Raw genomic sequence first — 57,671 nt, forward strand, 5'->3', positions numbered from 1 at the left:
ATGAACAAGCGGTAGAACTGCAATCCGCCATGAAGAACTTCAAAATAAACTAATCGGAATACCTTTAACCCATTGTTTCCATTTTCGAATCAAACTTAACATTAGATACTCAAATACCCCCATGCTCAGCATCGTTCCAGATTTTCAGGGAACGTTGCCACGCATGGGGGTATTCTTTTGGACTGCATATTATATAAATTGAATTCATGAATATTTACACGCTTCACGCCGATGACAGAACAACCTTCCTATCGTTGTTACCCCAAGCTTCCTTTTATTCAGGTGGCTGAACGCCCATAATCTCATATACACGCTGCATATCCAAAGAAGAACGTAATGATTCAGCTACACGGTCAAACTCTATTTCCTTACGTTCACGTGCGCTGTACGTCTCCCGTAGCGGAGCAAGTCCTTTTCCTTCACGTAGACCATTGAGCCATGAACGTCGGAACTGATCACTTTCAAACAAACCATGCAGGTACGTTCCCCACACTTTGCCGTCAGTCGTTCCCCACCCTTCATTAAAGGATTGCCCTCCCGGATGGGCGATCTCGAACAAGGCCGTTACACGTCCAGGCTCAAGACACTCGGTAACACCCATATGAATCTCGTATCCATTAATCTTCAACGAGTTTGCTGCATCACTTTCCTTGGGCAAACGAATTGGATGATGACTGTGAACATGCCCGGAGGCTCTTACCGTTTGTTTGTTCTGCAGAAATGTTGTCGATAAGGGCAGCCATCCCAACCCATGGGCTTCCTGAATCTGATTCGCTTCTACCGCAAATGGATCTTTGAGATGCTGACCGAGCATCTGATATCCACCACATATCCCAACAAGCTGAACATGTTCACGCTCCGTCTGGCTGGCAATCGCTTGCTCCAGTCCCGACGCACGCAGAAATGCCAGATCACCGATCGTATCCTTCGTACCTGGAAGCAGAATGGCGTCGGGATGCCCCAATTCATCGGGAGAAGTCACGTACCGCACATTCACATCCGGCTCCCTAGAAAGGGCATCAAAGTCTGTAAAGTTTGAAATACGCGGATAACGAATTACTGCCAGGTCCAGCTCCTGCTGACCGGATTTGCCGTGTCGCATCGAGTCCAGCACCACGGAGTCTTCCGCTTCAATCTGAATATCACTTATGTAAGGCAATACGCCCAATACAGGAATGCCTGTCCGTTCTTCAAGCCAGTCCAACCCAGGCTGCAGCAAGGACAGATCTCCACGAAACTTGTTGATGATGAATCCTTTTACACGCTGAACCTCATGCGGCTCAAGCAGCTCCAGAGTACCTACAATGGAGGCAAAGACACCGCCACGATCAATATCCGATATCAGAATAACCGGAGCATCCGCCCAGCCCGCCAGATTCATATTAACGATATCCCGATCCTTCAGATTGATCTCCGCAGGACTGCCTGCACCTTCCATCAGCACAATATCATATGTCGCGCGCAACCGATTCAGTGCATCCATGACCGTTTGTTTGGCTTCGGGTAGAAAATGCTGCCTGTAATCCCACGCACTCATCTGTGTAAGAGGCACACCGTGCACGACAATCTGAGAATGCATATCCCGAACCGGCTTGATCAGGATTGGATTCATATCCGTTGTCGCTTCAATGCCGCATGCCTCGGCTTGTGCTCCCTGGGCTCTTCCGATTTCCTTGCCGTCTTCCGTGACGTAAGAATTCAGTGCCATGTTCTGTGATTTGAACGGAGCCGGCCTGAAGCCATCCTGCTTGAATATTCGGCATAAGGCCGTCGTAATTACACTTTTCCCCACATCCGATGCCGTCCCTTGCAGCATTAATACTGCTGCCTTTTGTTCGGACGTTTGTGCAGAAGTATCTTCCACGTTCCCTCACCACCACTCTCAGCGTTATATCAAAAAGAATCCCTGTAACAGACTAAGTACCGTTAGCAGTGCGGCCTCAAGCAGCTCATTCATGGCTCCATATGTGTCCCCTGTAAGTCCACCCAGCCTTTCGCTGATACGCCCGGCAACGAATTTGCCAATCACATAACCAGCCAGTGGCACCACAATGATGGCTGCAACGGGATATAGCCACCATGGTAACGTCACCAATCCATTCTCCGTCGCCAGCACCTGGAACATGGCTGTATCCGGCTGGAAGATCCATACCGCAGCCCATGTGATCACACCTGCCAGAATGGTTAGCCCAACCGCGGAGCTGCGTGCACGCTGGACTTCCCTCCGTTCCCCCAATCCCTTGAACAGGACAGCGAGTCCATCGTCCTTGCGGGCATTCGGCCAGGCCGCCATGGCATATACCATGAACCAACGGCTCCAGATCATCGGCAGGATAAGCAAAGCTCCATAAGCCCAGTTGCCACGTGCGATAAAGTCAGCAATCAATGACGCTTTCATCATCAACAGTAGGACACAAGCGATTACACCCATGGCCCCGACGCGGCTGTCTTTCATAATCTCCAGCATTCGCTCACGGGTTCGATAACTAAGCAGCCCATCTGCCGTATCCATCCAACCATCCAGATGAAGGCCTCCGGTTAGCCATACCCATAACGTCAAGGTTAACACCGCTGCCGGAAACGATGGAAGCAGTGCACCCATCAGGGCTCCGCCCAGCCAGACGCATAATCCGATGATCGCACCAACCAGCGGGTAATATACTACACTCTCCCGCAATAATGGCGGGGCGAAATCAAGCTGCATTTTTACCGGGAAACGGGACAGAAATTGAAAAGCGGCCGCAGCCGCATGTTTTTGTTCAAGATTGCCTTTACTCATAAACGATACTCCCTGCTTTTCAGCTCAATCGCAATGCCCACTGTCACCAGAAACACTTCGCGGCAAATCGCTGCAATCCGCTGATTGAGAATGCCCGCCAGATCCCGATATCTTCTGCCCAGCGCATACTCCGGCACAATACCGTCCCCTACTTCATTGGTGACAAGCACGAGCAGACCCGGGTACGACTGGATGGCCGCGACCAGCGCGTCCATATGATCGTACAGCACCTGCACCGGTTCATGTTCATGCGCTAACAGCACATTGCTGAGCCACAGTGTGAGACAATCTACCAGAACGGTCGGTGCAGACGTACCTGTATGGGACTCTCCCATGCGTGTAATTAACTCAGGCAATGCCAGCGGTTCCTCCACCGTATGCCATAGATATCCTGCTTCATCCCGCTGGCTCTGATGCAGGCGTATACGCTCGCGCATCTCGTCATCATAAGCTTGAGCCGTAGCGACATACCAAGCCTCAGAGGATCGCTGCATACAGAGACGCTCGGCAAACGAACTTTTGCCACTTCGCGCCCCGCCTGTCACGAGTACACTCATGAGGATACCTCTCCTTGTACAGATGAATCAGCAGAAGCTGATGAAGACTCCGTAGGTTGAGTCTCGTTCGTGCCACCAGATACACCCGCACTTGCAAATGTCGCCATCTCGTTCAAAATGCGGCATGACGCATCAATCAGATGAAGACTAAGCACGCCTCCGGTACCTTCACCCAGTCGCATGTCCAGATCCAGCATGGGCTTCAGGCCCAGTTCACGCAGCAACGCTGCATGTCCACTTTCATGCGATGTGTGGGAAGCAATCATGTATTCTGCGCTGAGCTGAGCAAGATGACTCGCAATCAACGCGGCAGCGGTGGAGATAAATCCATCCACGACAACCGGGCATCCGTTTGCAGCAGCAGCGAGAATCACGCCTGTCAGTCCGGCAATCTCCAGTCCGCCCACTTTGCACAGTACATCGAGTGCATCGTCTGCATTCGGAGCATTCACGCTGAGGGCCTGGCTGACTACTGCGGCTTTGCGCTGCAAACCGACATCATCTACGCCTGTTCCCCGGCCAACCGCTGAAGCAGGTGCTGTTCCGGTTAATGCACACATCACCGCAGCGCTAGCAGTTGTATTCCCGATCCCCATCTCTCCGGTCACAAACAACTGCGTTCCCTTCGCAACCTCGGTGGAGACCACTTCAGCTCCTGCAAGAATGGCCTCAATCGCTTCGCCCCGGGTCATTGCAGCACCCTTCGCCATGTTGGCTGTTCCTTTGCGGACTTTGCGGGAGACCAGTTCTGGATGATCCAGATCCGCATTCACGCCGATATCCACACAGATCACATGAGCTCCAGCGTGGCGCGCAAGCACATTGACAGCCGCTCCCCCTGCTAGGAAATTCAGGACCATCTGCGGCGTTACCTCAGCAGGAAAAGCGCTAATCCCTTCTTCAACCACCCCATGATCCGCAGCCATAACGATGACAGCTCTTCGATCAAAGCAAGGCCGAGCCTCACCGGTGATTCCCGCCAGACGAATAACTAGCTGTTCAAGCTTGCCCAGACTGCCGGGAGGCTTCGTCAATGCATCCACATGCGCGGAAGCTTCAGCCGCAACTGCCTCATGTGGACCCACGATCCGACCCATTAACTGTTCCAACACCTGTTCATTATTCATACAGCCAGCACTTCCTTTATCAAAATATGGGGTCTCCCCCGCCTCATTCATTTCTTCTCTCGTCTTAGCAAAAGCTGTGGCAATCCATTGTCGGGATGATTCACCATGGCCGGGCTCACCCGGAAGATCTCCCGAATGTTCTCTTCCGTCATCAACGAATGGGGTGTGCCACTGCCTACACAAGTCCCGTCACGCAGCGCCAGAATATGATCGCAAAATTGCGCGGCCAGATTCAGATCATGCAGCACCGCCACAATCGTAATATGATTTTTTTGACGCCACGCTGATAACAACTCCATGAATTGCAATTGATATTTGATATCGAGAAAGGTGGTTGGCTCGTCCAGCAATAATAGCCTGGGTTCCTGAGCCATGACTTTGGCAAGCGCAACCCGCTGCCGTTGTCCGCCACTCAGTGCATCCAAAGGTCGTTCGGCCATGTCACTCAGACCCAACTCCTCTAACACCTTATCAACTACTGCTGCTCCATCCGACGTTTCTTTGCCAAGCCAGTTCTGATAAGGGTAACGTCCCATCTCGACAACATCTCTTACAGGATAAGAGATGGCCGGCAGACCATCCTGCTGCAAGACCGCAATCATACGTGACAAATCTTTACGGGTGTATGAGGAAATGTCGCGTCCATCAATCTGTATGCTGCCTACGTTCGGCAGTTCGGTTCCGGCAAGTAGCTGAAGTAGGGTCGATTTTCCACTGCCGTTTGGACCAACAACGCCCCACCATTCACCCTCTGTGACTTGCCAGTCCACCGCATGCAGAGCCCGATGGTTACCATACATTTTACCAGCTTCTTTGATTTCTATCATCGGCCGGCTCTCGGTAAGGTCTGTTTTCATGAATGTGCTCATGGCATCATCCCCTTCCGCAGCTTTTTGTTCCGGTGTAGCAGATACGCGAAGAATGGCGCTCCAACGAAAGCCGTAACCACACCCAGCGGAATTTCGGTTGGAGCCAGCAATGAGCGTGCAATCGTATCTGCCCAGACCATGAAGATGGCTCCCCCAATCGCTGACAAAGGCACCAGCAAGCGATAATCAGGTCCGACGATGAGCCGAAGAATATGCGGAATGACCAAGCCGACGAAGCCAATCACGCCGGATACGGAGACAGCGCCTGCGGTAAGCAGCGTACCCACAGCTAACACCGACAGTTTCAATCCATCCACCTTAACCCCGATATGAGCAGCCTGTCGTTCCCCCAAGGCAAGCACATTCAACGAACGTGCACGGCTCCAGAGGAAAATTAGCCCCAGTACAAAATACGGGAAAAGGATGGCCGTATACGACCACCCACGCAGTGCCAGACTTCCCATCGTCCAGTATATAATTTCATTAATTGTCTGCTTCGACATGGTCGACAGGAAGGAGACTACGGCTCCCAGGAAACTTTGCATGACCACGCCAGCCAGAATCAGGCTGTGTGTCGGTATTTTGCGTCCCTCACGAGCGAGGGCCAGTACAAACCACAATGTGATTACTCCCGTCAGAAACGCGACCAGTGGCAGAGTCCAGATCCCAATCAGTGCATACTGCAATCCGAAAAAAATCAGAAAAGCCGCACCTACCGATGCACCGGACGATACGCCCAGGGTAAACGGATCAGCCAGAGGGTTACGAAGAACCCCCTGGAATCCAGTTCCGGCAATCGCCAGCGATGCACCTACAAGCACGGCAAGCAGTACACGTGGGAATCTGACCTTCCATATAATCTGTTCTGCTGCTGTATTCCAGTCAGGAACAATCCAGTCGCCCAGCCAGGGAATGCGATGAAGCAAGATACCCGCAATGTCCCGGACAGGCAGGGCAACCGAACCGATGCCCGTGCAGATGAGCACGGTTAACACAAGCAGCACAATTCCGGCCGTTCCGTACACTGCCAGCTTTTTACTCATTTGAACAGATCAGGGTAGATCGCTTTGGCTACTTCTTTCAGACCTTGGGTTACCCGTGGTCCCGGACGGCTCAACAGGTTGGCATCCAGACCGATGACTGCATCGTTCTTCACAGCCGTGATTTGATCCCATCCGCTGCGTGCTTTGATGATTTGATCCAATGTTTTGGAATTTTCATCAATAACATCGTTCGCATACAGAATGACGTCCGGATTGGAAGCAATAATGTTCTCTTCATTAATCTGGTTCCAGCCAGTCAAGTCGGAAGCTACGTTGTTTCCTCCGGCCAGTGTGATCAATTCATCCATGAATTCGCCTTTACCCACAGTCCAGCCTGGGGAGAACTCAACATATACTTTTTTCTTTTCTTCTGGTTTAACTGCCTTCACAGCTTCAGTTACATCAGCCACATCTTGTTTCATCTGAGTGGTGATCTCCTGTGCTTTTTCCTGATGATCCGTGATTTTACCAAATGTTTCAATGTTATTCATCACATCATCCACTGATTTAGGATCTGTTTTGAAAATGGTAATGCCCAGATCGCGCAGTTTCTTAACAGACTCTTCGCTCATCGAGATACCTGTAAATACGATATCTGCTTCAGCCGCAATGATAGACTCTTCATTAGGCTTTGTTATGCCGCCCATTTTTGGTTTCTTCGTTGCTGCTTCCGGATAATCGTCATAGTCGGATACCCCTACGATCTGCTCGTCCAATCCGAGTGCGAACAGGGATTCCGTTTCAGCTGGAGATACAGATACGATTTTGGCTGGTGCTTTGTCAAAGGTAAATGATTCACCCGTAGCATCTGTAACCGTGAGTGGATATTGTGTTTTGAGATCTGTCTGCGCCTGTTCCTGGGATTGCTCCTGTGCAGGTTGCGAGGTTCCTGTGCCCTCGTTCGTTGTTGTTGTACCACATCCGGCCAACGTCAGTGCCAGCATCGCTGCGCTCAGCAGTGACGCTACGCCTTTCCATGTCTTGAAATTCATTGTGTTCATTCTCCCCTTCTCTATCCATTCTAGTGAGTAGTGCTCCTGTCCCAATTCCGCTTGAATTTGTGTTCCGAAAAAATAAAATCCCCAATCCTTGGGTCAGGATCAGGGATGACGTCTCGCATGTGGCGATCTATGCATGGTCAGCTTGGCGCTGTATATGCACAGAGAACTGCCCGAAACGCTGTCCTTTCCTCGAAGGAACACCGGTTTGTACGTCCAGGGCAGGTAACCTGACTTACAGGAATTCATCCTGATTTACAGTGGCGGGACCGTGCCGGATTTACACCGGCTTCCCTATTTCACCCGTTTGCCGTTCATGGCCTCATATGAACCCATGAAACATTGCTGCATGCACGCGGGACCCTTGGTCGCTAATATTGTTCAACCATTCAAGTGAGCATCTTGCATCCTTGCTAGAGCTTGTTGAGCTTCCATCAATGACGCACTTGCTAAGTCACACTTCTGTTGTGATTATAGGTTATATTGTACATCCTTACAACCCGATTTACGGAAAAGTCAATCTGGTTCCAACCCAGTTGCCCCCATCACCATCCAGCCGGATCTTGATCGCTTGTCCTGGTATCACCTGCGTATCCCAAAATCCTTGATCTGGAATGAGACGTGATACCATATAACGAATAACACCGCCATGTGTAATTACGGCTATCTTTGGCACGTTTAAGCTGCGAGAGTGCAGTATTGGTGAAAAGGACATCAGACTCTCTTTCAGAAATGAATCAATTCGCGCAGTAAATGCTGTCCAAGGCTCGCCACTCGGTGGCGTTACCTCCTGGGGCGCATCGATCCAGTCTCGGTACTGCGGATTGTCCTTGAGCTGATCGTAGGTCAACCCCTCCCACTGACCAAAGTCAATCTCCCTTAGTCGGGGATCAAGCTTGGCCTGTCCCGCTTGGGACGGCGCAATGTGTGTAAGTGTCTGCTGACAACGCAGCAGATCACTGCAATACAGGGCTTCGCATGTGATATTGCTGAATTGCTCACGCAGCGAAGATAGCTCCTGCTCTGCTCCGGGCAACAGTCCGATGTCGGAATGCCCTAGATATCTTTTTTCCAAATTCCACGCCGTTGTCCCGTGACGTATCAAAATAAGCTCACGACTTTGCATGCCACTAGGTCCAGCTTCTATCTCCATAACAGTGCACCTCCAGCAGACCATATCCCTAAGGTGACCAACCAACATACTAAAACAAAAGAACCTGCCGACCAGAACATAAGCCGTGTTGTTCGTACAATATCTTCTGCTTCCATCCGCCTTGTAGGCTCGCCCATATATGCGCGAAATGAAGCCTCGCCGTGATATACGTTATGCCCGCCAAGTCTTATGCCCAGCGCTCCAGCCACCGCCGACTCGGGGAAACCGCTATTTGGGCTTGGGTGCAGTCGTGCATCCCGGGACACCATACGTGCAGCCCCTCTGGCATCCATCTTCATGAACCAGGCTCCTATAATCAACAGCAAGGCGGTAAGCCGCGCGGGAATCCAATTGGCCCAATCATCCAGACGGGCAGACGCCCAGCCGAGATGCAGATATTTTTTATTTTTATAACCTACCATGGAATCCAGTGTATTCACCGCCCGATAGGCCATGGCAAGGGGTGCACCACCAATCAGGGCATAGAACAGTGGAGAGACGATAGCATCCACGATATTCTCCGCCACAGTCTCCACCGTTCCCCGTACAATCTCCGGTTCATCCAGATGAGCCGTATCACGTCCTACAATCATACCCAGTGAACGTCTCGCCGCAGGCCAGTCCTGTTGACTCAGATGGCGGTAAACTTCCATGCCTGCATCCTTCAAACCTTTCGAGGCAATGGTGGTTGCTATTAGCGCCACTTCTGCCACAACCGAAACAGCGGGATGAATAAGACCCAGCACATAGATTAATCCCCAAGTCAGTGCAAAAGAACCGCCCGCAATCAAAAGGGGAAATAAAACGCCAGCTCTTTTGAGAGCCTGGTTCGAATCCACCCGCGACCTTATCGCCCGCTCCAGTGCAGAGATGGCCTTTCCCATTCCAATCACCGGGTGGGGAATCCAGCGTGGATCACCGATGCAGCGATCCAATATGTATGCTCCTATAATAATCCAGGCTCCAGCCATTCCCGTCCAGATCGGCCAGGAAGCCCATTGATGCAGCAGAGATGTCATTGCTTGTTATTCCTCTCTTTCCACTCCTGCGCGGCTTGCAGGCTTTCCGTTATTGTGTCATACACCAGCCTGCCAATCGCTGCACCCATGACTGTAGCCGTCCCGGCGTAACTGATGAGCGGTTTATTTACATCAGCCTGACTTACCGCGAGTACGATGGCATCCGTTGTTGTTCCGGTTGCAGTCAGACCATTCTCTGAATCCGCCACACCGAAATCAGCTAACGCAGCGACCTTCGCCTCCACCGCAGTCTGAATGGCATTCACCATCGCTCCAGCAGTCATACGCCCATTCATCCACAACATGATATTGATCGTACCGGGAGTATAGGTTGAAGCCGAAACCTTCCCAATTTTCTGGGACACCGTCCCATTGCTCATCTTATTCCCCGCAGCATCAAATACGGTTCTTGCAGAACCTGCCCGTGCAGCATTGGATACCCCTGCTGTAGTGCAGCAAAGTAATCCGAACTCATCACTTGCGTATTCCTGGATCGCTGTGTGCTCCAATCGAACCGCAGTCAGAAGACCGGCACATTGATCCTGCTGCTCCTGCCATTCACTCAACAGATCAGCAATATCACGAGGTGGATCATCACAGCGATAATGTCTGTCGACATAGATGTTGAATATACGATTCAGTTCAATCATGCCGCCTCCATACACAGCACTGGAAAGGGCTGTTACAGCAGAAGGACTGGACGCTTTAATATGCCGCTCATGTGCGGAGACGTGTAATCCAGGCCACACAGAAGATCTGTATTCGTTCTGGTCCTTTATTACATGGGAGTAATAATTATAGAATGGCAGTGCCATCGCTTTGTCCCCCTGCCTCTAACCCGGTTGTCGGATTAGGCGTAATTACGCTTCCCATGGTTTCCAGCATACGTCCGTTAGCCTCCGCGTCCTTGACCGCAAAACGTACATGTCGTTCCCCAAGTCCGGGATACATCGCGCAGCTTCGGATCAGTATTCCCCGTTCACCGAGAGCAGCCTGCATGGATGTCGCTGTCCATGGTTCTGGAAGAGCTGCCAATATAAAGTTCGCTTCCCCTCGCGTTACCTTACATCCCAAAGCTTCCAGACCTTCCGTTAATCTCTTTCGCTCGTGTGACACCAGTGCCAATGTCTCCTGTTCAAAATTTTCCCCACTGCGCAGACAGGCTTCTCCTGCGATCAGTGCAAGCCCATTCACACTCCAGGTGACCTGTTTCTCTGTCATGGCACGAATCAGTTCGGGACGCCCCATCGCATAACCCAGACGCAGGCCTGGAATCGCATAAAACTTGGTCATGGAACGAATGATGATCACTTGCGGATACTCTTTCAAGCTGGATGCAAGCGATTGCCGTTGTGATCCAGGAATAAAGTCGATAAATGCCTCATCTACAACCAATATCGTGCCTGTTGTCTCTGCATTACGAGCAAGCCGTTGTAGAACGTCCACCGGATACTGAACCCCATTGGGGTTGTTGGGCTGTCCAAGGAAAAGCAGGTCCACCCGCTCCATCAGCTTCTCAATATCTTCCGGTTCTGCTCGCCAGTCCAGCTCTTCCCGTCCTTGAACACGGTGGACTTCTGCTCTAAATTGTCTGGATAATGTGCTGTACTCCGAAAAACCGGGCTCTACCGTACCTACTCTACGCGGCGCGAGTCCCAGTAAGATTAGAGCCATGCTTTCCGCCGCCCCGTTACCCACAGATATGTGATCCGGGGTTAAACCCAGTCGGTCACTAAGCAACATTTTGAACGCCCGATGACCCGGATCGGGGTAACGAAGTACCGTATGCATTCCTTGCTCCAGAGCCTTTAGCACTTCCCGTGGTGGACCCAGAGGATTAATGTTTGCGCTAAAATCGAGGAAATCCACAGGATTCCCTCCAAAACGTGCCGCGGCCGTCTCCACATCACCGCCATGTCCGAAAACTTCAATTAAACCGGTCATCCTGTCCGTCATCCTTTCTGCATGTCCTTTTTATTATGGATGTCGTGGCAGCCAGGGGTCAATCCTGATTTGACTATTCAAGCCCTTTGCGGCTTCAATTTCTTTGTGTCCTTTCGACAATTCGTTTACAATAGAGAAGGAATTTCGATTCCGTAAAGCATCACTACATAAGGGATATACATCCCTCACATACATTAATGGAGGAATGACCATGCTGTTTGTTGATAACCAGGGCATTACAGATCCTTCTGTAAACCTCGCCATCGAGGAATACATTCTGAAGCATCTGCCGATGGATGACAGTTATTTGCTGTTTTACATCAACCGCCCGTCCATTATTATCGGAAAACACCAGAATACCATTGAAGAGATCAACATTGAGTATGTTCAGGATAACGGTGTTCAAGTCGTACGTCGTCTTTCGGGAGGCGGAGCCGTTTATCACGATCTGGGCAACCTCAATTTCAGCTTTATTACCAAAGATGACGGACAATCCTTCCATAACTTCCGCAAATTCACGCAGCCTGTGGTGGAAGCCCTGCAAGAGCTCGGAGTTAATGCCGAACTGACGGGACGTAACGATCTGCAAGTCGGAGAGAAGAAAATTTCGGGCAACGCCCAATTCTCTACGCGTGGCCGTATGTTCAGTCACGGCACATTGATGTTCAACCTGAACCTCGACCACGTACAGGCTTCACTCAACGTTAATCCGGAGAAGTTCAAGTCCAAGAGCACCAAATCCGTACGCAGTCGTGTTGCGAATATTCGTGATCTTATCGACAGCAATCTGACCATAGAACAATTCCGGGACGAGCTGTTGCGCCACATTTTCCGTATGGAGCCACAAGATGTTCCTCAATATGAACTCACAGAGAAAGACTGGGACAAGATCAACGAAATCTCTGCTGAGCGTTATAACAATTGGGACTGGAACTACGGGCTTTCTCCAGAAAGCAATGTGAAGCATACCCGTAAATTCCCTGTCGGCATCATCGATTTGCGCATGAATATCAAAGATGGACGGATTGAAGATATCAAAATCTTTGGTGATTTCTTCGGCGTAGGCGATGTAGCAGATATCGAAGATATGCTGCGTGGCAAGCGTTACGAGGAATCTGAGGTGCGTACTGCACTTGAGGGTCTGGATGTAAAACATTACTTCGGTAACCTGGAGCTTGAGGACTTTATTGGCCTCATTTTCCTTGAGGAGTAAGTAATTTAGATGTATATAGATGTTTTGAACTAACTATGATCACTGAAACGGAGAGGACAGAAAAAACCTGTAAAAGCGAAGCGTTCACCTTTATCACCGGATTTCCCCCTTATAAGAGGGATCAAAAAATCTGGGGATAACAGTGATTGGAAGGTTATTCTGTCATCGTAGTGCTTGTGTGAGTTTATTTAGTTCAATTAAATAGATACAGATAAAAAAGGAGAGAAACACAGATGACCTACAAATTAATCGCAATTGACATTGATGATACCCTGATCAACGATAACAAGGAAGTAACGCCTGCAACACAGACTGCCCTGGAACAAGCGGTAGCTCATGGTGTCGTTGTAACACTGGCAACTGGACGTGCTTATGCTTCTGCCCAAGCACTCGCTCGTCAAACGAAGCTGAACGTGCCAATCATTACGTATCAAGGCGCTTTGGTGAAAAACTTGCTGGACGAAAAAGTACTCTACGAGCGCTACGTTCCACAGGACGCTTCCCGCAAATTATACGACTACTGCCTGGAGCATAATCTGCACCTGCAAACGTACATTGACGACAAGCTGTATGCCCGTGAAGAAAACGACAAGCTGCGTGACTACGCCAAACTGAATGGTACTCAGTACCACATTGAACCAGATTTCATCAAAGTGATCGAGCAAAAAACACCGAAACTGCTCATCATCGATGAGCCGGATTACCTCGATGAGGTTGCGGTTGCCCTGCGCGAACTGCTCGGATCAGAAGTACACATCACCAAGTCCAAGCCATACTTCCTTGAAATCATGCACCGCGAAGGAACGAAAGGCCATGCACTCACCTTCCTGGCAGATCACTTCGGTCACCAATTGAGCGAGTGCATTGCCATCGGGGATTCCTGGAATGACCATGAGATGCTGGAAGTTGCTGGTCTTGGAGTAGCGATGGGGAATGCCATCCCTGCTCTGAAAGAGCTGGCAGATTACATTACCGCGAGCAATAACGAAGACGGCGTGAAGCAAGTGATTGAGAAGTTTGTGCTGAACGCAGAGTAAGCTTTTTAAGAAGTCAAATCTATATAAAACATGTTATTTCAAGATACAATGAAACAGCCCTGCACGGTGATGAATCGCTTGTGCAGGGCTGTTTCTGTGATAAAACTGTTAATTATTCTGATTACCATACTTCTCGTCAAATTCACGATTCCGCTCACTGATCTCCTTCATTAATCTCCCTTGGGATAAATCGGCTAATGGCCAAGGGAGCAGGAGCGTAACTCCTATAATGAATAAAAGAATGGCCAAAATAAGTCCAATGATGCCACCCGTTTCAAAAGCAGATTGCAAATAACGCCCCCACTGATTGGACCAGATCGTTACGTCAGGTAAATGCATTATGGTCCCAATATGAATCATGCCATAGAGCACGATTCCCGCAAACAATAAAACAGCACCGATCCCCTGTCTATTCAAATGGATGACTCGCCTCATTCCTGCGTAAAATATATTTTCCCTATTTTACCATGGATTTGGAAGTCTGACCCAATGACGTTGTACGTTTTCCCTTTTTAAGCCACCCCATCACTTTCTCATTCATCGCCAGCAAACCTGAAACGATCAGCGCAACGCCTAACCATGTAATCCAGCTTACATGTTCATTGTAGAGAACCGCCCCAAGCCCGACCGCAATCGGAGGAGAAATGTATAACCAGGTCGCTGGGAATAACGGGTTGGTACGAGACATGATCCAGTAGAACAAGCTGTGCCCGACCATCGAACCGATTACCGTCAGATAGATCAGAGATGATACCGCTGGCATCCAATCCAGTCCAGTTGTGTTCCACGATTCGGTCACCGCCGAAAGCGCAGATAACAGCAAACCTCCGTACATCATTTGAACCGCATTGATTGCTACAGGACTAGCCTCCTTAAACTGGTTAATGACCTTTTTGGAGTACAACGCACCTGCCGAATAACAGACTTCACCCACCAATACGGCAATACAGCCCCATAACCACAGGGAATTACCACCAATGGATACACCAGGAAATACAACGAGGATAACTCCGGCAAAACCAATCAGGCAGCCCGCAATCATGCGTGCAGACGTTTTTTGACGCAACAGCGCTGTCTGCATCACCATAATCATCAGTGGACCTGTTGCTGACAGAATCGCACCAACACCGGAGCTCACATATTGTTCAGCCCAATACAAGGTCGCAAACGTACCAAATGTCAGTCCCGCACCCGTCAAGAGCATCTCTTTCCGCCATAATAAAGACAGGTTCACTTTCCCTTTCATCCACATCCATGCAAACATTAGAGCACCTGCAATGATAAAGCGTAGTCCGGCCGACAGAAAAGGCGGCATGCCTGCCTCCACGCCAATTTTAATCGCTAGAAACGTTGTTCCAAAAATAAGACACATTACGGTAAATGCTACTGCAACCATGCTAGCCCCTCCTTCATCTGTTCTCCATCATATAGCACTGTCTACAGAACAGAATGAATAAAACAGAACAGTTAGTTCCCGTTTGCTGTTACAATGGAGTTCAAAAGGAGCGTGAGCCGGGTGGGCAAAGCCATGTTGATGACAGATAACAGCCTGAAACTATATGAGCAAGTGGTACATTATCTGGTTGTACGGATCGAGGCCGGAGAGTGGAAAGAGCATGAGAAGCTGCCGTCCGTGCGGAGCCTGTCCGAGCTGCTCGGTGTACATCGTCTCACCGTTTTTAAGGCCTATCAGGAATTAAAGGAACGCGGGAACGTTTACGTCAAGGATAAGTCCGGTTATTATGTCAGTCCCGCTGACCCTGCTCCCGTGACCGATCAGGCCGATGACCCGGCCGTGTCTGCCTGGCTGCATTGGGATTCACTTGCCCGCGTGCAATCCCTGGAGGCGGAGTACCAATTTTCCAAGTCATTGATCGACCCCGCCCTGCTACCCAACCGATATTGGGGAGAATTGATGCGGGATTTACTGGATCTTTACCCTCGTTTGCTTGGCACATACTCCACTATTCAGGGAGATCTGGAGCTACGTAGTGCCCTGGCAAGCCATCTGACGACAAAGGAACGTTTCTACATCTCGGCAGATGAAGTGCTGATTACTTCAGGTGCACAGCAGGCCATTGATGTAATCTCCCGAAGTCTCGTCAGACCCGGTGACCGTGTGCTCATGGAGAGGCCAACGTACGGCCCTGCGATGGAAATTTTTCGCAAACAGGGTGCCAAGTTAATTTTTACGGATATTCATCCTGATGGCTACGATTTAGAACAGATTGAACGCCTGATGAAGCAGGAAAAGCCGAGAGTATTTTATATGACGCCGACCTTCCAAAACCCTACGGGCATCAATATTCCGACTGAGCAGCGCAAACAACTGCCTGAATTGGCGGAACAGTACGGATGTTTTCTGGTGGAAGACGACAGCACCTATGATATCTATTTCAAGGAAAAACCTCCTGCGCCAATCTTCACATACGATACTACAGGGCATACACTCTATATCCGCAGCTATAGCAAATATGTCGTGCCGGGTCTGCGGATTGCCGCCATTATGTGCCGCCCCCGATTCATGCCAGGATTACAGGCCGTAAAAGCACTGACAGATAACGGATCACCTCTGCTGAATCAGAAGCTGTTCCTTCGTTATTTCCAGTCGCCACGCATGCACCAGCACTTGTCCAAGCTGCGTACCGCCATTCAACTGCGGATGGAAGTAATGGAACAGTGCCTTCAACAAACCAATTGGACATGGACTCGTCCTGAGGGTGGACTCAACATCTGGGCGGAGCTTCCTGAAGGTATAGATACGGGGCACTTGCTTCACCGATGCATGGAACATTCCGTCGCTTTTGTGCCGGGAACGGTATTCGATCCATCGGATGCGAACGCCAGTCGCAAACTGCGTCTCTCCTTCTCCTATGCTCACGAGCAGCAAATCCGGGAAGGCATGAGCAGACTCATTGCATTGGCTGAAAATACGTGATGATACTTTTGCAAAATCTGCATTTGCAGATTAACGATAGCTTGTCTAGCAGGTCGCAAATTATAAATCTTCTGTAACATAAAAAGTCGCCGTATGGCGACTTTTTAGGCTGCTTCTGTTCTCGACTGATAAAGTTAGTTAGATCATTGTTTTTTATTGAAATCCCTCTCCATTCATCCTATAGATCCTTCCTTGCAAACAGACGGACCGTTACAAAATAGGAGGCAATGAACAACAGAAGAATGCAAACTGAAACAAAAACATAAACCGAAGCACGAGCCATTCCGTTCTCGCCTGCCATATTCATGAGCGAGGCAACAGGTTGCGCTAAAATAATAAGAACGATCATGAAAACCGTATTAATTATTCCCGCTCCCTTTTTACTAAGGGCGTAAAAAAGAGGCATATAGATTGAAATTAAAACAAGCACCATTCCAACCGAAATCAGGATGTCCAGCACCGATAAGTCGGGCTTGTTCAGTTCAGGAAAAAGAAAGTTAACAAGCCAGTGAGCGCCTGACGAAGCGAAAACTCCAAAAAGCGTATAGAGAATGGCAGACAGATACTTCGCTTGCACAATGTTTCTGCGGCTAAGCGGGAGCGTGACAAGAAATTTATGATTATGGTTTTTGATATCAATCATGGTTGCAAGCATAATCGAACCGAAAGCGGTATAGATCCCTACAAAATACATCGACATTTCCACTGTCGGGATAAATGCGACACTGAATACAACAAAATAAAAAAGGATGGACCATAGCGAGCTTTTCAAAGCGATATAATCTTTGCGAAGCAAGTTAAGCATGATGCTTTTCCCCCTTGGCCGTAAAATAGATAAGGTCTTCGAGGGAGGGTCTATGTAAAAGAGCATAATTGCCAAATAATCGTTCTGCCTCCGCCTTGTTTTCTGCCAAGCCTTCAAAACCAACCGCTGTCTCACGAATTCCCACAAATTTCCTTCGGGTGTCTGCATCAAGCAGCTTCATGTCCCCCTTTACTATCGTATATCTCTCAAGCACATCATCCTTTGCTTCATTAAAGACAAGCTTTCCTTTATGGATAAATGCAATATAGTCTGCTATACGCTCCAAATCAGTCGTAATATGAGTGGAAAAAATAATGGATCTGGTTTCGTCCTGTATTACATCTGCAAGCAGGTCAAGCAGTTCTCTACGAAACACAGGATCAAGCCCGGATGTCGGCTCATCCATGATGAGTAGCTCAGCATCGTGAGATAAAGCGATAGCCAGTGAAAATTTTATTTTCATGCCTTTGGACAGTTCTTCAATCTTCTTTTTGGGAGATAATTCGAATTGCTCCAGATAGTTGTTAAATTGCTTCTCATCCCATTTCTTATAAAAAGGAGCAATCATGTTTTTCATTTCACGGATCGTAAGATGCTCATAATAGAAACATTCATCTGAAACAATGCCAATGCGTTCTTTAACGTTAACTTCCTGAGCAGGCATCTCTTTTCCCAATGTTTTAATACTCCCGGAGTCCGGACGAATCAAGCCGGTGATCAGGTTGATCAGTGTGCTTTTCCCCGCCCCATTCGGGCCGATAAGTCCGGTAATATAACCTTGTTTTACATCCAAAGTGATCTGATCCAGCTTGAATAAGGGGTACGTTTTGGATAGGTTGCGCAACTCAATTGCGTTCATCATGCTTCTTCCTCCTCAACTAGCAACGTAAAATGCTTAACTACATCTTGAACACTCATGCCCAGTTCCTTGCTCTCACGAAGGATATCGAGCATTTTATCTTCGATTCGTTTCAGCCGCTGTTCCCGAATAAACTCCTGATTGGCCCCGGAAACAAAGGAGCCTTTGCCTACGACAGAATCAATCAGTTTCTCTTTCTCCAGTTCTTCATAGACACGTTTGGTAGTAATTACACTGACCTGCAGGTCCTTCGCAAGTTGACGGATGGAGGGGAGACTCTCCCCTGCAACCAGTTCCCCGCTTAAAATGCTCTGTCTAATCTGGGTCAGAATCTGCATGTAGATGGGATCGCTTGATGCGTTTGATATTAGTATGTTCATGTTCTCTCACCTCACTGGTTTCAATCCAACCCATGTATAGTGTATATATATAATATACACACTATACATGGGCTGAGTCAATAATCATTCAATTTTTTCCCAATACAGACAAGACAGCAAAGTAGCCCGAAAAGTCGAATGACCTCCCGGGCTACTTTGTTGTTCATTTTTCTTGCTTTTTTTAGTCGTGTTTCTTGGCACGTATGGTACCTTTTTTCTTACGTACTGGATATCACCTTATCCACAAGACCATACTCGACGGCTTCCGCAGCGGTCAGGAAATAATCTCTGTCGGTATCCTTTTCAATCCGCTCCATCGGCTGTCCCGTATGATCGGCAAGCAGCTTATTGAGGCGCTGACGGTGCTGGATAATCCGGTTGGCATGAATCAACATATCCGAGGCCTGCCCCCGTGTTCCGCCAAGCGGCTGGTGAATCATAATTTCGCTATTCGGCAACGCCAGCCGTTTCCCTTTTGTCCCACCAACCAGCAGGATCGTACCAAAGCTAGCCGCCATGCCTGTGCAAATCGTAGAAATGTCAGGTTTCACGAATTGCATCGTGTCATAGATGGAGAATCCGGCAGTCACGGAACCACCAGGACTGTTGATATACATCTGAATATCCTTCTCCGGGTCCTCTGCGGTCAGAAACAACAATTGGGCTACGATGGCATTCGCCATCTGATCCTCAATTTCCCCGGATACCATAATGATCCGATCTTTCAGCAAACGGGAATAAATATCATAGCTCCGCTCTCCGCGGGCTGTCTGTTCAACAACATAAGGTACCACGTTCATGCATTTTGCCTCCCCGGTTTATGCAACCATGCTGACCGTATATCCTCCCCCATACGACATTGAATTCGTACCGGAGCTTGAATAACTGTACATCACTGGCTGCATCGATTGAGACGGCAGAGTCTGCTGCAAAATCGTTCCCGCCACAGCCATCGGATCATCGGTCTGACTCAGGCATAAATCAATTAAACGGGCTGTATCACCACTGCGGAACGCCAGTAAATAGCTGCGCAGTTCCTCCCGATTTTGCTGATACTCTTCCAATTGATTGGTCTGATCAGCATCCGTTTCGTTCAGGCTGTGCCTCACTTTCGCCAGAGCAGAGCGGGCACGACTCAGGGCAGCTTTGACCGCCCCTTCCGTCGTGTCCAACAGTTCAGCAGTCTCTACCGTCGTGTATCCCATCAGATCACGTAACATATATATCGCTCGCTGCCACGGTGGCAGTTCATCCACAAGGATTTGAACAGCGGACTCGACTTCCTCAAATCGCTCTTCTTCCTCAAATTCTTGCATAAATGGCTTCATGCTTTCCAATTTGCTTGCCAAGTTCTCACGCTTCCGTATGGCGTCAATCCAGGTGTTGCGTGCAACACGGATGAGATAGGCTTCCCAGTTCATGTTCTCTGTCATTCCCGTTCTTCGGGTAGCTGAAGAGGATAATGCTTTAACACATGTATCCTGAACCAGATCCTCCGTCTCCCAGACTGAACCAGTTAATGACATGCAGTAGGCGTACAACGAACCCAGCAGGCTCGGAAGCGCAGCTTCAATCGTTTGCTCTAACGTATATCCGGTTTGAACACCGGAATGGCTATATGGTTCAACCTGTTTATCATCATGTGGTCTGTTGATTCTGCAATCCACGGACTTCACAAAGGCCATGTTTGGGGCCCCCCTTTGTTGGTTCCTGATTGAACTTGCTTCAATTCACTTGCTGTAATTGCCTTACACTATGTAAACGAAGAACCACCGGCAAAGGATACGCTCTTCTGAATTTATTTTTAACATTGTTGTCCTATTCTCCCAGCTCCACCTTCAGACCAGTAAGTGCCAGCGTAATTCCCTGATCCAGATCATAATTCTGGCGTATATCCACGTCGTGAGACATATGTGTAAAATAGGTCTGACCCGGCTTCAAATCCTGCAACAGCTCCTGCGCCTCAACCATATCGTACACCGAGCGAGAGGAGAATTCTGCAAGTTCATGAACAAAGCTCGTTCCAAGTACCAGCAGATCGAGCCCATACAACGGCTGCTTCTCCAAATCCTTCAGATCAATGGCATCCGAGCAATACGCCCAGGTATATCCTTCACGTTCCAATCGATACGCATACGAATAGCCATTATGACCGTGGCAAACTTTCCAGGAGTGCACCTTCCATCCACCGAGCTCGATATCCGCATCCGTTTCCAGGAAATTCATATGACGACCGAGCCATGGAAATTGACTTTGGATGGTCGCGATCACCTCCCGCGGTGCATACAACTGCCCTTTTACTCCCAACCAGCGACACGCATCTGCCCATTCAGGCAAGCCTCCAATATGATCAAAATGCGCATGTGTGATCAGCAATGTCTGCACCATCCGCATCCCCTGGTCTTCCATCTGTGATCTCCAGTCCGGTCCACAGTCAATCATGAAAGGTTCGTGCTCGCCATCACTATGGACCAATACAGCAGCACGTTTGCGGCGGTTGACCCCCGTAAGCCGGGCTTCTGTGCAGACGTCACAATCACAATACACCCGCGGAACACCCATCGCATCCCCGGTTCCCAGAAATGTTAGCTGATTCATTATGAAAGTCCCCTCTCTATCCCGGAAGCAATGCATCCTAAATTTATGTTCCATCCGATTAATGATATGTAAATTGTAATCTTCCACCTCTATTTTTGCAAAAAAAGACCATCCCGCCGCAGTTATTCACTGCAAACGGGACAGTCTGTTGTTTCATTAAACCAAAGCTCGCAGCTTCAACGTCAGCTCTTGGCCCTCAGGTACATCTTTGGATTCGGTAATTACCCAGTTTGATGCAAGGCGTTTTGCCAGCACATCTGCCTGCTCCGGTTTTAATTTCAACCCGGTTACGATGCCTTCACCCACAGTAAAGTCTTTCTCCGGCTGTAATCCGAAGGACTTTTGCAAGTAGATGCCCAGACCACCACGAGTGTTAAAGGTAATCCGGTAGCCGTCTTTAACCGCACCTTCCAGATTCTCGCCATGCTCGTCCGCATAGGAGAAAAGATCATCATATCTGTAGTGCTCCTCAGACACGGCATCAAAAGCAGCCACATCTTTGGCTTGTATCGCTTCCAACAAAGCTGCATCCGACATGCCTTTGCTACGAGCCTGTTCCAGCCGAATGGCTGTATTTTGGGACAACTTAAACTCAACACTCATCCAACTCACACCTTCCTGTCACTATATATCGTTATTCCATGATATTCCTAATCCATTATATCCTGTCTCGATAGCCGGATACAAAGTGTCCTGGTGAAACTTCCATCCACTCCGGTTCTTCATCCCGTCCCCGAGCGGATGGGTCAGTATCTCCACTGTAGATCGGCGGCATCACGTTCCGTACCGTTGGATCAGGTACAGGAATTGCCGCCAGCAATGCCTGGGTATACGGATGAACCGGATTACGGTACAGTTCTTCTGTTGGTGCTACTTCCACCAGCTTACCGCGATACATCACACCGATTCGGTTCGAGATGTGACGTACCATGGACAGATCATGGGCAATGAACAAATAGGTCAGTCCCAGCTCTGCCTGCAAATCTTCAAGCATATTGACCACCTGTGCCTGTACGGACACATCCAGAGCAGACAACGGCTCATCACACAAAATGAACTCCGGGTTCACCGACAATGCACGGGCAATGCTAATCCGCTGACGCTGGCCTCCACTGAATTCATGTGGATAACGCTCCGCGTGCTCTGGCTTCAGTCCTACACGGTTCATCAGGTCAAGCGCCCGCCCCTTCATCTCTGCCTTGGAAGCATAATTATGAATTTCCATGGGTTCACTAATAATCTGCAGGACATTCATACCCGGATTTAGTGAAGAATAGGGGTCCTGAAAAATCGTCTGCATCCGTTTGCGAAAAGGCTTCAACTGGCGTTCATTCATCTTCGCAACGTCCTGTCCGCCAAACATAATGCTTCCGTCCGTCACATCGTAGAGTCTTACGATGCTGCGTCCAGTCGTTGATTTGCCACAGCCGGATTCACCGACCAGTCCGAACGTTTCTCCCTTGTGAATATGAAAACTGACGTTATCCACGGCTTTCACGACGTCTTTGCCTTTGCCAGCACCACGTACCGGAAAATGTTTTTTCAGGCCACGCACGTCCAGCAGCACTTCACGCTGATCGATTCCTGTACTCATTTCTCCACCTCCTCTGACGATGCTCCTGTTTGTACTTGTTGTTGTTCCCGACCCTCATCGTCCAGCAACCAGCATAGCGCTCGATGACCAGGTGCAGTCTCGGTATACGCAGGCATCTGTTTACATACTTCCATGGCGTGTGGGCAACGTTCCATAAACGGACATCCAGTTGGTGGATGAAGCAGATTGGGCGGTGTACCTTCAATGGTTGCCAGCCGCTGGCGTCCACCCTCCTCGCCGTGCTTCGGAATGGAGCGCAGCAATCCTTGAGTATACGGATGCTGCGGATGAGCGAAAATACGCTCCACTGGACCCTCTTCCATAATGAGTCCACCGTACATCACAATCACTCGGGTACAGACCTGAGCAACGACACCAAGGTCATGCGTAATCATTAGAATGGACGTCTGCGTGGACTCTTTCAGCTCCTGCATCAGCTGCAAAATCTGTGCCTGAATGGTCACATCCAGCGCTGTCGTCGGTTCATCCGCGATCAATAACTCCGGCTTGCAGGACAGGGCCATGGCGATCATTACCCGCTGTCTCATACCTCCGCTGAACTCATGTGGGTATTGGTCAATCCGTTCTTCCGGGGAAGGAATGCCCACTTGTCGCAGCAACTCAATCGCTTCCTTGCGTGCAGCCGACTTGTCCATTTTCCGGTGACGACGAATGACCTCTGTCATCTGTTTACCTACACGAACGACTGGATTAAGTGATGTCATCGGGTCCTGGAAAATCATCGAGATGCGGTTGCCCCGGATTTTGCGCAGTTCATTGTCCGACTTGGTCAGCAGATCCTCTCCACGGAACAGAATCTGACCATCCGTAATCCGGCCCGGCGACTGGATCAGCCGAATCAGCGAACGGGCGGTTACACTTTTGCCACTGCCGGACTCGCCGACCAGTCCAACCACTTCTCCTTCTTTTAACGTAAAACTCACACCCCGGACGGACTGTACCTCACCTTCACGGGTTGCAAAGGACGTTTTCAGTTGTTTGACCGATAATAAATCTGTCATTGTATTCACCCCGTTGTTTACATGATATGGGTTGTCGACTATATAAGTTAAAAGGATTAATTTCACACTGGAACACTACGTGATCAACTCAACTTCAATTATTTATCGCTTGTTCGCTTTGGGCTCGAAGGCTACGCGGAACACATCCCCCAGGAAGTTAAACGACAGCACCGTCAGCAAAATAAACAATCCCGGGAAGATCGCCATATACGGCGCTTCACTAATAAATCCCTGTGCATCATTCAACATGCTGCCCCAAGAAGAGTTCGGTTGTTTAACACCCAGTCCGAGGAAGCTTAGTGACGATTCCATCAGAATCGCACTCGCGATGTTAATGGTTGCTGCGACAATAATGGTTGGAATAATGTTGGGAATAATGTGCTTCATGATGATCCGGCCAGGCTTTTGACCCGATACACGTGCATACAGCACGTATTCACGCTGCTTGACCGACATCGCCTCAGCCCTGACAATCCGGGCAATATTCATCCAGCTCAGAACCCCGATAATGACAATAATTGTGCCGATCCCCGGCTTCAGATATGCGTTCAGGATCAGCATCAGGAAGAAGGATGGAATCGACATGAGTACGTCAACAATACGCATCAACGTATTATCTACCCAGCCGCCAAAATAACCACTAACTGTACCTACAAGTGTTCCCATAATAACGGCAATTGCCATCGACAGAAAACCTACGGCGAGAGACACTCGTCCTCCGTACAACGCCCGAGCCAAATAATCCCGTCCGTAATCGTCCGTACCAAACCAGTGATCTGCACTAGGCTGTTGAAGTCGCTCCATCACTACAATTTCATTAGGATCATGTGGGGACAGAAACGCAAACAGGGATGCGAGCACAAAGATGCCCAATATGATGACAGCCGCAAGGCCCAGTTTCTGCTGTCGGAACTGCGTCCGTAAATTACGCCAGCGCATTGAATTCATTTTTGTCTCACCCCGTTGTCTTGATTCGTGGATCTACCACGCCATATAAGATATCAGCTACCAGGTTTCCGACGACCAGCAGCACAGAGGACATCATCGTAATGCCCATAATAATCGGATAATCCAAACCGTGAACGGCCGAAATCCCGAGAGATCCCATTCCCGGCCATGAGAAAACGGACTCCGTAATAAACGCTCCCGCAATCAGCTCTGGCAAAGACATACCGAGAATGGTGATTACAGGCAGCAGTACATTTTTGAGCACATGACGAAGCAGTACCGTTCCTTTGGTTGCGCCGTAGGCATACTGGATTTGAACATAGTCCTCTTCCAGTTGACTGATTGTATTCGATCGAATATACCGCATGTACACGGACACGTTCATGAAGGTCAATACGGTACATGGTAAAATGCCGTGTTTGATTATATCCCAAGCGGAGTCCATACCTACCGTTCGCATACCCATGCTTGGTAACCAGTGCAGCTCTACTGCAAAGAAATAGATCAGCATCATACCGAACCAGAAGCTAGGAATCGATATCCCGATATACGAGATTAAGCTGAGTCCACGGTCAAACAGACTGTTCTGACGCGAACCCGCAATCATGCTCAGCGGAATGGAGATCAACAAAGACAATAATAGCGATGCCCCCATTAATCCAAACGTAGCGGGCAAACGTTCAATAATCATTTCGGCAACCGGGCGATGGTTCACCAGTGAATAACCAAGGTCACCAGACAGTACATTTTTGAGCCATACGACATATTGCACGTACATCGGTTGATCAAGACCGAGGTTTTGCCGAATACGCTCCACATCTTCTGCCCCCATATTCGGGGTAACAAAGGAAAGCACCGGATCGCCCGGCGCCAGCTTGATCAAGGTGAACGATACGATGGAGATTACAAAAAGAAGAGGGATCGCTTGTGCGATCCTTCGGACAATATAGTTGTTCACATGGGCACCTCCGAATCAACGCCGGCCTCGCGGCCGGCGTTATTGGCTTGTTATATAGAATTAACGCATGTGGATTGAACCAAGGATTCACATCGGCCACTCCGATGACAGAACAACCTTCCGATCGCTGTTACCCCCAGATTTCTTTGATTCCTTTATAAAAAGGGGAAATCTGGGGATAAAGGCGAACGCTTTGCTTCTTCAGGTTATTTCTGTTCTCTACGTTCTTTGTGAATCTCGAAGGTTCAAACAATACGTTCATTCTATATGATTATTTTTTATAAATTTTGGACAGATCTTCAAGCATAACGACTGGTTTTGGATTTGCATCTTCAACGCCGCCGTATGTGTTATCCACCGCCACTACAGCTTTCGTGTAGGCGATAGGGTATACAGTCATTTCGTTTGCTACAGTTTGTTGGATTTGTTTGTACAAATCGCCACGTTTCGTTTCGTCAATTTGAACGGCTGCTTCATTCCACAGCTTGTCGAAATCGGCATTTTTGTAATGGGAGTAGTTATATGCCGCATCGCTCAGGAAGAGAGATTTATAAGCATCTGGTTCATAACCCATGATGTATCCACCAAAGGACAATTCAAAGTCTGTATTGTTCATGTCCAATGTACGGTTACCATAAGCCGTTCCATCCATCGGCAGCAATTCCACTTCAATGCCCACGTCTTTCAGCTTTTGCTGAATGTACAGCGCTTGGCTTGTTTGTGGTTTGTTCGTATTTGTGTAAGCAAGACGCAATTTCAGGTTGCTAACGCCTGCATCAGCCAGCAATTGTTTTGCTTTTTCCACGTTGTAGTCGTATTTCTCAACATCATCCGTTTGGTACAGAGTGTCCGGTGTCAGAATCGACGGAGCCGGTTCAGCAAAATCAGCTGAGGAATATGAAGCGGTGATCAGTTCGTTTTTATCCAAAGCATAAGCGATGGCTTGACGAACTTCTTTCTTTTGCATCGAAGGCACGTTCAGGTTGAACACCATGTATTGCAAGCGGCCTTCCGGGTAAGTCAGCATGTTGAATTTGCCTGTGTCGTTCAATTTGTTGTAATCCTGTGTGTCGACCATACGCATTTGAATCTCGCCGTTTTGCAAAGCCAGGTTCGCTGCGTTTGGATCTTTCGCTACACGATACGTCACGCTATCCAGATGAGCTTTGCCTGCAAAGTAGTCATCAAAACGTTCCAGTGTTACGTATTCGCCCGGACGGTATTCCTTGAACTTGAACGGACCGGAACCAATCGGGTTGTTGTTTTTGTCGCTTTTCTCAATATCGGCTTCGCCTTCGAAAATGTGTTTAGGGATTGGAGAGAAAGAAACCAATGCTCCTTCAAAAGCAGCAGATACTTCCGGCAATTTGAATTCCACCGTCAGGTCATCGACCTTAGTTACTTTAACCGGTTTGCCATCAAAAACATACTGACTACGGGAAGAACTGTGCTGTTTCTCATCAAGGATGCTATCCATTGTGAACACAATATCATCCGCTGTCAGAGGCTGTCCGTCATGCCATTTCAGACCGTCTTTCAGCTTCAATGTATACGTCAGGTGATCATCAGAGAAGCTGTCGCTGTCTGCGAGCACATACGTTTTTTTGCCATCATTCACATTGAACAGTGGAGCATATAAAGATTGATCAATCGTCAACGTTACACGGTCACCCGCATAGATTGGATTCATCACTTTAGGATCATCCTGAACAGCAATAATGATGCTTCCACCGTCTTTCGGTTGCCCATCATCCGTTGTCGCTGTATTTTCTGCGGTATTAGACGAAGAACTTGTTCCGTCACCGCTGCTTCCGCATGCACTCATGATTGCTACAACCAGAACCAGCATCAATGACAGCCACATTTTTTTCGATTTCATTATGATATTTCCCCTCGCTGTAATTTAACGTTCTGTTAGATAGTATAGGCAAGGATTCGACAAATTGCAACGATTTTTTCCAACTTAACCTATCGGGTTTAAATGAAATAACATTATTGTCTAGCAATGCAAAAAACCTCCAGCTCACGTTGTATCGTGAAATGAAGGTTTGAATAACAATTAATCATCTGAAATTCAATAACAGGATGATGCTCGTACGGGTTTACAACCCGGCCAACACCTGGTACCATACACCTCGTTTGGAATACAGTGTACTGCGTACTTTGTCCCATCCGCCGAGATAGTTAATATCGAACAGACCTTCAGGCGTTGGGAACGAGGACTTCGTCTCTGCAAACACATCCGGGTCTACCGAACGGAAACCGTGCTTGGCAAAAATACGCTGTGCTTCCGGCGTACTTAGATAGGCTACAAAAGCCTCCGCCAATTCACGATTGCCATGCTTATCCGCATATTTGTCTACAACAACTGCTGGATTCTCAATCAGGATTGTGTTTTTGGGAACCACGATGTCATAATTTACACCCTTGGCAATCCGGGCAAGCAATTCATTTTCATACGTGACGATAACGTCACCCACGCCATATTCGAAAGCCGCCATGGAGGATCGACCGCTCTTATCCAGTGACTCGACATTCTCATGTACTTTCTCCAAAAAGGCTTTGGCCACGGCAGGATCTTTCTTCCCTTGCTCCTCCTCAGATAACTTCAATCCTGCACCATAGATGGCATTGATGTCCCACTGTGCTCCGCCCGACGTCTTGGGATTAGGATACAGCACCTTAACCCCCGGCTTGGTCAAATCTTCAAAATCGCGAATACCCAGCGGGTTGCCTGCTCTTGTCCCCAGAACAACGATCGAGCGGGTGATCATGCTATCATTCGGTGCCTGTTTCCAGTTGGAGCTGACCAGATCAGCTTTGACCAGCTTATCGATATCACTTTCCATCGCCAGAAGCGCAACATCAGCTTCGAATCCACCAACAATGGCTCTGGCTTGTGTCCCTGAGGCCTCATAGGATTCTTGGAAGTGAACCGTCTGTCCAGTCTTGGCTTTCCATTCGGCCTGGAACTTGGGCAATAACTCTCCGACGGCGTCTTTGGCTACACTGTAAGCACCGATAACCAATGTATTGGATTGGTCGTTTGTCGAGGTTCCGCTCTGTCCGCTTGCATCCTCCTGCTTGCTACATCCAACGGTCATGCAGACGAGCAGAAGCATGAGGACAACGTATAAAGGGTTGATTTTCTTCTTCATCGTCTGCATGGGCAGCACCTCTCTCCAAATTTCTAGAACAATTCTGAACCAAGTGATCTTCAATTAGATGATGACCGGCATTGGATCTTCCTTCAATCGGTTCTCAACAACCCAGCTATGGGTATCATTGAACAGATATGCCCGATGCACGAGCACACGAATCTGTTGGCCGACTTGCAGCGTTGTTTTCTCCAGTGAACGATACGTAATGAGTTTATGGCCCTCAACTTCCACTTCCACCATCCATTCACTTCCACGGAAATGAAGGTGTTTGACGATACCTTTTTCAGTAGCGGATAGCATGCTAAACTCGTTCTTCAAACCGATCTCGATATACTCAGGCCGGATCAGTGCACGTGTGCGCTCTCCTTCCACCACATGTTCGAAGCCCTTAAGCTGTGAAGCGTCTTCCACAACGGTAGATTCCCCTATAAATGTGGCAACAAAAGGCGTCTCTGGATTTTTGTAAATATCCCATGGCGTACCCTTCTGCTCTAAGCGCCCTTGGCTGATAATCATGATTTCGTCGGCAACTTCAATCGCTTCATCCTGGTCATGGGTTACAAAAATCGAAGTGATGCCTACCCGCTCAATCAGCTCTCTCAACCATGAACGCAATTCCTGACGGATTTTGGCATCAATGGCGGCGAACGGTTCATCCAGCAGCAGCAGCTGCGGCTCAGGGGCCAATGCTCTGGCAAAAGCGACACGCTGCCGCTGTCCACCAGACAATTGATGTGGATAACGCTGTTCGAAACCTTTCAGCCCTGTCAATTCAACCAGCTCCATGACCCGATCACGGATCTGGGCTTTGGGAGCCTTTTTGACCTTGAGTCCAAAGGCGATATTATCAAATACCGTCATATGTTTGAACAAAGCATAGTTCTGAAATACAAATCCGATTCCTCGCTCCTGCGGAGGCAGATGATTTACGACCTTTCCGTGAAAACGAATCTCTCCGGAACCCGGATTCTCGAGACCCGCCAGCATACGCAGAATGGATGTTTTCCCACCTCCGCTGGGTCCCAGCAAACCGATAAGATGGCCTTTGGCAATATCGAACGAGACATCTTTTACCGCATGAAAATCACCGAAATGTTTGTTCAGATCACGGACTTCCACATGCATCTCAATGCACTTCCTTTCGCTTCTTGGCCCATTCCATCATAAGCAGCAGCCCGACAGAAAAAGTAACCAGTACCAATGCCACACCATTTGCGGCAGCTACGTTAAAATTCTCTACATCCTGATATACAAGCGTTGTTGCCGTCTGCGTTTTGTTCATAATGTTACCCGATACAACCAGCACTGCACCGAATTCCCCAAGCGAGCGGGCAACCGTCAACACAAGACCGTACACAACCGCCCAGCGGATGGAAGGCCAGGTAACACTCCAGAACGTTCTCCAGCCGTATGCACCAAGCGTTGACGCAGCCTCTTCCTGCTGAGATCCAAGCTCCTGCAAGACAGGCATCACCTCTCGAACCATCAGTGGAAAAGTGACAAACAACGTTGCAATGACCATACCCGGGAAGGCATAGACCACATTAAATCCGATTCCTTCAAAAAAAGCGCCCATAATGCTGTTGGGACCCAGCAGTAGTACAATCATCAATCCACCAATGACTGGCGATACGGCATAGGGCAGATCCACAATGCTGTTCAGCAGCCCTTTCACCCGGTCACTCAGCCATCCGGCGCGAACAAGATAGATGGCCATCATAACGCCAAACAATGTATTTAACAGTGTGACGACAAGTACAACAAGTCCTGTCATCATCAAGGCATGCAGCGCCTCAGGACGCAACAGCCCATCCAGGAATCCTCCTGCCCCGTCTTCAAATGCACCAATAAAAATACGTCCAAGCGGGATGATCAGCAGTACAATGAACACCACAAACGTCAGTCCGATTAATAGTCGCCTCATCGTCTTCTCCCCCGCATCTGCACCAGATTAATGAGCCAGAGGATCAGGAAGGAGAGTGTTAAGAGCAGTACGGACACGGCCGCGGCACCGGTTGGATTGTCACTTTCGATCTCGCCGTAAATAAATACGGAAGCCGTCAATGTTCTTCCCGGAATATTGCCTGCCACCAGCACAACAGCCCCGAATTCGGCCAGTGCTCTGGAGAATGCGAGCATTCCCCCACTAATCATGCCCGGAGCCATGGAAGGAAGAATGACCTGCCTGAATGTGCGCGCCTTCGATGCTCCCATCGTGTAGGATGCCTCTTCCTCCGAGGAATCGATCTCCTCGAGCAAAGGCTGCACCGCACGGATGACAAAAGGAAACGTTACAAATGTCATCGCGATCACAATCGCCGGCTGGTGAAACACAATTTCAAACCCCATAGATTCCGCTAGTTTGCCTATGGCACTGATCGGACCCAGGAGAAGCATAATCATCAGGCCACCAACAGCTGTTGGAAGAGCAAAAGGAAGATCTACCAGACTGTTAAGGAACGACCTCCCAAAAAAGCGATAACGTGTCAGCACCCAGGCAATCATGGTTCCCAAAATGACGTTAATCACCGTAGCTATAACAGCCAGCCGGATCGTTAACAGCACAGCTTTCCAAGCAATTGGATCCATAATGCTTTGGATAAAGTTGCTCCATCCTTCAGAGAAGGAATTGACGTACACACCGATGATTGGAAGTACAATGAGTACGATAAAATATAACAATACGGTACTGCGGAATCCCCAAGTCCATCCCTTGTGACGAAGAACGGTATTCATTGCTGCATTCCCTCCCAGCCTCCGGTTCTATGTCCGGTCGGCAGTCTTCCTGCTTTCGTACAATCATTTTCCTAAGTTGGATTATATTACTTTAATATTATTCCCATTAGTCTACTTGGTTTTTGCTTATCTGATACTTTACCAGTTTGCAGTGCTAATCGTCAATGCTTTTATTGAATAAAATCGGCGTACTTATGAGATGGATTTTATAAAAATTACACTCGCCACTACGCGGTCAGAACAACCTTCCGATCGCTGTTATCCCCAGATTTCTTTGATTCCCTTTTCTAAAGGGAGAAATCCGTCGATAAAGGCGAACGCTTCGCTTCTTCAGGTTATTTCTGCCCTCTCCGTTATCGTGTAATTGTTATAACATCGTAATACGAGATTTGTTTGGTATGTTGTGGTTAAGGTACAATCTAGAGGACAAAATGTGGAGCAAAGGAGTGGAGTAATATGTTATATACGAAGAATTTATCGACATCCCGACGAGATGAGATGAAGGATATTACGCGGGAAGTAGAGCAGGTTGTCCGTGACAGCGGTGTGCAGAATGGGACTGTATTGATTTATTGTCCACATACGACAGCAGGTATTGCAATTAATGAAAATGCAGACCCTGATGTCAAACATGATGTACTGCTTCGTCTGAACGAAGTGTATCCTTGGAAACATCCCGAATATCGGCATGCTGAAGGAAATACGGCTTCTCACTTGAAATCGATCACAACCGGACCATCACAAACAGTGATTATACATGAGGGCAGATTACTGCTTGGCAGATGGCAAGGCATCTATTTTTGTGAATTTGATGGTCCTCGTCAGCGGGAATATTTCCTTAAAATCATGGAAGGTTAGCTCCATTTCACCTCATTTCTAATGATTCGCCATCAATGGAAATAAAAAACAAACAGGCGGTCCACCCTCTTTTAGGGATGTAACCCGCCTGTCATGGTCTTCTTCGCGCCAAAACTTTCGCGAGACAACGTTATAAAGAATTAATGTTATGACAATTCACCGCCCTGAAGTGTGGAGTGCGACAAAAGCGCCTTATTGGACGCCAGGCTGGTGTTGGAGATTACGGCAGAGTACTTTGACATGAGATAACGCAGCCGATTCAATCTCTGCAAAGGTTAAACGGTCCTGAATATAATACGATATGAATCCGTGCATGGACAAAAACAGCGTACGTGGTACACATTGAATATCCTCTTCCGTACAGCCCTCTTCATTCATGTATTGCCGAATAATAGAGGCAAACAATTCAAAGCATCTTCCTTGCTCCGTACGACAATACGATAGCAATTCCTCATCCCGAATCATGAACATGATCTCGTACTGATACGGATTCTCCAAACCAAAACGAATAAACTCCATCATGATATGCTCCACCTTGCTCACGCCGCCCATGACTGGCCTGACCATGGCTTGCAGCAGCAAATGCCCCAGATGATTGAAATCTTCAACCACGATGGCATAAAACAGCTCTGCCTTTTCCTTAAAATGATAATACAGCGACCCATGACTATAGCCCAGATGCTGGCCGATGCTTCGCATCGAAATGGCACGGTATCCTTTGGTAATAAAAAGATGCCTCGCCGCCTCCAGTATCCGCTCCCTCGACAACTCCTGTTCGACTGCTCTTCTAGCCATATATTTTATTCCCCTTCAATAAAATAAAGCCGCTGTCCCTCCGTGATCCGGGATTGCCCTTGCGTCAAATCTGTGATCCAGGCCACAAATGCCTCGGTTTCACTATCCGGCGGAAGACAAGTCAACGTAACCTTATCGGTGAACCCAGTTTCACCTGTACGGACTTCCCGGCTCCTTAATTCATTTTCCACTTTGCCCAGCCATGTATAATCCAGTTCAACAAACACTTCACGATGGAGTACTTTGGTAATCGCTTCCCCGGCTTCTATGGCTGCAACTGCTCCATCCGTATAAGCACGAATTAACCCACCGGCTCCAAGCATAATTCCCCCAAAGTAACGTGTAACAACGATAGCCACATTTTTCAATTGCTGATTTTTGATGACTTCAAGAATCGGTTTTCCAGCGGTTCCGCTTGGTTCACCATCATCGGATTGCTTCTGGATCTCATCCCGCTCACCAATCATGTATGCGGAGCAGTTATGAGTAGCATTCCAATGTTTTTTCTTGATTTCATCAATAAAAGCGTTGGCTTCTTCTTCTGTCGTGACCGGCATAATATGACCGATAAATCGCGACTTTTTGATTACAATTTCCAGATTGCCCGGTCCTCGAACCGTGCGATAACGTTCAATCATCCCTATCCAACTTTCCACCAATTTGATCCATTTTACAAGAAAGCAGTTCCCCGCGCGCACGCGGACGAACTGCCTTGGTTTAACATCCGGGAAACCATTGCTTCACAATGACTCCCCGAATGTAATTACATTACCTTATTTAACTATATGAGCAGACCGATGAATTATTCGGAAAGTCTCGCTTCAAGCGCTGCTTTCTCTTCTTCAAAGCCTGGTTTGCCCAGCAAAGCGAACATATTTTTCTTGTAAGCTTCCACGCCTGGTTGGTCAAATGGATTGACTCCCAGTAGGTAACCACTAATGCCGCATGCTTTTTCAAAGAAGTATACCAGATATCCGAAAGAATATGGAGACATATCTGGAATGTTCACAATCAAGTTTGGTACTTGACCATCTGTGTGTGCAAGCAGTGTTCCTTGGAACGCTTTTTTGTTAACAAAGTCCATCGTTTTACCTTCAAGGAAATTCAGACCATCCAGATCATCTGGATCCGCTTCGATCGAAATATGCTCCGATACTTCAGCAACCTGAATCACTGTTTCGAAGATGTTCCGGCTACCCTCTTGAATGAATTGACCCATGGAGTGCAAGTCAGTCGAGAAATCAACGGATGCAGGATAAATCCCTTTATAGTCTTTACCTTCACTCTCTCCGTAAAGCTGTTTCCACCATTCGGATACAAAGTGCAAGGATGGCTCGTAGTTCACGAGGATTTCTGTTCCTTTACCTTTGCGATACAGTGCGTTACGAACAGCTGCATATTGATAAGCTTCGTTCTCAGCTACGTTCGGGTTGCTGTATTCTTTGGAAGCGTCAGCCGCACCTTGCATCATTTCTTCGATGCTGATGCCAGCTGCTGCGATTGGCAGCAAACCTACAGCCGTCAGAACGGAGTAGCGTCCACCTACATCATCCGGGATAATGAAGGATTCATAACCTTCTTCATTCGCCAGTTTTTTCAGTGCGCCGCGCTCTTTATCTGTTGTAGCATAGATACGTTTGCGAGCTTCTTCTTTACCGTATTTTTTCTCCAGTGCTGCACGGAAGATACGGAAAGCAATCGCTGGCTCCGTTGTTGTACCGGATTTGGAGATCACGTTAACGGAGAAGTCTTTGCCTTCAACCAGATCCAGCAAATGAGTAACATACGTGGAGCTAATGTTGTTTCCTGCAAAGTAGATTTCAGGCGTTTTGCGTTTGTCTTTAGGCAGATTGTTGTAGAATGAGTGCGTAAGCATCTCAATCGCTGCACGTGCACCAAGGTATGATCCACCAATACCGATAACGATCAGTACTTCAGAATCGCTTTGGATTTTAGCAGCCGCTTTTTGAATACGGGAGAACTCTTCTTTGTCATAAGCGGTAGGCAGGTCGATCCAGCCCAGATAATCCGATCCGGTTCCCGTTCCGTTGTGGAGCTGCTCGTGAGCCAAACGAATCGGTTCAGCGAAATAGTCCACTTCATGCTGATTGACGAATTGCAGGGCAGTGCTGTAGTCAAACTTCACTTTTTTTGCCATGATCTATAAAACCTCCTGATATCGGTAGCGTATTTTTTTCCGTTTTCCATTCTAAACAACTTAGCCTAAGGATACTTCAAATCCACAGGGCTGACAAGCTTGCAGCACGAACTTTGTCGTTAGAGTTTAAGAAGCAAAAAGGGTTAACCGAATCCGCGTGTCGCGGTTCTGGTTACCCTTCTTGTATTATTCCGCCGGGTACGAACAGCAGTAGTCGGTAACGCTGCGTATCTCCAGTTTAAATTTGGATTCGGCAGGCACGTGGAACGTAGCTTGACCTTGAATCTCTTGCCAATCTTTTTCTCCGGGAAGTAATACTCTCAGATCGCCGGACAGAATCTCCATAATTTCACGGGAATCTGTACCGAACTCATAACTGCCTGGAAGCATAATACCCAGAGTCACCTTGCTGCCATCCCCCAAAATAACTGTTCTGCTCGTTACCTGGCCCTCATAATAAATGTTGGCCTCTTTCACTACACTGACTTGATCAAACTGTGACATGCGTACCCGCTCCCCCTGAAGTTAATAAAAACAAAAGGCAAAACAGATCAGGGTGGTTGTTCACCCATTCTCTGCCGGAATTCACTTGCTGCCCGGCAGGACAGAAATTAACTGTCCCTCCTGCAGCATTTTTCAAGCAATTACAGCAATGCTTTTACGCGACTAACCACGTTTTCCACAGTGAAGCCATACTCTTGGATAACACGGTCGCCAGGCGCGGATGCACCAAATGTGTTGATTCCGAGAATGTCGCCTTGGTCGCCGACATATTTTTCCCAACCCATTGGGTGAGCCATTTCAATCGCCAGACGAGCTTTAACATCTGGAAGCAGGACGGATTCTTTGTACGCTTTGTCCTGTTTCTCGAACAGATCCCAGCTCGGCATGCTGATTACACGAACTTGGATGCCTTGTTCAGCAAGTGCTGCTTGGGCTTTGACAGCCAGTTGCACTTCGGAACCTGTAGCGATGATTTGGGCAACAGCTTTGCCTTCTTTTGCATCAGAGACAACATACGCACCACGTTTCACGTTTTCACGGGAACCTTCAACGGTACCTTCCAGAATCGGCAGGTTTTGACGAGTGAGTACGAGTGCAACCGGGTTGCTCTTGTTCTCAAGCGCATAAGCCCATGCTGCAGAAGTTTCATTACCGTCAGCCGGACGAATAACTGTCAGGTTAGGAATGATACGCAGGGATGCCAATTGCTCGATTGGTTCGTGAGTAGGACCGTCTTCACCAACAGCGATACTGTCGTGAGTCAGTACGTACGTTACAGGCAGACCCATCAGGGCAGCCAGACGAACAGCTGGACGCAAGTAGTCTGTAAATACGAAGAATGTACCTCCGAATACTTTCACACCACTGTGCAGTGCCATACCGTTCATTGCTCCAGCCATACCGAATTCACGGATACCGAAGTAGATGTTGCGACCGGAGTAATCTTCAGGTGAGAAGTTCTCCAGATTGTTCAGGTGAGTCATTGTGGAGCTCTCAAGGTCAGCAGATCCACCTGTCAGTTGCGGCACGTTATGAGCCAAACCGTTCAGGGCATTACCGGATGCTACACGAGTGGATACAGCTTTGTCTGTTGCTGCATATTTAGGCAGATCGCGATCCCAACCTTCTGGAAGGTCGCCATTGATTGCCGTTTCGAATTGAGCTGCCAGCTCAGGGAATGCTTTTTTGTACTCAGCAAACTTCTCGTCCCATGCTTTGTTTGCAGAGATACCACGATCTTTCACTTGTGCAAAGTGTTCGCGAACTTCAGTTGGAACGTGGAAATCTTCCTCGTAAACCCATTTGTAAAACTCTTTAGTCAATTTGGCTTCGTCTGAACCCAGTGGAGATCCGTGAGTACCGCCGTGGCCGCCTTTACCTTGTTTGTTCGGGCTACCGTAACCAATTACAGTTTTAACTTCAATCAGTGTAGGACGAAGCGTATCTGCTTGACCTTCCTCAATTGCTTTTTGGATTGCAGGCAGATCGTTACCATCTTCAACACGCAGCACTTGCCAGCCGTAAGCTTCAAAACGCTTCGCAATGCTTTCAGAAGAAGACAGGTTCAATTTACCATCCAAAGTGATGTCATTGGAGTCGAACAACATGATCAATTTGCCCAGGTGCAAACGTCCAGCCAGGGAAGCTGATTCATGGGAAACGCCTTCCATCAAGTCACCGTCACCACAGATTGCATAAGTGTGGTGGTCGATTACGTTGAATTTGTCTTTATTATATGTTGCGCTCAGTTGAGCTTCAGCCATAGCCATACCTACAGCCATTGCAATACCTTGGCCCAGTGGTCCAGTTGTTGCGTCAACGCCTGCAGTATGTCCGAATTCCGGGTGACCCGGCGTTTTGCTTCCCCATTGGCGGAACTGTTTCAATTGTTCCATAGGCAGGTCATACCCGCTCAGGTGAAGCAAGCTGTACAGCAACATGGAGCCATGTCCTGCGGACAGAACAAAACGGTCCCGGTTAACCCAAGTTGGGTGGTCCGGGTTATGTGTCATCGTTTTTGCAAAAAGTTGGTACCCCATTGGAGCGGAGCCCATAGGCATTCCCGGGTGTCCGGAATTTGCCTTCTCGATTGCATCAATCGCCAGTGTACGTACGGTAGTGATCGACAAATTGTCGATGGTGTTGTTCTCTTCCTTTTGAATCGCTTCGTTCTTGTCAGTCATGGTTTGTCCTCCTCATGTCTTTAGATAAGTCGGGTTGCGCAAGCGAATCCCTCTCATCATACAAGCAAACCGAATTTCACAATAAGTGAATCCGCTTGAGTGTTTCATTTTGACTTATTCACTTTTGTATTGTATCACTTGGCGTGAAGGTTTTCCATAACCTTCTTTTAGAAGATCGGGAAAATTCGGCTGTTTATGACGAGGAATTTGCTTCCAGTTGCGTAAAAAGAGTGTCCTACTGAGCATTTCAGCATATCTTCTAGCTCAGCCAGCATCGCAAATCCATCGGATGAAGTATAACCTTTAAGCGGAAAACCATACTCTTTTTAGATATCGAAGTTGATTTTGCATATAATGGTCCTTGATCATGATTGCAAAAATCGGACTTTTGTGCACATTAGGCTGTACTTCTTATGGAAAGGAGGACTCGCATATGCCGGAACATTTGGCTAAGTCACCAAATTCGCTAAAGCACATATTACCCTGGAAAGCCGGAATTTTAACAGGTCTTACGTCCGGACTGGTGCTCGGGTTCTTTTTAAAGGCTATTCAGACTTACACTGGTGAAAAAGTCTATACCTTGCTGCTGAACATTGATTTTGTTCCATGGCTTCCGCCTACACTACCTGAATACATCGAATTTGGGCTGCATCTTATCGTTTCCATAATCATTGGTATCTTCTACATATGGTGGATTCAGCGTGCAGGTCATCCGATAGCAAAGGGAGTCCTGATCGGCATTTTCTCTTCCCTGCTGTATATCCCGCTCTCCCAGCTGTCGAGCCGTGTGCCTGATCTATATGATATAAATGCGATACTTTACTGGCTGGCAGGGCATCTGTTATTTGGCGTGGTCGTTGGGGTATGCGGTCATCTGTGGAAGCATAGCCAGAAGCAAGACCAAAAAGGCGATCCCCCGTTCAGACATGAATAGGGAATCGCCTTCTCTTTTTTCGGATTAGAACTGAACTATATCTTTCCGAATCAACCTTGCGCAGTATTAAAGCATTAGCTTAAAACACAACGGTTTTATTTTCATGAACCAGTACACGATCTTCAACATGCCATTTCACAGCACGAGCAAGAACTACACGCTCAATGGTACGTCCAATGCGTTTTAACTCAGTTACATCATCCCCATGGCTTACACGCTGAACGTCCTGCTCAATGATTGGTCCGCCATCCAGCTCTTCCGTAACATAGTGAGCCGTCGCACCGATAATTTTGACACCTCGGTTGTACGCTTGGGCATACGGTTTACCGCCAACAAAGGCAGGCAGAAACGAGTGATGAATGTTAATAATACGATTGCGGTAATGCTCAATGAACATCGGAGAAATGATCTGCATGTAGCGCGCAAGAATAATCACGTCGATATCATTACCGATGACGTCCAACTGACGTTGTTCCGCTTCCTTCTTCGTATCCGCTGTAACCGGAATATGATGATAAGGAATGCCAAATGATTCTACATAATCCTTCATATCCAGATGATTGCTCACAACAAGCGCGATGTCTGCATCCAGATCGCCAGCCTGCCATTGCCACAACAGCTCAACCAGACAGTGATCCTCCTTGGATACAAAGATAGCAAGTTTCTTCTTGCGGCTAACCGCAGAAAGACTCCAATCCATTTTGAAACGGTTTGCCACTTCTTCGAAATCAGCTTCCAGCTTAGGCAGGTTCAACGATAATTGTGGAAGATCGAACTCAATCCGCATAAAAAACATGCCGCCAGCCGGGTCCATTGTGTATTGGTCCGACTGTACAATGTTTGCACCATGCTGGTGCAAGAAATGGGATACTGCGGCAACAATTCCCGGTCCATCCGGACAGGAAATGAGCATCCGCGCCCGATCGGCGCGGTTTTTAACATCAGGACGTACTTGTTTAGCGTGAATCTCCATCGGGTTATTTTTCCTCCTTCAACTAGGCCGTGACAAAAATTTCTTTGCCTGCAAGCCAGGCGATCAAACGATGATTCAGTTGTTCTTCATTCAAATGCGGGAACAATGCGGCTTCAGCCACGAGGTCATACAGACGTTCCAACGGCTCACGTGGATCGGCTTTCTTCGCTTTGGCATCATTCTTGAGCAACGTCCAGATATCCAGAACATATGAACGGGACTCAATCTCTTTTCCTTTGAAGAAATGATGCAATTGTTCCACTTCTGTCAGGAACTCAGGACCAAATCGACCAGCAACATCCCCGCGAAGCAATGCAATCTCTGCTTCATACATAGGACGCTGAGTTTTGGCTTCTTTACCAATCCAAGGCGTTTCCAAAATAAACGGACGCCCTTGAAGAGCCTCGTGATGCACGATACGGTTAATCGCCTCAAAACCAATCCAGCCGGATCCAATCGGTGTATGACGGTCCTTGTGCGCACCCACAGGGTTCTTACTATCATTAATATGCATTACGGCAATGCGGTCAAGCCCTACCGTACGATCAAATTGTTCAAGAACACCGTCCAAGTCGTTCACGATATCATAACCCGCATCGTGAATGTGACATGTATCCATACACACAGTAAGGCGTTCATTGTGTGTGACCTTCTCCATGATCTGAGCAATTTCTTCAAAACTGCGGCCCATTTCAGTTCCTTTACCAGCCATCGTTTCCAGAGCGATATTCACATCCGTCTCCTTCACTCCGTGCAGCACTTCATTCAAGCCTTCAGCAATACGTCCGATGCCGTAGTGAGCATCCTTATCCGTAAATGCGCCGGGATGCAGCACGATATTTTTGACACCAATCGCATGTGTGCGACGAATCTCTTCCTGAAGGAAACTTACGGCTAGCTCATACGTGTTTTCTTTGTATGATCCTAGGTTAATAATGTATGGCGCATGGACAACGATATCTTCCATTCCGCCCTCTTGCATCGCAAGCTTGCCTTCCTCAATAAACATGGACTCAATAGGCTTGCGGCGGGTATTTTGCGGTGCACCCGTATATATCATAAACGAACTGGAACCGTACGAGGACGCTTCCTTCGTTGCACTCAATAATCCCTTGTCCGAAAAGGACACATGGGAGCCGATTTTAAGCATCATTAATCCCCCTTTTTCTGAATTATCCCTTATTCTAACGCGATTATCGAAATAAATCTAGAAATGCGCTATAATTCGGGATATAGGCTATTTTTTACAGCTGTAATTTGGAACATGGGTGGGCGGAATCCGTCTTTCCGTGAAAATCAATAAACCGAGGTGACTCCGCAATGATTTTCGGCTCCTACGCTTGGACGTTGACTAGTAGTTCCCCCAGCAATTGGTTTATGAACACGATCGCATTCTGGACCGTTCTTTTGCTTGGAAGTATGTGTGTTGGCGGATTTTTTATGATGCGCAAGTTTTTGAAAGTGCTTCCGAAGGCAGACGGGAAGTCCAAACTCGATTGGCAGAACCACTGGGTTGAAACCAGCCGTCATTTATGGACAGATGAAGCAAAAGCTTTTCTGGACCAACTTGTAGAACCTGTTCCCGGCCCATTTCGAGATATCGCCAAACATTCCATCGCAGCAGAAATCGGCAAAATTGCGTACGAAAATAATGCACCTGAAGTATCCAGAGATCATTGCATTAAAGGATACATTATAGCCACACCGAAGCGGGATAATAAGTTTCTGGTGAAATTTCTGGAGAAAAACCAAATTGACTATTCGCCTTATAAACATTTGATGAATAAATAGATCAATAATTCAGCCGAACCGAACATTAACATGTACTAGGCTTACATATTCAAACATGCTCCGTCAGGTAAGTTATACCCAGTAAGGTAATGCTTACCGCCCGGGGCTGTTTGTCGATCCAATATTACATGTCAGCATAGTCAAAATAACAAGGAGGTCGCCATGATGAAGATTGCGATTTGCGGAGGTACCGGTTTTGTCGGAGGAGCACTCGTTGATTACTGGCTTCAGGCAGGCCATCATGTGAAAGTTATTACACGTAAATTGCCGAATTTACATAATCCCAGCCAAAACCTTACTTATATCTCATGGGAACAGGTAGAGGAACAGCCTCATTTGCTGGAAGGAATGGATGCCTTGGTGAATCTCGCCGGAGAAACGTTGAATCAACGTTGGACAACCAAAGCGAAACTGGAGATCGTTGAATCCAGAGTGACTACAGTAGCGCGCGTAGCCAAATTGGTAGATTCGTTGGAACACAAACCGGAGGTTGTCGTACAGGCTTCTGCCATGGCGATCTATGGGACCTCTCCCACAGAAACATTTGATGAGAGCAGTCCTCAAAAATCGGTGAATTTCCCATCCCGCGTTTCTCAACAATGGGAAGTTGCTGCTGATGCCATCAAACATGTGAGACTCGTGAAAATCCGCGTTAGCCTCGTGCTTGGTCATAAAAAAGGTGCTTTTCCATTAATGAAACTGCCTTATATGCTTGGTGTTGGGGGCAGGGTGGGAAGTGGCAAACAGTGGACCAGTTGGATTCATATTATGGATATTGTGCGTTTGATTGATTTCACGATCCAAAATAAAGAAATCTCCGGTCCGGTGAACGCCTCTTCGCCCAACCCGGTAACCAACGATGAATTCGGACGTACGGTAGGCAAAGTGTATCATCGTCCGCACTGGTTCCCCGTACCCGGAATTCTGATCAAAACACTGGTCGGTGAACTCTCTGTCGTGCTGCTTCAGGGACAGCGGGTTATCCCACAAAAAGCGTTGGATCACGGATTTCAGTTCACCTTCCCTACATTAACCGATGCATTGGAAGATCTAAAACACCGGGGTCTATCCGACTGATCGATACGTGTAAACAGACTCAGCCAACGTAAAGGTATCTCCATCTTCCAGTGGATATTCTTTGTACGGAGCAAGAACATCGCCTTTGAGAATGGTTCCATTCACAGAACCCAAGTCCTTAATAACATAGCCGGATTTGTTCCGGCTCAATTCCACATGAGCACGGGACACACCGGTTGCTGAATCTACCCACTGGACCATGTCCGCCGATCGGCCAATAACAAACGATGCTCCACGGACATCCATCCGTTCATTTTTGTCCCCTGTTGCTGATCTACGTTCAAGATAAAAAGAAGGTGCTACTGGACCTGCTCCTGTAATGCTTCCGCCAGCAACACTTTGCAGGTTTACAGTTGCATCAGCCGCCGCATGATGACGGACAAGTTCCGATGTTGCAGCCATGGATTCGACAGTATGCTGAACAAAAGGTTCATCAGATACTTCAGATGGTACATGTAGATTTTGAAAGCGAGAATTCCCTGCTACAGATGACCTAGATTCAAAAGAATGCCCCCGTCCTGATTCAGAACTTTGCATATCACCAGAGCTCTGTTGACTCGTGTAACCTTGTCCATAGGTGTTACCTTCTGGTGACATTTCAGATGCATTCCAACGCCAGCTCTCCTGAAACATCTCTTCTTCGCTTTCTTTCTGCTTATCTTTGCCTCTTCCCAATCCAAAAAAAGCAGATCTCTTATTGGTAGAGCCCTCTTGTAAGTCGCCATCTGTATATTCTTCATTCGGCATCTTTCTGCGTAGCAAATTGGATTTCGAATTTCCGAATTCCCCTTTGGTCACCCATACCCAACCCGCGATCCCAAGCAACCCAGCACTTAATGCTGCAGATAGAATCATTTGTGTCTGCCCTGGTTGTTCCATATAGATGAATCTCCATACCAGCGCCATGGCAATCATACAGCCCAGAATGATATAGGTCGTTTTGGAAGAATTCTGCTTCTTGTCCTTCTCATCCTTTTCCATATCATCGTCCTGTATTGAATCAAACGTTTGGCGCTGTGACGGATTCGTCGTAACACCTTTCGCTTGCAATGAGGACTCTATCAGTGAACGTCTGCCGGAAAATCCTGAAAAGGGTTTGTTAAGTGGTTTTTCATCCTCCGTTCTAGATTTCCTCGGTTGATGATTTGATTTCAACTGCTGCCCAGCTTCGTCATTTCGATCCAACTGACGATACTGATCTTGCCCATTTCTATTGGAAAATAGATCATTTCCCTGCTCTGGAACTGCAGAAAGTGGCATCCCAAATTGACTGTCAATTGTGCCGGATGACCCGCGTGAAGACATAAACGATGCCTGGCCTGAACCACTCTGCTCATCTGCATATAATTCAAGCAAAAGTTCACGCAGTTGTCTGATATCCCATTGTTCACTGTCACATAGTTGAAGGACACGCTGAATTCCTTCGCCCTGAAGTTCCTGAACATGGGCCATTAGCCTAATAACCAGTTCGCGGAATTGCTGAGGGGTCGGATCGACCTCAACTGCATCGATAATCGGGATGTATACTAAACCGAGTTCCCCCAGTTCAAGTGAACCATTAATGAATATGTACTCTTCCTGAATCTGTAATTGACGTGAATCCAACATATATTGTCTACATTCCGTAAACGTATCTGCCAGCTGAAACAATAGACCATATAACACACGCAGCTTCATTTTTCCTGATTTCAACATTTGAGGTAACATCTTATATCCCGAAATATCATATTGTAACGTTACATTTCGGTCTACCTCTCGAAAATGAACGGGAAGAAGACGGGGAATTTGATTGGAAGACAACATACCCATCTGTACACGGCTCAGTTCGTCCATTCGCAGCCCTTCCGCTTTCTCCAAAACCATAAATGATCCGCCGTTTCGAATGAAATCTCTCGTTAATCCATACATGCCAATCCTCTCTTTCCATTGCTTAGTTAAGTCATGTAGATATAGGCGCTAATGAATCCCGGCAATACGGCCAGCATAAAAGGAAACTTCAGTGACTTTTCCTGATTAACCAGTTTGAGCGAACCAAGCATGAAGAAACCAGCAAGATTTCCTGCCATGCCACGAATCCGCTTCGCTGAATCCCTGCGAAATAAGAGAATGACTAATCCAATTGCCCCTGCGTACAAAACGGAGTAAATAATAGTGTGAACACCAAAGGCCAGTCCTGTCCAAGCTCCAATTCCTCCAAACAATTTTACATCTCCCGCACCCACTGCGCCGATTAGATACATTAGAAATAAGACACCAAACCCCATCGCGAATCCGGCTGCGGAGAACAAAAAACCCTCCCATCCTCCCCAGATGATATGGGCCAGCACTCCCGCGACAGTCACTGGTAAGGTTAAACGATTTGGTATTTTCATCGAACGAACGTCTGTAACAAAAGCTGCAATCACATACAGACTACAGGCCAGGTAAAACCACTCCACCTCCACCATCTCCTTCCTTATTTTCTGGAAGCCACATTAAACTCGGTCACCGTCTTGGCACCATCCGCAGTCTCTACTACAAATGTCCATGTGCCTTCCGTTGTACGTGTACCAACAAACCAGTTCCACTCAATCACACCATTTTCATCAGCAGTCGCCCACCCGATATGTTTGGCTGAACTTTCACCGGACTTGTAAAATATCGTTAAGTTCGCTGTAGCTCCGGGCTCCACTTGAACCTTAATTGTCGCGTTGTTGCCTATGTATGCTGGCTCCGGCTTGGATAGTACGGTTGCTGCTCCAGCTGAATCCGTGTCTCCCCCACTACTGTTGGAGCCTTCTCCGGTATCTCCAATCCATACCCGTTCTGCCGCAGCCGCTTGAATGCGTAAAGACTTCCCTAGAAAGGGAACTTTAACAGGCAATTCATAGCTCAATTCAAGCCTGAAGTAAGGATTCGTTTTATTTTTGAGATCAGGTATGGAAACACCATTAACATGCACTCGCTCTACATCCAGTACAGAAGTATTGATAAAAGGCTCAAGCAGCGGTTTAACGGTCGGATCAAGAACAGTCTCAATAACAGATGTCTTGATCTCCTGTAACGGTTGTTCACCTCTGGCAGCAGCTGCGCGTACCCAATCACTTAGCGGGTCCGGCAGTGAAGAGGCATACTCTTCGGCCCATTCCGTCAGTGAAAGCTCCGGTATTTTCCATCCACCCTCCGAGCCTCCACTACCTGCGGAATCAGAGGGGCTGAATACAAGAGAGACCGGATATATTTTCGTGGATAACTGCTTTACCGCCTCACCTGCCGTGCTCTGCAACGCTGTTGATACCAACGTCATCTGCACGATGTAAATCAGGAACATGACAAAGAACAGGAATACAGGCAAAACCAGCGAGGCTTCCAAAACGATGCTGCCCATTTCCTTTTCTGATGAACCCGTCTTTCTTGGAGAACCTTCTTTTTTTGGAAAACGCACTTTCGAAATAGAATGTATTTGCTCAGTCAGAAACTTCATTCTTTCCAGTCTACGCACTCGTGTAAGTCGACTCTGTAATCGTGCCAATATTTTTTCCTGCTGATGTTGCTTATCCATAATCCCTCCACCGAAACGATCCAGATTACTCAATAGGAATAATCGGCCTTTCGATCAATGAAAAATCGCCCATCTTCTACCTGATCTTCACTACCCATGACAGCGCCTATACTTCTTATGACTCCTGGTAAAAACCACAATTTAATACTGCTGCGCATGTTTCCTGAAGCGTATGTCTGCTTCTCATCCGGATTCACGCCGGTATTCAATCGGATCAAAGCCAACATTCTGGACATTTTGCGTTCATTGTTGCTATGCATTAATAGGAACAAACGCAGATGGTCCCTGTATGTAAGCTTGACTTTGATATATTTGGACAATTCCACACTGCCGTCTTTAGCCAGTTTCACCATATCTGCTATAGCGTTTGTAATTCCGTATAAAATTGCAGCAGATAATACAAGTAGTGGGTTCCCCAGCTTGCTATTCTCAATTAATCCTTCTGCAGTTCGAATCGCCAGACGCATGCCAAAGATCTCCGCATATGCAGCAGCAATGTTCCCTGAAGGATTGTGAAAACCATATACGATGTACTCCAGTTCCTGATTCTCCAGTTTGAACACTTCACCAGCATCTCCACTACCTTCAGTCCAGTTTAGCAACTGCCCAAAATCCATTGAGTTGAAATACGCCAGTGCATACTCATTCTGAAACAATTCATCGCCAAGACTATCCAGCAAATTGGACATTCCTCCGAACAAACTGTCCATTCCGTTCATGGCGTTACCACCGGAGTCATACGGATCGCCAGCAATCTCTGCCTTCTTGGCTTCCTCACGGCTCGCTTGGTTAAAAGTCATGTTGGCGTTGTAGTACTCCTCCAGCTGTTTGAAGGCTTCCATGGAGCCGGAGCTCCCCTTTTCGATTTGTGATAATATGCGTTTAACATCCTTCAACTTCCCTTTGGATTCTTTATCATTCGCTTTGCGCTGGGCATCGGCTCCACGACCGCTTTCCAACAGCTGTTTACTTTGGAGAATGACATTGGAAGGTCCACTCCTTACATAAGTATCCATGTATCGTTCCGTGACCTGACTAGCCTGTCTAACCGCTGGTTTAATGGAGACACCACTCATTACTGTAACCGAACGAAGCTGCGTATTAAGCTCCATACTGTCATTTCTGACATTGGTAAAATCCGAATTTTGAGAGCGTACATGTGCATTTAACTGATCAAACAGTGTGTCGGCTCTTACAAGTTCCGAAGCAAGGGAGCGTGTACTCTTGGCTTCATTTCCCGATCCGGTAGACGGAGGGCTCGTCCCAGGCAGCGTTGAGTTGCCTACTTTTTCGTAACTGGCATTCTGTGAACGGTTCTCCCCCTCAGCGATTACCCGCTTCATTTCCTCATTGATTTTGCGAGCTTCTTCAATCTTGACTTGGGCTTCCTCCAATTTAGCCTGGTGAGCCTGCAATGCTGGTTGTATGATCGTGCTTATGCCTGTCGCCACATTCCCTACGCCTGTTCGATAACGAGCCAGCTCTAGCATGTACTGTTGCTGGTTGAATGGCAGTCCCTCATCCATTTGTTTTTTGTTAAGATAATCCGCATAACGCGCCGCTGCTTCGGCAGCTGTCTCTGGCGTCTCTCTTAACATCTCATCGTAAATGGCAGAGGAAGGCGGATTCATAATCAGTGCAGATAGACCCTTCAGCTTATCGGCGGATTCCGTCTGATTGGCTATTGCTTCGTCAAGCAATTCCTCACGTTTGTCATACAGTTTTTGCAATTTTTTGAGCAGATCCACAGTATGAGCAGCTTCTTTCATCTCTTCTGACATCGGCTTAAAACGGTTGACCACTTCCAGGGTAAAATCAACCGGTGCACGATATTTCATATCCTCCTGAATTTGGCGATTAAAAATATCGTATCTGCCCAGTTCACGCTCCATGCTTAGTGAAGTCGTATCCCATTGGATATCCAGAATGGGAAACCCATCTTTCACAGCCGAGGGCTTCACACTATCATTCAGCACCTTGGCCATAATGGACTCACCACTGCTGTCACCGTATCCAAATAGACCATACTCCCGCAAGGAAGTATCGTAGGCTGACATCACAGATCTCATCGCTGCATGCGTCATTCGTTCTGCCTGTACTTTGAAAGCAGCAATACGTGCATAATCAATGAAAATGGAAACAAACATAAAGATTCCAGCCAAAATCAAGATCAAGAACACGGTTACGGCTCCAGATTCACCGTCTTTTTTTCTGAACAGTGTTTCCTCCTCCTCTCCTCATTTTTTGGTTTTGCCAAAATGCTGTACAACCTGTCCCGCTTCAGCGGCAGTACTGGATGCGGCTCCGCCCTTGCCTTTAAACTTGGCTGCATAATAACGGACCAGATCCACCGTTCGGATGAATTCCGTCGGCTCTACAACTGCAGATGATCCTTGTGTTAGTACATTGTTACTTGAATCAAATAAAAAAGAAGGCAGCGGTAAAGAAATCACCTGTTCCAGCTTGGTTGTAACTTTTCGCTGGATCAGCGAGTTCTGATATTCAATTGTCCCGTTCATGCCAGAGGGCATTCCTTGTGCCGCTTGGGACAGTTTCTTTTCCGATAGACTTCCGCCTTCTCCCGCAGGTACAGAAACAATAACCTCATTGTCCGCTCCCGCCCAACCAAACAGTGCTCCGAGCAATCGATCTTCGGTCAGTCTCCAGTACAAGTTGTCATGTTCCCCAGCCACAAATTCACCCGTCATCGCCTGCTTGTAGCTGTTGTCCCAGCTGTAGGCGGCACGTTCAGAAGCTGCATACGTATGTTGGTTCAGAAATGTCTTCTGATACATGTACATGGAGAAAAATAAAAGCAACACGAGAATAAACAACACAATAGGGAAGACCAGGGAGGCTTCAATGGTGAAGCTCCCTTCTTCCTTTTTGAATTTTTTACTCAAAAAACTCATTACTCCTATTGCTCACATTCGTTAACAGTCTTTCTACCAATTTTTTAATTTGATCCTTGAATATTAATGCAATAATGATAATAACGCCGATGATCAGAATCAGCTCCAACGTACCAAGCCCATCCTCTTCCTTCCAAAATCCAGTTGCCTTGCTTTTCATCAATTCCAGCATCCCCAATTCCTCCTACATATTCATCATCATAAAAGCAGGTGCCCCGATCATCACCACAATCGAAAAAAAGATCAGTACCATCGGAAACACCAGTTTGGAAGAAGCCTGTTCTCCCTTAGCCCGACTAACAGCCTTTCGTTTCTCCCACAACACATGGGACAGATCACGCAGCGCCAGTACAAAGTCACCTCCCCCTCGCCGGAAATTCAGCAGCACTGTTGTTGTAAAAATCGTCACTTCCTGTACACCACAGCGACGACTGAACTGTTCAAAGGATTGTTGAAACGAGTAACCGTTGTTCCAATCCCCGACCGTCTTTCGCAGCTCATTATAGAGAGGATGATTCCGTTCTCCCTGACTGGCTACACAGTGAACAATTGCACGCTGCACCGTTTCTCCCGCACCAACTAGCAGAACAATTCGGTTCAATAACTCTGGCAGCTCCATGAGTATGTCCTGATCTCTTCGCTGTACTTTGGTGTTAAGATCTTTGTAGAGTGCAAAGGGCAGTGCAGCACCGAGTGCCAATCCACCTACCATACCCCCAAGCCCCATGTCCCCAACGAGCGCCAGAAGGCAGCCTACGAGCAACATCAGCCACGAATAAGTCAGCATCTCAGCACAGTAGAGCATCGTTTTCTCTCCACTATGCTGTATGCCATACATTTTCTGAATGGCATGCTGCATACGGAACATGAGCACAGGCAATCTGCGGCCCACCTCGAACCTGTCCAGTAAAAACAAAAAGGGGCCATGCAGCTTCTTCAGACGTATTCCTTCCATATCCAGTTTGCGCAAATGTCGGTAGGTCTGCCCTCGCGTTCGATCCAGCACCAGCCACCCTGCTCCGAGCACCCCTCCGAAAATAACGGGAAGCAACATCGTGTCAGCTCCTTATACTTTGATATCCATTATGCGTGTAATCCACAAATAACAGCAGGCAAGTAACGCCAATGCCCCACTGGAGATCATATATCCCATCCCGCTGTATAACGGCTCCATAAAATCCTTGGCCGTAAAGTTTAGAAAAATCAGAAAAATAAATGGAGCGGCAAACATCACTTTAGATTCAAACTTCTTCTGTGCCACCGCTACCATGATGTCCTGCTGAATATCCAGCTTCTCACCAATTACCGCCGAGGTTCGCCTTACCACTTCGACCAGATCTCCACCCGTTCGCTTACATGTGATGAACACATCGGCAAAGTTTGTGATATCCTCAATTTTGGCCCGATCCGAGAAGTCTTGCAGCGCCTCTTCAATGGGCTGACCATATTCCATCCGCGTCCTCAGAATGGTGAATTCACGAATGAGATCTGTATCCGCTTCAGGATTCAGCATGCGCAGATCCTCCACGGATTCCTTAAATCCATTCTCTACTGATTTTCCCGCAGCCAGCGCGGAGGACAACGCATATAATGCCTGCTTAAAATGCAAACTGAGAGTCATTCTTCTTCGTTCCAGCAGTACTTTTGTCCAATGTTTTGGTACCCATATACACCCCGCAGCCAATATCAATCCGGCCAACCAGTGATGATAGAATAGAATACCGACACCAAAGAACAACAAACCACTAATCAGCATGCAGCCCATCCGCTGCCTCCGGGATAGCGTATACACGGTGTAGTCCGTTAACGCCTGTCTGGCCTCACCCAACTTCATCACCTACCCATAAAAACAACTAATTTACGTTGTTATCTGATTCAATTAACTCATCGCTATTGCGTTCTATGTACTCTTTCAACCATTCCCCTAGCCCAGCCATCTGAATTTTATCCACTTGTCTCAGCGTTCCAACTTGCACGAGTCCGCCAATAATTTTGCCTTCTTTTTCTTCGATTTCCTGGAAACGAAACAGTGAATTGAGCAGCACTTCTCCATCCTGCATGCCAATCACTTCACTAATCTCGGTCACCCGACGTGAACGGTCCCGCAGCCGGGATAAATGTACAAAGATATCAATGGCCGAGCTGATCTGCTGCCGGACAACCGCGATGGGAAGATCCGCTCCACTAAGCACCATGGTCTCCAATCTGCTGATCATATCGGAGATCGTGTTCGCGTGTCCGGTAGACAAGCTTCCATCATGTCCAGTGTTCATGGCCTGCAACATATCCAGCGCTTCTGCGCCACGTACCTCACCAATGACAATTCGATTTGGACGCATCCGCAGGGATGACTTGATCAAATCCCGAATAGATATTTGCCCCTTGCCCTCGGTATTCGCATTGCGCGTCTCCAGCGATACCAGATTGGGTACGGTGACAATCTGCAATTCAGCAGAGTCCTCAATCGTGATGATCCGTTCATCCGCCGGGATAAACTGAGATAATGCATTTAGGAAAGTGGTTTTCCCCGACCCGGTTCCGCCGCCGATAAAAATATTGTATTTGCTGCGCACCAACTGCTTCAGCAACTCTGCCGCTTCCTCATGCAGGGCACCTTTACCAATCAGATCGGACATCTTCATCGGTTCACTCGGGAATTTCCGAATCGTCATGGTTGGACCCTTCAACGCAATCGGAGGCAGTACGATATTAACCCGCGAGCCGTCTTTCAACCGCGCATCCACGATTGGAGAAGACTCATTCACAATCCGGTTCACCCCGGATACAATCATCTGAATAATGTCTTCCAATCGTTCCCTGGACTCGAACTCCAGCGTGATCTGTCTGACCTCTCCTTCTTGCTCAACGAAAATTTCCCGGTGGCTGTTGATCATAATCTCCGTAATTTCGGGATGATCCACCAAAGGTTGTAGAATATCCAGGCCTCGAAAGGAGTCGAATAACCGCTGCACCAGCGTATGACGCTCCCCGGAGGTCAGATCATTCAGTTTCGGGTCAGAAAGTACTTTACGCTCGATTCCCTGCCACAGTTCTTCGTCTCCCGCAGAAGAAGTTAAATCCAGGCCTTCCCTGACCTCACGACGCATGATCTGAAACTGCTCTTCACGGTCCAGTATCATCTTGGATGAATCCATCATAGTGACCACCCATCACCCTTCTGGATTCGTCCTGTCTGCTTCAGTTCTTCTTCCCCATCCTGTACGATCATGGCGCATAGCCTCTTCACTTCGCGTTGAAAAATCGGTGAGCTGAGCATCACTTCCTCCTGACTCAGCTGCTTCCAGGAAGGGATATACGGCAGCACTCCATCCAAATGCAGATCAGGTCTTGGCAAAGCATTGATGACGCTGTCCCGATACTTGTTGACAATGAAGCAGGCACGATCCAGTACACTTTCATGCAGATCCGGCCACGTACGCTCCATGTGCTGAATCCATTGACCCCAGCGGTGCATGGAAGAGATGTCATCCTCCACCAGCCACACGAATGCATTGGAAGCATCGAAAATCCCCTCACTGCGTCCATCCCAACCTGAGTCCCCATCCAGAATGAGCACATCATATTGCCCGCAGTCCGCCAAATACCGAATAAGGCTCTTCGTATCCTCACGGGACATTTGCAGCAATTCCTTCCGATTCGATAATGGCCAGAATACATCCGACTTCAGCACTTCGTGACGAAGTACATATCCGTCCACCCCTTTGGAGGAAGACTGTGCTTGTCCCTGTTTGCCCGATTCCTTCCTGCCCACCTTCAAATCGTAAAGAAGACGTGACAGCCCTGTTTCTGCATCGAGTATACGCTGCCCACTTCTAGACAGACCTTTCTCCAGAAACGGCATCGAGCTATCTAACGTCTCCAGATTGAGATACAGAACAGCATATCCTGCAAGCCCCAGCTGCTTCGCCATATGCATCGCTACCGCAGTTTTGCCACTCCCGCCGGAAGCTGATACAACTCCAATAGAAAGTGTCTCCTGTCCTGGACGATGGGTTTTCTTCCGACGCGGCTGCCGACAAGCATTAAGAACAGCATCCATCAGCGTAGGCAATGGTTGATATTTCATCAGCCGTTTATCCTCATCCACCTCATCTAATCCTTCACTAAGCATCAACCATGGAATACCCGAGGTTTCGCCACCGTGACTCAGCCAGCTGTTCAGAAATTCCGGTTCCGCAATCACCAGGTCCGGCAGTTCCCTACCTTCCTGTTCGTTCATGTGATCCCTGAACGCTTCCCATTGTGAAAAGGCGGTAAATCGTATACTGGAGCCGGACGGGCTGCCTTGTACAAAATCAAGCCAGGCGCTGATATACTCTCTGTCTTTAGAAGCCAGCACTGCCTTAAGAACAATCAATTCTTCTCCCCTCCCTGCAAAAAAAAGCACAAAAAAGCACCGTCCAATAACCGCAAAAATATGCAGTGTATGGACGGTGCTTCCGTCACGTGCTATGAATGTATGGATAATATAGCATACAATTTCTGGAGGAGCAAGGGATTTATTCTACTTCAACTAATCACCTACTCCTTATAGCTGGTCATCCAGATCACTATGTATCCATTTGTCATACCATTTCCTTGTCTAAACAAAGTATTGGTCGATTTGCATTCTATTCCTTATCCCTGTTCGTAATAGTTAATTACGATAGCTTATATTTTTATCAATTTGCTATGAAATAAATCAATTATCATTATCAGTTTCACAAAATTGAATATCTCAAAATTAATACTTGGTTCACATAATATTCATCCAATAAAATACTTTATTTTCCGAATATAGTTTACTATTGGATATATTTTCTATATAATAGAATTGTATTCCAAATATGAGAGGATGATAACGATGAAAAAGAAACTTATTACTGGTCTATTAACTGTCGTTGCGTGCTTCACTGTTGGTTCTACATCTTTCGCGGCTACTGCTGCTACACCAAGCCCTAGTGCTGCTTCTGCAGAAACGTCCAATGTAATAACTCTTGCAGATCAAATTTCTGTTCCTATTAGTTTGAGAGTTGGCGAGAGCATTACAGTTGCTGGCTCCAACTTTTGGATTAGCGGGGACTATGGCGGCATTTATTTAAATCAACAAGGATTAATAATTGGTTTGTCACCTGGAGTTTGTACAGTAGTTGGTTATTTACCTAACGGTGATACTGTACTCTACACTGTCACTGTACGATAAACTCATACTTAATCAGAGGGGATGTAACTCATCCCCTCTTTCCTATGATAATTTATGTAATATATTTTAATATATTTTAATATATTTTAGAAAAGTAAATTTATTAGACCTTCATTCTAATTCCCTTCCTCGAAAAAAACCGCCATCCAATACCCGCATTAACATGCAGTATATGGAAGGCGATTCCCATAAGTACTATTTTATCAATAACTCTCAATCTAGAATACAAATGGTATTTAAAAATTATAAAATAAAATCGTTCTTCTAGTATCTCTTTGTCCCCTATTTCAAAAAAATCAAGAATGATAAGGTGCATCAAACTCAATAATATTGCGGTCAGGATCAAGCACAAAAATCTGTGCAAACCCGGCAACACTATCTGGTCTTGCCTCATATTCAATTCCCTGCTGTTCCAGCCAGACCAAAGTCTCCTTGTAACTCTTCACCCAGATCGCAAAATGTCCATCAGTTGTATCAATGCCAGCCTCACGAAGCGTATCTCCCTGCGGATGCTGTAATAGATGAAGCTGTTGACTACCAATGGCGTACCAGGTGCCCGTGGAGTTGAAAGGCGGACGTTCAATCTCCTGCATGCGAAGCAAACCGGAATAGAATTTCTTCGCAACCTCCAAATTACGTACAGCCAGACTCACGTGGTGTATATGTGCATATTCAATCATTTCTTCAACCTTCTTCCCTGAAATAGACTTTCTTCAGCTTCCCACCAACTCTAAATTCAATCGCTTACATGACTATTGTAGAAAATCCAAGCGCTTTCGCCAAGGGAAAAAGTTCAGGAAAAACAAAAAACAGAGCAGCTATGAACCTGCCTTCGCAACAACTAGCTGCGAAAGCCATAATGAAGCGTGCCCAGTTCCCCTAATTGCGGTGATAAGTCGTGCGGCTGACCGAACGGCACGCAGGGATTGCCATCGAAACTTTCTTCGCTGACGATCTGTTTGTTGTGGTATGTTGCGCTACGTGGGACATTTACTCTGGCTTTCTTGGCCAGGAAGAAGCTCGAATAGATTTTTTTCAATACGTAGCAGTGGGGAAGACGGTTCTCGAACGCCGATACTTCCATGATGAGGATACAGCCAGGATAATCAGTCTTAACGTCGTCTACAACCGAACCCTGTATGACCAAGGGAGAGATCTTCTGTCAGTCATATTTGAGGACACGAAAGGGTTAGGTTAACGGAAGTGATGCTGACCTCTTGAGGAAATCCTCTGACCTATCTGGTTGCTATCACGCTTAAACGCTCCGTAAGGGACCTCAGTCATTCCCAGTCCTCACCTTCGAGACAACGAATTTGGTAGCCTGGTGCGCTACGCAGAAGGCTTAGAAGAGCTACGGAAGGAAGAGATGCAACTTCGCCGCTCGATCAATCATGTGACAAAGCGAAATTATGCCTAAAATACGCAATCTGTAGTCTATAGGCTTATCACTCCCCATGCGGAAGCCACTACTGCTCACCCGTTTGTTAATACTCTGACCACAACGCATACAAAAAAAGAAAAACACCTCTGATTGAATTCAGCGAACCTGTCGGTTCACACAAATTCATATCAGAAGTGCCATCTCCAGAAGATCCACATCTTTAAGCAACTTTACCAGGTTAACTTCTCATTGGAGAGTCACACCCTCTTATCCTTACGCTTCTTATTTAGCACTATCCAATGCTTCTTGCGGGATTTTAATCTCTTTCACGCCATTATGGTTAGAGAACGTGCTGGTCATCTTCATGTCCATCGAGATTTTCTGTCCTTCCTGCTCCATATTCATAACCATGTTGACATCCGTACTTGCAGGCAGGTAGGTTTCTTTGTTGATCATATATTTCATTTTCATGCTGGTAATATTCATTTGATCAAGCATTGCTTGAGTTTGGGCATCCGATCCATTTTGCTCCATAACCGCTTTGGCCAGTTCCTTCACGTTATCACCGGATACGTCAGCGTTAATGACGTAGTTGTCGCCTTCTTCCGTAATTTTGGTGTCTTCGGCAATCTTTTTGAATTGCTCCAGCTCACCTTCCGGATTCATGCTTGCCTGCATCTGCTCAATCAGTGGTTTCGTTTGCTCGTCAGGAATTTTGACCCACTGGTCCCCCACCTGCGAATAAATCTTATCCGAAGTGATGTACTGCTTCACATTCTGCGCTTCCTGTCCGGACATTTCCATCTTCATCTCCTGATAGATCATCATCGGATCTTTGATGATATCCATCTTCAGCGATGTTTTCACCTGTTGATCCTGGGACTGCTCGCCAGCCACCATTTTCAAATTTTGATCAATATTGGCTTCCGTAGTGAAGCTTTTCATATCTTTAGTCGCTGCATTCGTTTTCTCAATTAACTCATCCAATGTAGGGATCTTTGTCTCCTTCTCCGCAGTTGTATTGCCCTCGTTAGACGTTTCGTTTCCAGCTGGCGGCGTTGCTGTACTGTTATCTGCATCGCTTCCGCAAGCTGTCATGCTTACTGCTAATAATGCCCCAATAATTAATGTAGTCCACTTCTTCAAGTTATTTGCCTCCCAAAATAGAATTGATCCGTACTCATTACCCAATTATTTCCGTTATTAATCAATCGGCATCGATACAATCTGTCACACTTAGCCTTTTTAAAGGAATCGATCCTTGATTTCGGGTGTAGGCAGCATACACGCTTCATCTTTACCGAACCAGCGATATCGATTGCGAGCTACCATGTTATATATGGCATTTCGAATAAATTTCGGTACAATAATCAACACGTACAATACTGGATAAGGGAATTTTAAGCCTTTGGCCAGACGCAGCGCTGCGGTTGAACGTGTATAATATTTCCCATCCTCAATGAGTACAAAAGTATCCATGCTGTCCGTGGACAGATTGCCCTTCTCCAGCAATTTTTTCGCTACATCCGATTGAAGTGATGCAAAATGATACTTCCCCTCAGGGTCACGCTTGATTATCCACTTCGTTAATCCTTGGCAGAAATGACAAACTCCGTCCACAAG

59 protein-coding genes and 1 riboswitch (2 of these 60 only partly in view) are annotated in these 57,671 nt (G+C 47.5%); of the genes, 9 read left to right on the forward strand and 50 right to left on the reverse strand.

Annotated features, from left to right (window positions below):
- A protein-coding gene (locus CS562_RS09535) for a methyl-accepting chemotaxis protein (protein ID WP_076291756.1) crosses the window boundary here: on the forward strand, nt 1–53 show its final stretch. 1,648 nt of this gene lie to the left of the window's left edge; 53 of the gene's 1,701 nt are visible here — the last part of the coding sequence; the start codon falls outside the window, past its left edge; its stop codon occupies nt 51–53.
- 221 nt (nt 54–274) lie between these two features.
- On the opposite strand, the gene CS562_RS09540 is transcribed toward CS562_RS09535, so the two are convergent.
- From CS562_RS09540 to cobD, 11 genes are all read right to left on the reverse strand, one after another.
- Nucleotides 275–1,816, reverse strand: coding sequence for a cobyric acid synthase (locus CS562_RS09540; RefSeq protein WP_076291815.1), 1,542 nt, complete (start codon nt 1,814–1,816; stop codon nt 275–277).
- A gap of 72 nt (nt 1,817–1,888) precedes the next feature.
- Nucleotides 1,889–2,779, reverse strand: coding sequence for an adenosylcobinamide-GDP ribazoletransferase (gene cobS, locus CS562_RS09545; protein WP_099855240.1), 891 nt, complete (start codon nt 2,777–2,779; stop codon nt 1,889–1,891).
- On the reverse strand, nt 2,776–3,336 hold the full coding sequence (gene cobU / locus CS562_RS09550; RefSeq protein ID WP_076291754.1) for a bifunctional adenosylcobinamide kinase/adenosylcobinamide-phosphate guanylyltransferase: 561 nt from the start codon (nt 3,334–3,336) through the stop codon (nt 2,776–2,778). Before cobU ends, cobS begins: the two co-directional genes overlap by 4 nt.
- Nucleotides 3,333–4,463: a nicotinate-nucleotide--dimethylbenzimidazole phosphoribosyltransferase gene (gene cobT / locus CS562_RS09555; RefSeq protein WP_099855346.1), complete on the reverse strand. Its 1,131-nt coding sequence runs from the start codon at nt 4,461–4,463 to the stop codon at nt 3,333–3,335. The genes cobU and cobT overlap by 4 nt, the downstream gene beginning before the upstream one ends.
- A 47-nt stretch (nt 4,464–4,510) precedes the next feature.
- The gene (locus CS562_RS09560) at nt 4,511–5,332 is read right to left on the reverse strand and encodes an ABC transporter ATP-binding protein (protein WP_373561704.1); all 822 of its coding nucleotides are present in this window, start codon (nt 5,330–5,332) and stop codon (nt 4,511–4,513) included.
- Entirely contained in the window at nt 5,329–6,375 is a 1,047-nt protein-coding gene (locus tag CS562_RS09565) for a FecCD family ABC transporter permease (RefSeq protein ID WP_064639927.1), read from the reverse strand. The genes CS562_RS09560 and CS562_RS09565 overlap by 4 nt, the downstream gene beginning before the upstream one ends.
- Complete coding sequence (locus CS562_RS09570; RefSeq protein ID WP_076291751.1) at nt 6,372–7,376, reverse strand: ABC transporter substrate-binding protein; 1,005 nt, start codon at nt 7,374–7,376, stop codon at nt 6,372–6,374. The genes CS562_RS09565 and CS562_RS09570 overlap by 4 nt, the downstream gene beginning before the upstream one ends.
- 200 nt (nt 7,377–7,576) lie before the next feature.
- A riboswitch (cobalamin riboswitch) is annotated at nt 7,577–7,724 on the reverse strand.
- A gap of 154 nt (nt 7,725–7,878) precedes the next feature.
- Complete coding sequence (locus CS562_RS09575; protein ID WP_257219437.1) at nt 7,879–8,526, reverse strand: histidine phosphatase family protein; 648 nt, start codon at nt 8,524–8,526, stop codon at nt 7,879–7,881.
- The gene (gene cbiB, locus CS562_RS09580; protein ID WP_099855352.1) at nt 8,517–9,497 is read right to left on the reverse strand and encodes an adenosylcobinamide-phosphate synthase CbiB; all 981 of its coding nucleotides are present in this window, start codon (nt 9,495–9,497) and stop codon (nt 8,517–8,519) included. The genes CS562_RS09575 and cbiB overlap by 10 nt, the downstream gene beginning before the upstream one ends.
- 44 nt (nt 9,498–9,541) lie before the next feature.
- Nucleotides 9,542–10,360: an adenosylcobinamide amidohydrolase gene (locus tag CS562_RS09585; protein WP_099855243.1), complete on the reverse strand. Its 819-nt coding sequence runs from the start codon at nt 10,358–10,360 to the stop codon at nt 9,542–9,544.
- Nucleotides 10,341–11,489, reverse strand: a complete 1,149-nt coding sequence (gene cobD / locus CS562_RS09590; RefSeq protein ID WP_257219438.1) for a threonine-phosphate decarboxylase CobD — start codon at nt 11,487–11,489, stop codon at nt 10,341–10,343. Before cobD ends, CS562_RS09585 begins: the two co-directional genes overlap by 20 nt.
- Before the next feature lie 211 nt (nt 11,490–11,700).
- Here cobD and lplA point away from each other — a divergent pair, with 211 nt between their 5' ends.
- Entirely contained in the window at nt 11,701–12,702 is a 1,002-nt protein-coding gene (gene lplA / locus CS562_RS09595) for a lipoate--protein ligase (protein WP_063564381.1), read from the forward strand.
- Nucleotides 12,703–12,935: 233 nt separating this feature from the next.
- Nucleotides 12,936–13,739, forward strand: coding sequence for a Cof-type HAD-IIB family hydrolase (locus CS562_RS09600; protein ID WP_076291747.1), 804 nt, complete (start codon nt 12,936–12,938; stop codon nt 13,737–13,739).
- Nucleotides 13,740–13,847: 108 nt separating this feature from the next.
- Here the strand turns inward: CS562_RS09600 and CS562_RS09605 are convergent, their stop codons facing one another.
- Both CS562_RS09605 and CS562_RS09610 read right to left on the reverse strand, forming a co-directional pair.
- On the reverse strand, nt 13,848–14,156 hold the full coding sequence (locus tag CS562_RS09605; protein WP_099855246.1) for a hypothetical protein: 309 nt from the start codon (nt 14,154–14,156) through the stop codon (nt 13,848–13,850).
- A gap of 40 nt (nt 14,157–14,196) precedes the next feature.
- Nucleotides 14,197–15,135, reverse strand: coding sequence for a DMT family transporter (locus CS562_RS09610; RefSeq protein ID WP_099855248.1), 939 nt, complete (start codon nt 15,133–15,135; stop codon nt 14,197–14,199).
- 120 nt (nt 15,136–15,255) lie between these two features.
- Here CS562_RS09610 and CS562_RS09615 point away from each other — a divergent pair, with 120 nt between their 5' ends.
- A complete protein-coding gene (locus tag CS562_RS09615) occupies nt 15,256–16,677 on the forward strand; it encodes an aminotransferase-like domain-containing protein (protein ID WP_257219439.1) in 1,422 nt (473 codons plus the stop codon).
- A gap of 178 nt (nt 16,678–16,855) precedes the next feature.
- On the opposite strand, the gene CS562_RS09620 is transcribed toward CS562_RS09615, so the two are convergent.
- The 16 genes from CS562_RS09620 to cysT form a co-directional block, all read right to left on the reverse strand.
- Nucleotides 16,856–17,482, reverse strand: a complete 627-nt coding sequence (locus CS562_RS09620; RefSeq protein ID WP_076291743.1) for an ABC-2 transporter permease — start codon at nt 17,480–17,482, stop codon at nt 16,856–16,858.
- Nucleotides 17,475–18,341 (reverse strand): ABC transporter ATP-binding protein, encoded by an 867-nt coding sequence (locus CS562_RS09625; protein ID WP_099855354.1) that lies wholly within the window; start codon nt 18,339–18,341, stop codon nt 17,475–17,477. Before CS562_RS09625 ends, CS562_RS09620 begins: the two co-directional genes overlap by 8 nt.
- On the reverse strand, nt 18,341–18,721 hold the full coding sequence (locus CS562_RS09630) for a GntR family transcriptional regulator (RefSeq protein WP_063564387.1): 381 nt from the start codon (nt 18,719–18,721) through the stop codon (nt 18,341–18,343). Before CS562_RS09630 ends, CS562_RS09625 begins: the two co-directional genes overlap by 1 nt.
- 218 nt (nt 18,722–18,939) lie before the next feature.
- Nucleotides 18,940–19,521 carry an ATP-dependent Clp endopeptidase proteolytic subunit ClpP gene (gene clpP, locus CS562_RS09635; protein ID WP_062326868.1) on the reverse strand — a complete coding sequence of 194 codons (582 nt, stop codon included), beginning with the start codon at nt 19,519–19,521 and terminating at the stop codon, nt 18,940–18,942.
- A gap of 18 nt (nt 19,522–19,539) precedes the next feature.
- A complete protein-coding gene (locus CS562_RS09640; protein ID WP_099855252.1) occupies nt 19,540–20,406 on the reverse strand; it encodes an RNA polymerase sigma factor in 867 nt (288 codons plus the stop codon).
- Between the two features lie 133 nt (nt 20,407–20,539).
- Entirely contained in the window at nt 20,540–21,319 is a 780-nt protein-coding gene (locus tag CS562_RS09645; protein WP_099855254.1) for an MBL fold metallo-hydrolase, read from the reverse strand.
- 156 nt (nt 21,320–21,475) lie between these two features.
- Nucleotides 21,476–21,922, reverse strand: coding sequence for a hypothetical protein (locus CS562_RS09650; protein WP_099855256.1), 447 nt, complete (start codon nt 21,920–21,922; stop codon nt 21,476–21,478).
- A 55-nt stretch (nt 21,923–21,977) separates the two neighbouring features.
- The gene (locus tag CS562_RS09655) at nt 21,978–22,913 is read right to left on the reverse strand and encodes an ABC transporter ATP-binding protein (RefSeq protein WP_063564391.1); all 936 of its coding nucleotides are present in this window, start codon (nt 22,911–22,913) and stop codon (nt 21,978–21,980) included.
- A complete protein-coding gene (locus CS562_RS09660; protein WP_099855258.1) occupies nt 22,910–23,935 on the reverse strand; it encodes an ABC transporter ATP-binding protein in 1,026 nt (341 codons plus the stop codon). Before CS562_RS09660 ends, CS562_RS09655 begins: the two co-directional genes overlap by 4 nt.
- 102 nt (nt 23,936–24,037) lie before the next feature.
- Nucleotides 24,038–24,883, reverse strand: a complete 846-nt coding sequence (locus CS562_RS09665) for an ABC transporter permease (RefSeq protein WP_053781729.1) — start codon at nt 24,881–24,883, stop codon at nt 24,038–24,040.
- Nucleotides 24,884–24,890: 7 nt separating this feature from the next.
- Entirely contained in the window at nt 24,891–25,841 is a 951-nt protein-coding gene (locus tag CS562_RS09670) for an ABC transporter permease (protein ID WP_062326882.1), read from the reverse strand.
- 271 nt (nt 25,842–26,112) lie between these two features.
- Nucleotides 26,113–27,720 carry an ABC transporter substrate-binding protein gene (locus CS562_RS09675; RefSeq protein ID WP_076291738.1) on the reverse strand — a complete coding sequence of 536 codons (1,608 nt, stop codon included), beginning with the start codon at nt 27,718–27,720 and terminating at the stop codon, nt 26,113–26,115.
- Nucleotides 27,721–27,943: 223 nt separating this feature from the next.
- Complete coding sequence (locus CS562_RS09680) at nt 27,944–29,008, reverse strand: sulfate ABC transporter substrate-binding protein (protein ID WP_099855260.1); 1,065 nt, start codon at nt 29,006–29,008, stop codon at nt 27,944–27,946.
- A 54-nt stretch (nt 29,009–29,062) separates the two neighbouring features.
- Nucleotides 29,063–30,127 carry a sulfate/molybdate ABC transporter ATP-binding protein gene (locus CS562_RS09685; RefSeq protein WP_099855262.1) on the reverse strand — a complete coding sequence of 355 codons (1,065 nt, stop codon included), beginning with the start codon at nt 30,125–30,127 and terminating at the stop codon, nt 29,063–29,065.
- A gap of 1 nt (nt 30,128) precedes the next feature.
- Nucleotides 30,129–30,926 carry a sulfate ABC transporter permease subunit gene (locus tag CS562_RS09690; RefSeq protein ID WP_063564397.1) on the reverse strand — a complete coding sequence of 266 codons (798 nt, stop codon included), beginning with the start codon at nt 30,924–30,926 and terminating at the stop codon, nt 30,129–30,131.
- Nucleotides 30,923–31,738, reverse strand: coding sequence for a sulfate ABC transporter permease subunit CysT (gene cysT / locus CS562_RS09695; protein ID WP_099855264.1), 816 nt, complete (start codon nt 31,736–31,738; stop codon nt 30,923–30,925). The genes CS562_RS09690 and cysT overlap by 4 nt, the downstream gene beginning before the upstream one ends.
- A gap of 456 nt (nt 31,739–32,194) precedes the next feature.
- Here cysT and CS562_RS09700 point away from each other — a divergent pair, with 456 nt between their 5' ends.
- A complete protein-coding gene (locus tag CS562_RS09700) occupies nt 32,195–32,596 on the forward strand; it encodes a secondary thiamine-phosphate synthase enzyme YjbQ (RefSeq protein WP_099855266.1) in 402 nt (133 codons plus the stop codon).
- Between the two features lie 192 nt (nt 32,597–32,788).
- On the opposite strand, the gene CS562_RS09705 is transcribed toward CS562_RS09700, so the two are convergent.
- From CS562_RS09705 to tkt, 5 genes are all read right to left on the reverse strand, one after another.
- On the reverse strand, nt 32,789–33,391 hold the full coding sequence (locus CS562_RS09705; protein WP_063564400.1) for a TetR/AcrR family transcriptional regulator: 603 nt from the start codon (nt 33,389–33,391) through the stop codon (nt 32,789–32,791).
- A 5-nt stretch (nt 33,392–33,396) separates the two neighbouring features.
- The gene (locus CS562_RS09710; RefSeq protein ID WP_072734274.1) at nt 33,397–34,029 is read right to left on the reverse strand and encodes a YigZ family protein; all 633 of its coding nucleotides are present in this window, start codon (nt 34,027–34,029) and stop codon (nt 33,397–33,399) included.
- Between the two features lie 164 nt (nt 34,030–34,193).
- Nucleotides 34,194–35,549 carry a glucose-6-phosphate isomerase gene (locus tag CS562_RS09715; RefSeq protein ID WP_076291734.1) on the reverse strand — a complete coding sequence of 452 codons (1,356 nt, stop codon included), beginning with the start codon at nt 35,547–35,549 and terminating at the stop codon, nt 34,194–34,196.
- A 186-nt stretch (nt 35,550–35,735) separates the two neighbouring features.
- On the reverse strand, nt 35,736–36,053 hold the full coding sequence (gene ppnP / locus CS562_RS09720; RefSeq protein ID WP_099855268.1) for a pyrimidine/purine nucleoside phosphorylase: 318 nt from the start codon (nt 36,051–36,053) through the stop codon (nt 35,736–35,738).
- Between the two features lie 140 nt (nt 36,054–36,193).
- Nucleotides 36,194–38,236: a transketolase gene (gene tkt / locus CS562_RS09725; protein ID WP_099855270.1), complete on the reverse strand. Its 2,043-nt coding sequence runs from the start codon at nt 38,234–38,236 to the stop codon at nt 36,194–36,196.
- A gap of 433 nt (nt 38,237–38,669) precedes the next feature.
- Between tkt and CS562_RS09730 the strand changes: the two genes are divergently transcribed.
- Nucleotides 38,670–39,170 carry a hypothetical protein gene (locus CS562_RS09730; protein WP_099855272.1) on the forward strand — a complete coding sequence of 167 codons (501 nt, stop codon included), beginning with the start codon at nt 38,670–38,672 and terminating at the stop codon, nt 39,168–39,170.
- 79 nt (nt 39,171–39,249) lie between these two features.
- Here CS562_RS09730 and purU read toward each other — a convergent pair whose 3' ends face one another.
- Together purU and CS562_RS09740 are read right to left on the reverse strand one after the other, a co-directional pair.
- A complete protein-coding gene (gene purU, locus CS562_RS09735; protein WP_063564406.1) occupies nt 39,250–40,143 on the reverse strand; it encodes a formyltetrahydrofolate deformylase in 894 nt (297 codons plus the stop codon).
- Nucleotides 40,144–40,165: 22 nt separating this feature from the next.
- Nucleotides 40,166–41,293, reverse strand: a complete 1,128-nt coding sequence (locus CS562_RS09740) for a deoxyribonuclease IV (RefSeq protein WP_099855274.1) — start codon at nt 41,291–41,293, stop codon at nt 40,166–40,168.
- Between the two features lie 170 nt (nt 41,294–41,463).
- Between CS562_RS09740 and CS562_RS09745 the strand changes: the two genes are divergently transcribed.
- Together CS562_RS09745 and CS562_RS09750 are read left to right on the forward strand one after the other, a co-directional pair.
- Nucleotides 41,464–41,934 carry a DUF2621 domain-containing protein gene (locus CS562_RS09745; RefSeq protein WP_063564408.1) on the forward strand — a complete coding sequence of 157 codons (471 nt, stop codon included), beginning with the start codon at nt 41,464–41,466 and terminating at the stop codon, nt 41,932–41,934.
- A 165-nt stretch (nt 41,935–42,099) separates the two neighbouring features.
- Entirely contained in the window at nt 42,100–43,011 is a 912-nt protein-coding gene (locus CS562_RS09750; protein WP_099855276.1) for a TIGR01777 family oxidoreductase, read from the forward strand.
- Here CS562_RS09750 and CS562_RS09755 read toward each other — a convergent pair.
- Genes CS562_RS09755 through CS562_RS09800 form a run of 10 tightly spaced genes read right to left on the reverse strand, consistent with a single transcriptional unit; the run spans nt 43,000 to nt 53,842 of the window.
- Nucleotides 43,000–44,919, reverse strand: coding sequence for a DUF6382 domain-containing protein (locus CS562_RS09755; protein ID WP_099855278.1), 1,920 nt, complete (start codon nt 44,917–44,919; stop codon nt 43,000–43,002). The two genes, CS562_RS09750 and CS562_RS09755, sit on opposite strands and share 12 nt — an antisense overlap.
- 26 nt (nt 44,920–44,945) lie before the next feature.
- Complete coding sequence (locus tag CS562_RS09760) at nt 44,946–45,458, reverse strand: A24 family peptidase (RefSeq protein ID WP_099855280.1); 513 nt, start codon at nt 45,456–45,458, stop codon at nt 44,946–44,948.
- 8 nt (nt 45,459–45,466) lie between these two features.
- On the reverse strand, nt 45,467–46,552 hold the full coding sequence (locus CS562_RS09765; RefSeq protein ID WP_099855282.1) for a pilus assembly protein: 1,086 nt from the start codon (nt 46,550–46,552) through the stop codon (nt 45,467–45,469).
- 29 nt (nt 46,553–46,581) lie between these two features.
- The gene (locus tag CS562_RS09770; RefSeq protein WP_099855283.1) at nt 46,582–48,732 is read right to left on the reverse strand and encodes a hypothetical protein; all 2,151 of its coding nucleotides are present in this window, start codon (nt 48,730–48,732) and stop codon (nt 46,582–46,584) included.
- 57 nt (nt 48,733–48,789) lie between these two features.
- Nucleotides 48,790–49,455 carry a TadE/TadG family type IV pilus assembly protein gene (locus CS562_RS09775; protein ID WP_257219440.1) on the reverse strand — a complete coding sequence of 222 codons (666 nt, stop codon included), beginning with the start codon at nt 49,453–49,455 and terminating at the stop codon, nt 48,790–48,792.
- On the reverse strand, nt 49,448–49,636 hold the full coding sequence (locus CS562_RS09780) for a Flp1 family type IVb pilin (RefSeq protein WP_076291724.1): 189 nt from the start codon (nt 49,634–49,636) through the stop codon (nt 49,448–49,450). Before CS562_RS09780 ends, CS562_RS09775 begins: the two co-directional genes overlap by 8 nt.
- Nucleotides 49,637–49,648: 12 nt before the next feature.
- On the reverse strand, nt 49,649–50,518 hold the full coding sequence (locus CS562_RS09785) for a type II secretion system F family protein (RefSeq protein ID WP_099855288.1): 870 nt from the start codon (nt 50,516–50,518) through the stop codon (nt 49,649–49,651).
- Between the two features lie 12 nt (nt 50,519–50,530).
- The gene (locus tag CS562_RS09790; RefSeq protein ID WP_257219441.1) at nt 50,531–51,292 is read right to left on the reverse strand and encodes a type II secretion system F family protein; all 762 of its coding nucleotides are present in this window, start codon (nt 51,290–51,292) and stop codon (nt 50,531–50,533) included.
- Between the two features lie 25 nt (nt 51,293–51,317).
- Nucleotides 51,318–52,619: a TadA family conjugal transfer-associated ATPase gene (locus CS562_RS09795; protein WP_373561706.1), complete on the reverse strand. Its 1,302-nt coding sequence runs from the start codon at nt 52,617–52,619 to the stop codon at nt 51,318–51,320.
- The gene (locus CS562_RS09800; protein WP_099855290.1) at nt 52,619–53,842 is read right to left on the reverse strand and encodes a nucleotide-binding protein; all 1,224 of its coding nucleotides are present in this window, start codon (nt 53,840–53,842) and stop codon (nt 52,619–52,621) included. Before CS562_RS09800 ends, CS562_RS09795 begins: the two co-directional genes overlap by 1 nt.
- Before the next feature lie 486 nt (nt 53,843–54,328).
- On the opposite strand from CS562_RS09800, the gene CS562_RS09805 reads away from it, so the two are divergent.
- On the forward strand, nt 54,329–54,667 hold the full coding sequence (locus CS562_RS09805; protein ID WP_076291721.1) for a BLB8/JUQZ-1 family protein: 339 nt from the start codon (nt 54,329–54,331) through the stop codon (nt 54,665–54,667).
- 296 nt (nt 54,668–54,963) lie between these two features.
- Here the strand turns inward: CS562_RS09805 and CS562_RS09810 are convergent, their stop codons facing one another.
- The 4 genes from CS562_RS09810 to CS562_RS09825 form a co-directional block, all read right to left on the reverse strand.
- Nucleotides 54,964–55,347 carry a VOC family protein gene (locus CS562_RS09810; RefSeq protein ID WP_076291720.1) on the reverse strand — a complete coding sequence of 128 codons (384 nt, stop codon included), beginning with the start codon at nt 55,345–55,347 and terminating at the stop codon, nt 54,964–54,966.
- Nucleotides 55,348–55,508: 161 nt separating this feature from the next.
- The gene (locus CS562_RS32570; RefSeq protein ID WP_125477256.1) at nt 55,509–55,751 is read right to left on the reverse strand and encodes a hypothetical protein; all 243 of its coding nucleotides are present in this window, start codon (nt 55,749–55,751) and stop codon (nt 55,509–55,511) included.
- Nucleotides 55,752–56,330: 579 nt separating this feature from the next.
- Nucleotides 56,331–57,194 (reverse strand): DUF6612 family protein, encoded by an 864-nt coding sequence (locus tag CS562_RS09820; RefSeq protein ID WP_099855292.1) that lies wholly within the window; start codon nt 57,192–57,194, stop codon nt 56,331–56,333.
- 99 nt (nt 57,195–57,293) lie between these two features.
- On the reverse strand, nt 57,294–57,671 hold the 3' portion of the coding sequence (locus CS562_RS09825) for a thiol-disulfide oxidoreductase DCC family protein (protein ID WP_099855293.1). Its footprint extends 45 nt past the window's final position; the window shows 378 of its 423 coding nt (coding positions 46–423); the start codon falls outside the window, past its right edge; it ends in the stop codon at nt 57,294–57,296.

Source organism: Paenibacillus sp. LK1, from assembly GCF_002750415.1.
Lineage (GTDB): Bacteria > Bacillota > Bacilli > Paenibacillales > Paenibacillaceae > Paenibacillus > Paenibacillus taichungensis.

Coding starts and splice junctions, on each gene's coding strand:
- CS562_RS09540 (WP_076291815.1), bottom strand. CDS start 1,816: ATGCTGCAAGGGACGGCATCGGATGTGGGGAAAAGTGTAATTACGACG.
- cobS (WP_099855240.1), bottom strand. CDS start 2,779: ATGAGTAAAGGCAATCTTGAACAAAAACATGCGGCTGCGGCCGCTTTT.
- cobU (WP_076291754.1), bottom strand. CDS start 3,336: ATGAGTGTACTCGTGACAGGCGGGGCGCGAAGTGGCAAAAGTTCGTTT.
- cobT (WP_099855346.1), bottom strand. CDS start 4,463: ATGAATAATGAACAGGTGTTGGAACAGTTAATGGGTCGGATCGTGGGT.
- CS562_RS09560 (WP_373561704.1), bottom strand. CDS start 5,332: ATGAGCACATTCATGAAAACAGACCTTACCGAGAGCCGGCCGATGATA.
- CS562_RS09565 (WP_064639927.1), bottom strand. CDS start 6,375: ATGAGTAAAAAGCTGGCAGTGTACGGAACGGCCGGAATTGTGCTGCTT.
- CS562_RS09570 (WP_076291751.1), bottom strand. CDS start 7,376: ATGAACACAATGAATTTCAAGACATGGAAAGGCGTAGCGTCACTGCTG.
- CS562_RS09575 (WP_257219437.1), bottom strand. CDS start 8,526: ATGGAGATAGAAGCTGGACCTAGTGGCATGCAAAGTCGTGAGCTTATT.
- cbiB (WP_099855352.1), bottom strand. CDS start 9,497: ATGGCTGGAGCCTGGATTATTATAGGAGCATACATATTGGATCGCTGC.
- CS562_RS09585 (WP_099855243.1), bottom strand. CDS start 10,360: ATGGCACTGCCATTCTATAATTATTACTCCCATGTAATAAAGGACCAG.
- cobD (WP_257219438.1), bottom strand. CDS start 11,489: ATGACCGGTTTAATTGAAGTTTTCGGACATGGCGGTGATGTGGAGACG.
- lplA (WP_063564381.1), top strand. CDS start 11,701: ATGCTGTTTGTTGATAACCAGGGCATTACAGATCCTTCTGTAAACCTC.
- CS562_RS09600 (WP_076291747.1), top strand. CDS start 12,936: ATGACCTACAAATTAATCGCAATTGACATTGATGATACCCTGATCAAC.
- CS562_RS09610 (WP_099855248.1), bottom strand. CDS start 15,135: ATGGTTGCAGTAGCATTTACCGTAATGTGTCTTATTTTTGGAACAACG.
- CS562_RS09620 (WP_076291743.1), bottom strand. CDS start 17,482: ATGCTTAACTTGCTTCGCAAAGATTATATCGCTTTGAAAAGCTCGCTA.
- CS562_RS09625 (WP_099855354.1), bottom strand. CDS start 18,341: ATGAACGCAATTGAGTTGCGCAACCTATCCAAAACGTACCCCTTATTC.
- CS562_RS09630 (WP_063564387.1), bottom strand. CDS start 18,721: ATGAACATACTAATATCAAACGCATCAAGCGATCCCATCTACATGCAG.
- clpP (WP_062326868.1), bottom strand. CDS start 19,521: ATGAACGTGGTACCTTATGTTGTTGAACAGACAGCCCGCGGAGAGCGG.
- CS562_RS09640 (WP_099855252.1), bottom strand. CDS start 20,406: ATGGCCTTTGTGAAGTCCGTGGATTGCAGAATCAACAGACCACATGAT.
- CS562_RS09645 (WP_099855254.1), bottom strand. CDS start 21,319: ATGAATCAGCTAACATTTCTGGGAACCGGGGATGCGATGGGTGTTCCG.
- CS562_RS09650 (WP_099855256.1), bottom strand. CDS start 21,922: ATGAGTGTTGAGTTTAAGTTGTCCCAAAATACAGCCATTCGGCTGGAA.
- CS562_RS09655 (WP_063564391.1), bottom strand. CDS start 22,913: ATGAGTACAGGAATCGATCAGCGTGAAGTGCTGCTGGACGTGCGTGGC.
- CS562_RS09660 (WP_099855258.1), bottom strand. CDS start 23,935: ATGACAGATTTATTATCGGTCAAACAACTGAAAACGTCCTTTGCAACC.
- CS562_RS09665 (WP_053781729.1), bottom strand. CDS start 24,883: ATGAATTCAATGCGCTGGCGTAATTTACGGACGCAGTTCCGACAGCAG.
- CS562_RS09675 (WP_076291738.1), bottom strand. CDS start 27,720: ATGAAATCGAAAAAAATGTGGCTGTCATTGATGCTGGTTCTGGTTGTA.
- CS562_RS09680 (WP_099855260.1), bottom strand. CDS start 29,008: ATGCAGACGATGAAGAAGAAAATCAACCCTTTATACGTTGTCCTCATG.
- CS562_RS09685 (WP_099855262.1), bottom strand. CDS start 30,127: ATGCATGTGGAAGTCCGTGATCTGAACAAACATTTCGGTGATTTTCAT.
- CS562_RS09690 (WP_063564397.1), bottom strand. CDS start 30,926: ATGAGGCGACTATTAATCGGACTGACGTTTGTGGTGTTCATTGTACTG.
- cysT (WP_099855264.1), bottom strand. CDS start 31,738: ATGAATACCGTTCTTCGTCACAAGGGATGGACTTGGGGATTCCGCAGT.
- CS562_RS09700 (WP_099855266.1), top strand. CDS start 32,195: ATGTTATATACGAAGAATTTATCGACATCCCGACGAGATGAGATGAAG.
- CS562_RS09705 (WP_063564400.1), bottom strand. CDS start 33,391: ATGGCTAGAAGAGCAGTCGAACAGGAGTTGTCGAGGGAGCGGATACTG.
- CS562_RS09710 (WP_072734274.1), bottom strand. CDS start 34,029: ATGATTGAACGTTATCGCACGGTTCGAGGACCGGGCAATCTGGAAATT.
- CS562_RS09715 (WP_076291734.1), bottom strand. CDS start 35,549: ATGGCAAAAAAAGTGAAGTTTGACTACAGCACTGCCCTGCAATTCGTC.
- ppnP (WP_099855268.1), bottom strand. CDS start 36,053: ATGTCACAGTTTGATCAAGTCAGTGTAGTGAAAGAGGCCAACATTTAT.
- tkt (WP_099855270.1), bottom strand. CDS start 38,236: ATGACTGACAAGAACGAAGCGATTCAAAAGGAAGAGAACAACACCATC.
- CS562_RS09730 (WP_099855272.1), top strand. CDS start 38,670: ATGCCGGAACATTTGGCTAAGTCACCAAATTCGCTAAAGCACATATTA.
- purU (WP_063564406.1), bottom strand. CDS start 40,143: ATGGAGATTCACGCTAAACAAGTACGTCCTGATGTTAAAAACCGCGCC.
- CS562_RS09740 (WP_099855274.1), bottom strand. CDS start 41,293: ATGCTTAAAATCGGCTCCCATGTGTCCTTTTCGGACAAGGGATTATTG.
- CS562_RS09745 (WP_063564408.1), top strand. CDS start 41,464: ATGATTTTCGGCTCCTACGCTTGGACGTTGACTAGTAGTTCCCCCAGC.
- CS562_RS09750 (WP_099855276.1), top strand. CDS start 42,100: ATGAAGATTGCGATTTGCGGAGGTACCGGTTTTGTCGGAGGAGCACTC.
- CS562_RS09755 (WP_099855278.1), bottom strand. CDS start 44,919: ATGTATGGATTAACGAGAGATTTCATTCGAAACGGCGGATCATTTATG.
- CS562_RS09760 (WP_099855280.1), bottom strand. CDS start 45,458: ATGGTGGAGGTGGAGTGGTTTTACCTGGCCTGTAGTCTGTATGTGATT.
- CS562_RS09765 (WP_099855282.1), bottom strand. CDS start 46,552: ATGGATAAGCAACATCAGCAGGAAAAAATATTGGCACGATTACAGAGT.
- CS562_RS09780 (WP_076291724.1), bottom strand. CDS start 49,636: ATGCTGGAATTGATGAAAAGCAAGGCAACTGGATTTTGGAAGGAAGAG.
- CS562_RS09785 (WP_099855288.1), bottom strand. CDS start 50,518: ATGTTGCTTCCCGTTATTTTCGGAGGGGTGCTCGGAGCAGGGTGGCTG.
- CS562_RS09795 (WP_373561706.1), bottom strand. CDS start 52,619: ATGGATTCATCCAAGATGATACTGGACCGTGAAGAGCAGTTTCAGATC.
- CS562_RS09805 (WP_076291721.1), top strand. CDS start 54,329: ATGAAAAAGAAACTTATTACTGGTCTATTAACTGTCGTTGCGTGCTTC.
- CS562_RS09810 (WP_076291720.1), bottom strand. CDS start 55,347: ATGATTGAATATGCACATATACACCACGTGAGTCTGGCTGTACGTAAT.
- CS562_RS32570 (WP_125477256.1), bottom strand. CDS start 55,751: ATGGAAGTATCGGCGTTCGAGAACCGTCTTCCCCACTGCTACGTATTG.